The organism is Mesotoga sp. Brook.08.YT.4.2.5.2., assembly GCF_003351125.1.
Lineage (GTDB): Bacteria > Thermotogota > Thermotogae > Petrotogales > Kosmotogaceae > Mesotoga.
On the sequence record NZ_JPGZ01000009.1, the window covers coordinates 173,014 to 230,684 of the forward strand.

The window sequence follows — 57,671 nt, forward strand, 5'->3', positions numbered from 1 at the left end:
TCTATGAAAACGGTAATATGATTCACGCGCTACGTTTCTATTGAGGTGATTTGATGGGGATTTTCTCGAAGATATTCGACAAAAACAAAATGCTTCTCAAGAAGTATTCAAAAACAGTTGAAAAGATAAATGAATTAGAGCGAGAGGTCAGTAAGTACGATCGACTAGATTTCGTGAAGAAAACTGAGGAATTCAAAGCCAGGATTGACGAGGGCCAGTCGCTTGAGTCTGTTCTGCCGGAGGCCTTTGCGCTGGCAAGAGAAGCTGCCAAGAGGACAGTGAAGATGAGACCCTTTGACGTGCAGCTTATGGGTGCTCTTTCTCTAAACGAAGGCAAGATCGCAGAAATGAAAACCGGTGAAGGAAAAACTCTTGTGGCAACGATGCCCCTGTATCTAAATGCTCTGTCAGGTAAGGGTTGTCATCTCGCAACTGTGAACGATTACCTTGCAAAAAGGGATGCGGGATGGATGGGGCCGGTTTATGAGTATCTTGGGTTGCAAGCTGGGTTCATCCAAGCAGCAATGGAGCCTATGGAGAGAAAAAAAGCCTATGATTGCGATATAACTTATGGAACTGCAAATGAGTTTGGTTTTGACTACTTGAGAGACAATCTTGTCTACTCTCTCGAGAACAAAGTTCAGAGAGGCCACAACTACGTGATTGTAGATGAGGCCGATTCAATCCTCATAGATGAGGCGAGAACGCCACTGATCATCTCTGGTCCCGCTCAGGACTCGTCAAGTCTGTATAGACAGTTCGCCTTCTTTGCAAAGCGATTTCAGGCCGAAAAAGATTTTGTTGTCGATGAAAAGGACAGAACGGTGACCCTTACAGATGAAGGAATAGAAAAGGCTGAGAAGCTTCTTCAGATAGAAAATCTTTACGACCCCAGTAATTATGACTACATCTTCCATCTTTTGAATGCATTGAAGGCTATGATTTTCTACAGACGAGAAGTTGATTATCTTGTTACTAATGAAGGTGAAGTTGTCATTGTTGACGAGTTCACCGGCAGGTTGCTCCCTGGAAGAAGGTACTCTGAGGGTCTTCATCAGGCCATAGAAGCCAAAGAAAACGTGCAGATAAGACAGGAATCAGTCACTTTCGCAACTATTACCTTTCAGAATTACTTCAAGCTCTATGAAAAGGTATCGGGAATGACCGGTACGGCCGCGACTGAAGAATCCGAGTTCATTTCTATGTATAATACTCCGGTCGCCGTTATTCCGACGAACAAGAGAGTAATTAGGCTGGATAAAGAAGATGCAATCTATAAGACAAGGGAGGAGAAAAACGAAGCGATCACTGCTGAGATCGCTCAACGATATGAGAAGGGACAGCCAGTGCTCGTTGGTACTACTTCAATAGAAAAGAGTGAGCTCCTGAGCAAAATGCTGCAGAAAAAGGGGGTTCCTCATGAAGTCTTAAATGCAAAATACCATGAGAGAGAAGCAGAAATCGTGGCTAATGCAGGTGAGCGAAAAACCGTTACTATAGCCACTAATATGGCCGGGAGAGGAACTGACATAAAACTTGGTGATGGGGTTGTGGAACTTGGAGGACTGTACGTTCTTGGAACGGAGCGGCACGAGAGCAGAAGAATTGACAATCAGCTAGTTGGCAGATCAGGTAGACAGGGCGACCCAGGAGAGTCAAGATTCTTCCTCTCTACTGAAGATGATCTTCTTCGACTGTTCGGTGGCGAACGAATGCAATCGATTATGAATACCCTCAAGATCGAAAAAGGTCAACCAATAGAGCATTCGCTTCTAAGCAGGATTATTTCGTCTGCTCAAAAAAAGATTGAGGGAATGCATTTCGAGATTAGGAGACGCCTTTACGAGCTCGATTCGGTTATTGATCAGCAGAGGAGCGCCATATATGCTCACCGCAACTGGGTATTGAAGGGCGAAGAGATCGATTCGAATGTCTTTGAGATTATTGAAGATGTAGTTGATAGAAGACTGTCGGGACTTGCGCAGCTTCCTTCTTTTGAAGATATTAAAGTCTCCTTCAGTTTCCTGCCTGCAGGGGACATTGAGCGGCTCAAGGACATTAAGAACGTCGAGGAGCTTAGAAACGTAACCTTGTCGCTTCTGCAGAAGATTTATGCCGAAAAGAAGGCTTCATTTGGAGATGAGTTCCCTCAGGTGATGAAGTACATTATGCTAAGGATGATCGATGAGAGATGGAGAAGACACCTAGAATCTATTGAGCACCTCAAAGACTCGGTGGGTTTAAGAGCTTACGGTCAGAAAGATCCTGTGATAGAATTCAAGAAAGAGTCTTTCATTCTTTTTCAGCAGTTGACCGATTCTCTTTATGATGACATTGCCAGTGCCATAGTCAGAATAGTTAGAGTCGATAGTGATAAGGCCAAGCAAAACGCCGACAAGGAATTCAGAAGTCTTCAAGCTATGCACTCGGATTTCAGTGGAGTCGGAGGAGAAAAAAAGGCAGACACTGGCGGCAAGAAGAAGGGCACAAAAAGGTTCAAGGTGAAACGTTAGTCCGGAGGTGTAACTTGATTAGCTATGAAACAAACTTGAGAATTCAAGAGCTGAGGGAGAAATTCGATTCAATAAGAGAGACTCTTGATCTCGAGAAGATAGATGAGAAACTGAAGGATATCGAAAAAAGGATGAGTGATCCCTCAATATGGAACGACCAAAGAGAGGCTTCCAAGCTGGGAATAGATGCGCAGTCGCTCCGCGGAATCCTTGCTCTTCTAAGGGATGTGGAAGAGGAGTTTGAAAGCATTGACATTGCTGTTGAGCTATCGGGAGAAGACGAAAGCTTCGTCAAGAACGTTGAAGAGCTTGTAAGATCGGCGGAAAAGAAGGTCAGGGAGTTTGAGCTAACGATCCTCCTGAGCGGAAAGTACGATAATAACAACTGTTTTATGTCAATTCACCCAGGTGCCGGAGGAACCGAGTCCCAGGACTGGGCGTCAATGCTAATGAGGATGTACATGAGATGGGCCGAAGGAAATGGATACAGAATAACTATAGTCGATGAATTGCCTGGAGATGAGGCAGGAATCAAGAGTGTAACCCTGAATTTGGCTGGTCCACATGCCTATGGAAAGCTGAAGTTTGAGGCGGGTGTCCACAGGCTAGTAAGAATTTCTCCATTTGATGCAAATCACAGAAGACACACTTCTTTTGCTTCTGTTAGTGTCTTTCCCGAGATGGATGAAGTACCTGAAATCGAGATAAAACCTGAAGACCTCAAGGTCGATACATACAGATCCGGCGGTGCCGGTGGGCAGCATGTGAACAAAACAGACTCTGCCGTTAGAATTACTCATCTTCCAACAGGAATAGTTGTTGCATGTCAGACGGAAAGGTCTCAGCACCAAAACAAGGCAAATGCAATGAAGATGCTCTACGCAAAGCTATTTGAAATCGAGATAGAGAAAAAGCGTAACGAGAAACTCAAGCTAATGGGTGATCAAAAAGATATTTCGTGGGGAAATCAGATAAGATCATACGTATTCCAGCCTTACACAATGGTTAAAGACCACAGAACAGATGCGGAGACTGGCGACATTCAATCTGTAATGAATGGAGAGATAGACGAATTCATTGAGAAGGAACTGCTTTTCTTCTCATCAATAGAAAAATCTCTCGAATGAATATCGCTATGAGTTTGACTTTGGCTATAGAAAAATGTTATTATTCTTCCGAGCGGAGTGAATTCAGTGTCCAGGCAATATGATGAACACCACAGGAGCGTTATGGTTCACGAAGCGCTCCATTATTTGCTTGGTGGACGTATTGAGGGTACCTATCTTGATTGTACCGCTGGAGAGGGTGGTCACATAAAGGCAATACTGAAGGCCACCAACGGTCAGGCAAGAGTCATTGGACTGGATGTAGACCGTGAGGTTCTGGATTTAGCGGAGCAGAATCTCGAAGAATACCGGGGCAAGTTCAGACTATTTAATTCTTCTTACGTTGATTTCGAAACAGTATTAAGGCAGGCAGGCGTTGAAAGGGTAGACGGAGTTTTGTTGGATGTTGGCACTTCCACTTTTCAGCTGAAGGCTAAAGGAAGAGGGTTTTCGTACGAACTGGACGAACCGCTCGATATGCGTATGGATCTCTCAAATAAGATTACAGCAGCAGATGTTGTGAACAGCTACAGCGAAAGTGAACTGTCGAGGATCATCTTTGAGTATGGTGACGAGAAGAGATTTGCCAGAAGAATAGCGAAATGCATAGTTAACAGAAGACCTTTATCTACTACCAGAGAGTTGCACGATGCAGTGAAAGCAGCAATGCCACCGGCCGAAAGGTACAAGAGGAAAAGACATTTCGCAACAAAGACGTTTCAAGCGATAAGAATTGTAGTTAACAAGGAATTAGAGAACATCGAAGGTGTCCTGAGAAGCATTCCCGGTTTTCTTAAGCAAGGCGGTAGGATCGTTTTTATTTCATTTCATTCTTTGGAAGACGGCATAGCAAAAAGGGTATTCAGGGAGAAATCGGACTCAGAGTTGAAGATCCTTACGAAGAAACCCATACAGCCGTCACAAGAAGAAGTAGAACTCAATCTAAGAGCAAGAAGTGCAAGGTTGAGGGCAGCGGAGCGGATTTGAAGGGAGGAACATCTCGTGCAAGCCATAACAGCGAAGCGGAAATCGCTGGCGCGTGAGGGCGGCGAAGCCTTAACGAACAGTGAAGTATGGGGTTTATTTGGTTTTCTGCAAGTTCTTGTGATTTTTCTTTCACTGGCAGTTTCAATTGCTCTCCCGTTCTATTTTGGCAATGAAGTTGATAAAATTACAGAGGTGGCGACGAATAGAGAGCAGAGCATCACAGTCATGAAGTCTCGACTAGGAGATGTCTCTAGGGAAATTTCATATTTACAGACGGTTGTTGGGGTGAGAGCAGAAAAGTAGAACTTTGTCGAGGTGGATCTTAAATCAAGAGACTGGCTAGCAGAGTTACACTGTTGTATGTTCTTCTTATACTTTGTGTAGGAGTCTTCGCGGTAAGAGCGGGATATATCTCCCTGTTTACTGACCCGGATTTGCCGGTGATGCTCGGAGTAAACAAGATTCCTGCTCTGAGAGGCTCTATCTACGATTCAAGAGGCAGACTTCTAGCTAGTGATTCACTGATCTATGAAGCATGGCTTGATCTTGGGTATCTACGACTTGCGACTTCGTCCGATCAAGTGGATCGTGTTCTCAAGAATGTTGAGCTTTCTTTCGGCATTTCTTATGAGAAGCTTCAGGAAAATCTTCAGAGCACAAAGAGTTTTCTCCTTCTTGGCACTGCGCCGACTAACGATGAGATGCAACGAAGAATTACACCGATAACAAGACGGTATATCTCCCTGGAAATGCAGAGGGAGAGATTGAGTTTTGGAGAATATGGTTTAGATAGGATAATCGGTAAGCTTGACAAGGGCGGGGTTCCGCTTAATGGTATAGAGCTAAGCTACAACGAGCATCTTTCAGGCAAAGAGGACGGTTTGATAAGAAGGACGCTCACAAGTGCCTGGAGAGAAGAACCAACAAATGGCGATGACATATATCTCTCGATTGACATAGACATTCAGAAGATGGTATACGAAGAACTAATGACAACCGTCGAGAAGAACATGGCAGACGGTGGAGTTGCGCTCCTCATAGAGAGCAAGACGGGAAAGATACTGGCGTATGCAGGTGCTTACGACTGGGACGTTGGATTGATGGGAATCTTTGAACCAGGTTCAACAATAAAACCGTTGATCTACTCATTGGCGTTGCAAAGCGGATCTATTACAGAAACCATGACTTTTCAATGCACTGGAAGGATCCAGCCTGTTCCTGGACTCGACATAGTTATCAGAGATGTAGAGGGCGAACGACACGGTGTTCAGACTTTCAGGGAGGCAATCATCAATTCATGCAACGTTGCTGCAGTTCAGGTGGGCGGGAAGATACTTAATACTCTTGGTAAGGAGGAAATGTACAATCAGTTAAGAAATATTGGGTTTGGTAGGCTCTCAGGAGTAGATCTTCCTGGCGAGACTCCCGGAATTCTACCCAGGGCAAAGGATTGGTCTTTGATTTCTCCCTACCAGTTCCCAATAGGTCAGGGTCTCGGGGTTAACATATTCCAGATGGTAAAAGCTCTCAATGTCTTTCCTTCAGGGGGGCAATTCATTACTCCAACGTTTGTCAGAGCCATAAGGAGCGGTGAGGGGCTGACAAACATTCCTAAGAAAGTTGATGGGACTCTGTTTTCCCCAGAACTAGTTTCAACCATGCTTCCAATACTTGAGAGCGTAGTGATCGAGGGAACCGGCACAATGGCCAGAGTTGATGGAATCAGAATAGCCGGGAAGACCGGAACTGCTCAAAAGGCTGGACCGGGAGGGTATAACGAAGAGACTTATTATTCACTTTTCTACGGTTTCTTTCCTGTTGAAAATCCGACATACACTTTATATATAATGATAGATACACCGAAGGCAGGCGCTTACTACGGAGGATTCGTAGCGGCTCCGATGTTTGCGTCAATTGTGAGAAATCTATACGGGATAGGTGTTGAAAAAGAGATCTACGAAGGTGTTTACAGCTGGAAGATGCCCGATCTAGGAGGATACTCACTACTAGATGTAAGAGAAATTGCGGAGATCTATGGGGTCGACAAGATAGTAATTCACGGCTCGGGTTGTGTCATAAGCCAGTATCCGGAGATAGGCCAGCCTGTTGAAGATAGATTTGAAGTGTGGTTAGGAGCATTAAGCTATGATATACGAGATAACGGGGGACAGTGAGGTTCTGAAAGACTTCTTCATTCGAGAGAGAGCAACGGGTTTTTTCCACATAAGCGAAGATATGCCTGACAAGAGCGTAAAGTTCAGGACGGCTATTTCGACCGTGGGGATGTTCGGACCGAAACCTGTGAAGCTCTCCAAATTTGATCTTTGGAAGAAAGAGGAGAGGAAGGCCGTTGAGGCGTTGATTTTTTCCTTAGGTGAGGAGATCGATGTTTTCATCGAGGGACGTTTGAACATAGATGTTGAGTCAGAAAAGCACATCTTCGTTCTTCCTAAGCCGTGGGAAGACGACAAGTGGCAGTTGCACACAATGAAAATTGCCAAACTTATCGGGAAAACGATCTCTAGGGCTGCTGCTGAGGTCATTTTAAGCAGAGTGGGAAAGAAAGAATTCAGAATCCTCCGTGAACTTGAAAAATTATCCGTACTCTCTCCCGAAATAGATGAGAAAACTGTTGAGAAGTTTATCGATTTCGATATCGCTACAGAGGTTGAATTCCTTGCGGTTTGCTTCTTGAGTAATGATGAGAGTTTTCTTAGCTTCGCCAAGGAATCATCGGTTCCATTTACTTACTTCTCCTCGGTACTGGCTAAGCTTGCTATTGATTTGGGTACGATACTGGAGAAGAGAAAAGGACGAACAGGAGTGACTTGGACGGAGATAAAAGATATCTCTAGTTCGACCGGTATAGCTAGTGCAAGAGTTGCAAAACTTCTGGGGTACAGTTTTTCAAACATGAGAGAGAAGAGAGTAAATCTCAGTCTTTTGCATTCCAGGTTGTTTCTGAAGAATCTAATCGTCTTTCTTCAAGAGCTCGATGAATCAATAAAGAATGGGCAATCAAATCAGCAACTTTCGTTTTTTCAGTTAGTCGGAGAATCTTCAAACTTGAAGTAACTCTTAGGTAACATTTTCTACCTGAAACATCCCGTTCAGCTAGCTTCAATTGACAGTACCACCAGCGCATTGTACAATTGCTTTCGGCAAAATGCTTATAAGGAGGCGAATCGCAACCAGATGCCCACTATAAATCAATTGATAAGACACGGAAGGAAACAGTTGAAGCAGAAGTCTGCTTCTCCGGCTCTTGAAAACAATCCTCAGAAGCGAGGAGTCTGTGTAAGGGTCTCTACAATGACACCTAAGAAGCCGAACTCAGCTCTGAGGAAAATCGCGAGAGTACGTCTCTCAAATGGGACAGAAGTAACGGCCTACATTCCTGGTGAAGGTCACAACCTGCAGGAGCATTCCGTAGTTCTTGTGAGAGGTGGAAGAGTGAAGGACCTTCCTGGCGTAAGATACAAGATAGTGAGAGGTACTTTAGACGCTGAAGGTGTAGCGAACAGGAAGCAGTCGAGAAGTCGATATGGCGCCAAGAGGCCGAAGAAATAAGGAGGCAGTTCTAGATGAGAAGACGTCAGTCTGAGAAGAGAGAAGTAGTACTTGATCCAATCTACAATGACGCAGTAGTAACAAGATTAATCAACAAGATAATGATTGATGGAAAGAAGAGCAAGGCAGAAGCAACGGTATATGGAGCACTCGAAGCTCTCTCTGAGAGAACTAAGCAGCCCCCGATGGAGGCATTTAAGAAAGCTCTTAACAACGTGAAGCCTCTTTTGGAAGTAAGGCCAAGAAGAGTTGGGGGGTCTACATATCAGATACCTTTCGAAGTTCCTGAAAGACGTGCAGTTGCGCTTGCGATAAGATGGATAGTAACATCCGCTAGGTCGAAGTCGGGCAAACCACTCAAAGAGAAGCTCGCTTTGGAACTTGTTGACGCATACAATGGACAGGGAAACGCAGTTAAGAAGAGAGAAGACGTGCACAGAATGGCGGAGGCTGGAAAGGCTTACGCTCATTTCAGATGGTAGAGGCAGTTCGGCAGGAGGAAGGATAGTGAAAGAGAGAGTCACGACCCTAGAAAAGACCCGAAACATAGGAATAATGGCTCATATAGACGCGGGTAAGACAACTACCACCGAGCGTATTCTCTTCTATACTGGAAAAAATTACAAGCTCGGTAGTGTTGACGAAGGTACCGCAACAATGGATTGGATGGACCAGGAGAAGGAAAGAGGCATCACTATCACTTCTGCAGCAACTACAGCATTTTGGAAGGATTATCGGATTAATATTATTGATACACCCGGGCACGTTGACTTTACGGTTGAGGTCGAAAGATCGTTGAGGGTTCTTGACGGCGCCGTTGCCGTGTTTGACGCTCAGGCTGGAGTAGAGCCGCAGTCCGAGACAGTTTGGAGACAGGCAGACAAATATCATGTCCCTAGAATTGCCTTCATGAACAAGATGGATAAAATCGGAGCTGATTTCAAGGCGGCAGTTGATTCCATGATTGCTAAATTGAAGGCCAACCCCGTGGCAATTCAGCTCCCAATTGGTTCTGAGGCAAACTTCGAAGGCGTTATTGACCTTGTCGAGATGAAAGCGTTTCGATGGACTAACCAAAACGGGACGGAATACGGAGTCTCCATGATACCTGAGAGTATGCTGAACGAGGTGGAAGAGGCTCGTGAAGATCTGGTTACTCACGTCGCTGAGTTTGATGAAGAACTCATGGAGTTATATATAGAGGGTAAGGATCTTCCGTCAGATAGAATGAAAGCGGCAATAAGGAAAGCTACTCTTGCGGGACTATTGACTCCGGTTCTCTGTGGATCTGCCTTTAAGAACAAGGGGATTCAGCTGCTGCTCGATGCTGTTGTCGATTACCTGCCATCGCCGAAGGATCTACCCCCCGTAATAGGAGAGTTAATTGACAGTGGAAATGAAATTGAGGTTCACCCGGACGAGAACGGACCCTTTGTTGCATTGGCTTTCAAGATAATGGTTGATCCATTTGTTGGAAAATTGACCTTTTTAAGGGTGTATTCAGGTTCTCTAGAGAAGGGATCATACGTAATTAACGCAAACAAGAACGTCAAGGAGAGGATTTCCAGACTACTATTTATGCATGCAGATAAGAGAGAAGAGGTTGACTATATACGTGCCGGGGATATAGTTGCAGTCGTTGGTTTAAAGAATACCATGACCGGAGAAACAGTGGGTCGTGCTGATGAAAAGATTATCTTGGAGAAGATCGAGTTTCCGGAACCTGTAATCTCGATTGCGATAGAACCACAGACTAAAGATGATGCTTCTAAGCTGAGTAAAGCGCTTTTTGCTCTCGTAGAGGAGGATCCTTCCCTTAGGAGTTATGTTGACACCGAGATGGGAGAGACGATCTTGTCGGGAATGGGGGAACTTCATCTTGAGGTAATTGTTGAGAGAATCAAGAGAGAGTTCAACGTTGGCCTAAGGGTTGGAAACCCACAGGTCGCTTATCGAGAGACAATAAGAGCGAAAGCCATTGGTGAAGCGAAGTATATAAGACAGACCGGTGGCAAGGGTCAGTACGGGCATGTGATCTTAAGTGTTGAGCCCATCACTGACAAGAATTCCAACTTCGTTTTTGAAGACAGTACGGTTGGCGGAACAATTCCGAGGGAGTTCATAAAGCCTGTTGAGCGTGGAGTCAGAGAAGCGATGGATTCGGGATTTCTTGCTGGTTACCCAATGGTCAACGTGAAAGTTTCTTTGCTGGACGGTTCTTACCATGAAGTGGATTCTTCGGAGATTGCTTTCAGTATTGCTGGATCGATGGCCTTCAAAGAAGCTGTACGCAAAGCGAGTCCTTCTTTGCTTGAACCGATAATGGCTGTAGAGATTAATACGCCTGAAGAATATATGGGAGACTTGATTGCTGATCTGAATTCCAGGCGAGCCAAGATTGAGGGTTTCGAGACCAGGGCTGGTCTCAAGATTATTAAGGCTCACGTTCCTCTTTCCGAGCTTTTCGGTTATGCGACAGTTTGCAGATCCCTCTCGCAGGGAAGAGCAATCCACATTATTCAGTTCTCCCACTATTCGGAAGTTCCAGTGAAAATTGCAGATAAGATTCTTGGAAGATAGAGATCCCAAATAAGTTTTTGGAGGAGGGAAACCATGGCTAAGGAAAAATTTGAACGTTCAAAACCACATCTTAACATCGGTACGATTGGACACATTGACCACGGTAAGACTACTCTTACTGCGGCAATTACAAAGAGTCTGGCATTCAAGGGTCTTGCTGACTTCTCCCCGTTTGACTCAATTGACAAGGCGCCGGAGGAAAAAGCAAGAGGAATCACAATCAACGTTGCTCATATCGAGTACCAGACTGACAAAAGGCATTACGCCCACATCGACTGTCCAGGTCACGCTGACTATATCAAGAACATGATCACCGGAGCCGCTCAGATGGACGGGGCTATTCTTGTTGTCGCTGCTACTGACGGTGTCATGCCTCAGACGAGGGAACACGTTCTCCTTGCGAGACAGGTCAACGTTCCCGCAATGGTGGTGTACATAAACAAGGTCGACGCAGTCGACGATGAAGAATTGGTCGAACTGGTTGAGGAAGAAGTAAGAGAGCTTCTTTCCTCCTATGAGTTCCCTGGTGACGAGCTTCCAGTTATCAAGGGCTCTGCGCTGAAGGCACTTGAAGCAGATAGTCCAAATGAATGGACAGAGAGCATATACGAGCTGATGAATGCCTGCGACGATTACTTCCCGGAGCCTGTCAGAGAAACTGACAAGCCATTCCTCATGCCAGTGGAGGATATCTTCACCATTACAGGAAGAGGAACGGTAGTTACTGGAAGAATCGAGCGCGGAGCTGTTCATGTCGGTGATGAAGTTGAGATAATTGGACTTTCCTATGAGACGAAGAAGACAGTATGTACCGGTGTGGAAATGTTCAGAAAACTCCTTGATGAGGGGCAGGCCGGCGACAATATCGGGGCACTTCTGAGAGGTGTGGCAAAGGAAGAAGTCAAGAGAGGGCAGGTACTTGCAAAACCAGGATCAATAACACCTCACAAGAAATTCACTGCAAACGTCTATGTTCTGAAGAAGGAAGAGGGAGGTCGCCATTCTCCGTTTACAAAGGGTTACAGGCCTCAGTTCTTCATTAAGACAGCAGACGTTACTGGAGAAATCGCGGATCTTCCCGAGGGTGTCGAAATGGTTATTCCTGGCGATAACGTTGAAATGACTATCCAGCTTATCTACCCCGTTGCGATTGAAAAGGGTTTGAGATTTGCAATCCGTGAGGGTGGCAGGACAGTTGGCGCCGGAGTCGTCAGCTCAATAATTGAGTGATTAACGGTCTTTCCAGGAGAAGGGGGAGTAATCTCCCTTCCCTGTTAACAGAAGGAGGGAACATTTAGGCATGGCCAAGCAAAAAATCAGGATTCGCTTGAAGGCTTACGATCATAAACTGCTTGACTTGTCGGCCAAGAAAATTGTCGAAGCTGTAAAGCTCACCAATGCTAAGGTATCGGGTCCGGTGCCATTGCCAACGGAGAGGACGCTCTACACTGTTCTAACTTCGCCACACAAGTTCAAGGATGCAAGAGAGCAGTTTGAGAAGCTAGTTCATAAGAGGTTGATTGAGATCCTAGATCCTACACCAAAGACGATAGATTCTCTTATGAAAGTCGACCTCCCCGCGGGTGTAGACGTGGAGATTAAACTGTAAAGAGACTTCGGAGGTGTGATAGATGAAAGGTATATTGGGTAGAAAACTCGGTATGACAACTATATACAAAGATGGAAAAGCCTTCGGAGTTACCGTAGTGAAAGCCGGTCCATGTACAGTAGTACAGAAAAAGACGAGTGAAGGTGGCGAATACGACGCCGTTCAAGTTGGATTCGAAGAGCTTACACCGGAAAGAGCAAAGAAAATACTTACAAAGCCTCTGGTGAAAAAGTTTGAAGCAGCAAAGGTCAAACCACATAGAGTTCTCAAAGAGTTCAAGTTTGGTAACGTCAATGACTTCAATGTTGGTGATATCATAGAAGTCGGCGTCTTTTCTGAAGGCGAGAAGGTAGATGTGACTGGATTTTCGAAGGGGAGAGGTTTTTCCGGCGCGATGAAGAGATGGAACTTTAGAGGCGGAGAGGCTTCTCATGGTTCGAAATTCCACAGAGAGCTAGGTTCAGTAGGTAACCACACTGATCCGGCGAAGATCTGGAAGGGCAAGAAGATGCCCGGTCAGTACGGTAACGAAAAGAAGACAGTAAAGAATCTAACCGTAGTAAAAGTCGATGCAGAGAATGGACTCTTAGCCATTTATGGCGCAGTTCCAGGAGCGAGGGGCGGCCTCTTAATAATCAAGAGCGCAAACAGATAGCCCCGAAAATGTGTTGGAAGGAGGACGCAACAATGGCTCAAGCCGACGTTGTGAATATGGCCGGCCAGAAAGTTGGCACAGTAGAACTGAGTGAAAGCGTTTTTAACGTTGAACCTAACAAGGATCTGATGTACAGATACGTTAATATGCAGCTTTCAGGCAGACGTGCCGGACTGGCTTCGGCGAAGACAAGATCAGAGGTTAGGGGCGGGGGAAGAAAACCCTGGGCCCAGAAACACACAGGAAGAGCCAGAGTCGGTTCAACCAGAAGTCCACTCTGGAGGCACGGTGGAGTGATTCATGGACCGAAGCCAAAAGACTGGTCGTTCAATATGACCAAGAAAATGAAGAAGGTTGCGCTACGATCAGTTCTAAGTATCAGACTCAATGAAGGCAATTTAATTGTGTTGGATGATCTCAAATTCGACAAACCAAAGACGAAGCAGCTCAGGGAGGTCTTGAGTAACCTTGGACTCGATAAGTCGCAGAAGACGCTCTTCGTTCTGCCGTGGCAGAAGGATGAGTATCAGAACGTTAGACTCTCCGGGAAAAACATCTATGGCGTGAAGGTAATAATCGCAGACAATCCCGGAAATACAGCCGTCACCAGTAAGGCGAATATCGACGGGCTTAACGTCTACGACATAGTAAATCATGAAAAGCTTGTGATCACTACTGATCTTGTTCGTAAGATCGAGGAGGTGCTCGGGTAATGACTGAAAAGAAGTATTACGGAGACGTTCTCCTCAGACCGTTGATCACTGAAAAGACAGTTGCTTCTGGTGAATTGAACAAGTACATTTTTGAGGTTCATAGAGATGCCAATAAGCAGACAGTCAAAGACGCCGTTGAGAAGCTTTTCAATGTGAAGGTTAAACAGGTAAATATCATGAACATGAAGGGAAAACCAAAGAAGCGCGGTGTCTTTGTTGGCAAGTCGAGGTCCTGGAAGAAAGCAATCGTTACGCTTGTGACTGGATACAGGATTAAAGAACTCGAAGGCCAACACTAAGGTGAGGTGAGATGATATGGCATTGAGAAAGTTTAATCCCGTCACCAAAAGCAGACGGTTTATGCTTCTTCCAGACTTCAAGGAAGTTACAAAGACTGAACCGGAAAAGTCTCTTCTGGAGCCAATCAACAAGAACGCGGGTAGAAACCATCATGGAAGGATAACTGTTAGACATCAGGGTGGCGGAACCAAAAAGCGTTACAGGGTTATCGATTTCAAGAGAGACAAGATAGGTATTCCTGCGAAAGTCGTATCGATAGAGTATGACCCGAACAGAACGGCGAGGATTGCTCTTCTCCAATACATCGACGGTGAGAAGAGATACATGCTGGCTCCGAAGGGTTTGAAGGTCGGAGATGGTATTCAGAACGGCGACCAGGCTGAAATTTCAGTTGGAAATTCAATGCCACTGGAGCGAATACCGGTCGGCACGATCGTGCATAACGTTGAGTTTATACCAGGCAAGGGCGGCCAGATTGCGAGAGCTGCGGGTACCTACGCACAGCTAATGGCAAAAGAGGGAAGATACGCTCTTCTTAGGATGCCGTCTGGTGAGTTGAGAAGAGTAGTTGTGAAATGCATGGCAACTATCGGCATGGTCGGAAATGAAGAACACTCGAATGAGGTCCATGGAAAAGCAGGTAGAAAGAGATGGCTTGGAGTTAGACCGTCGGTCAGAGGCATGACGATGAACCCGGTCGATCACCCGATGGGTGGAGGAGAAGGGCGTTCTAAGGGACACCTTCCTCAGAGCCCCTGGGGCCAGCCGGCCAGAGGTTACAAGACAAGGAAGAACAAGAAGCCTTCAGATAACCTCATAGTGAAGCGCAGGAACCAGAATTGATCAGGGGGTGTAGTTGAAGATGTCGAGATCTAAGAAGAAAGGCCCATACGTACACCCGAGTCTCTTGAAAAAGATTAGAGAGCTGAATGAAAAGGGAGAAAAGAAACCCATAAAGACTTGGAGCAGGGCGTCCATGATTCTTCCTGAAATGATCGGACACACAATAGCTGTCTACAACGGGATGAAGCATATACCTGTTTACATTTCAGAGAATATGATTGGTCACAGACTGGGTGAGTTCTCTCCCACCAGGAGGTTCGGTGGGCATGCCGATAAGAAAAGCAAGAAGGGTGAAGTAAGATGAGGGAGGGTGCTGAGATGGCGCAGGCTACGCAGAGAGATAAGCGTTCTGTTTTCCATAGGAAGCGCAAAGAAGAAGCAGCAGCAACTCCTGTCACTCAGGCAAAGGCAGTTGCGAAGTTTGTCAGAATCTCCCCTAGAAAGGCGAGATCAGTTGTCAACGCAATAAGAAATAAGGAAGTGGGCGAGGCTTTTCAGATTCTAGAGTTCTCACCAAAAAAGGCCTCCCGTTTGGTTTACAAAGTTCTGCGCTCTGCAGTAGCAAATGCAGAGAACAATTTTGGACTGAATATCGATAGTCTCTATGTTGAAAAAGCTGTAGTTGATGACGGTCCGAGAATGAAGCGATTGTGGCCGCGAGGTAGAGGAAGAGCAGATATTCAGCAGAAAAGATTTAGCCACATAACCGTTGTTGTAGCAAACCGCGAAGAAACTAGCAATCCTCAGGAGTGAGGTGACATAAGTGGGTCAGAAGGTACATCCTTATGGATTCAGGCTTGGTGTAAGTAAAGATTGGAAAGCCCGATGGATTAACGAGAGGAACTACAAAGAATATCTACTCGAAGATCTTAAGATAAGGGACTTTCTTAAGAAGAATTACATGGCTGCCGGAGTTTCCGACATTTACATCGAAAGGCCGGAGCCAGGTAAGGTGGTTATTACCATCAAGTGCGCCAGACCTGGTGTGATGATTGGAAAGAAAGGCAGTGAAGTGAAGCTGCTAAGGCAGCGGCTGGAGAAGCTTATAACCAGGCAGTTCCAGCTGAATATCGAAGAAGTGAAAACACCCGAGACCGATGCGATTCTTGTTGCTGAGGATATTGCGTCAAGAATTGAGAAGAGAGCTTCTTATAAGAGAGCCATGAAGAGAGCGATATTCACTGCAATGAGAAAGGGAGCTAAAGGTATCAAGATAATGGTTTCCGGAAGACTGAACGGAGCTGATATTGCCAGGACAGAGTGGTACCTGGAAGGAAGACTTCCTCTCCAGACCCTCAGAGCTGATCTGGACTACGGTTACACCACAGCCTTTACTAAGATGGGAATAATCGGAGTGAAGGTATGGATCTACAAAGGCGACGTACAGGTGTAATTGCAAGAGGGGAGGTAGTTCATAATGTTAATGCCCAAAAGGGTAAAATACAGGAAGCAACAAAGAGGTAAGATGAACGGCAAGGCAAAAGGCGGGACAATCGTTCACTTTGGTGAATGGGGAATAAAGGCTCTCGAACCACACTGGATAACTGCTCAGCAGATCGAGTCCTGCCGAATTGCGATTACGAGAACACTTAAGAGGAATGGTAATCTCTGGATTCGAATCTTCCCTGACAAACCTATTACATCAAAAGGTATTGGCGTGAGAATGGGGAAGGGAAAGGGAGATGTCGAAGGCTGGGTAGCTGTCGTGAAGCCCGGGAAGATCATGTTCGAAATAGGAGGAGTGCCTGACCAGCTTGCGAAAGAGGCTCTCGAAAAAGCTGCTTCTAAGTTACCTATCAGAACAAAGATAGTACCGAGGTATCAGATAGGAGGTGAGCTCTGATGAAAGCAGTCGAACTTCAAAAGTTCACCGATGAAGAACTCACTCAGATGCTCGAAGATTCAAAAAGAAAGCTGATGGACCTCAGGTTCCAGCTGGAAATGAACAGGTTGAAGAACCATTCCCAGATAACTGTAGTAAAGCGCGACATAGCCAGGATAAAGACTATCCTTCGCGGTCGTGAGCTGGGGATAAGGAGGTAGTCCGCCATGCCAAGAAAGACACTAGTAGGAACGGTAGTAAGTGACAAGATGGATAAAACGATTGTAGTAAGTGTAACAAGAACGCATATACATCCCTTCTATGGGAAGACGATGAAAACTACTAAGAAGTATCACGCAGATGATCCCAATGGTCTTGCTGGAATGGGAGACACAGTAGAGATCGAGGAATGCAGACCGTTGAGCAAGATGAAGAAATTCAGACTTGTCAAGGTTTTGAAGAAGGATATTTATACAGGAGAAATTTCTGAGACTCCCGAGGCCGTTGAAGGCTCCGGAGGTGACCAGAAATGATCCAGTCTGAATCTTACCTGAAGGTCGCCGACAATTCCGGTGCGAGAATGATTAAGGTCATTCAGGTTACCGGTGGTTACAGAAAGAGATCGGGAACCATTGGTGACATAGTAGTTGCTGCAGTGAGGGATGTGGCGCCGAACACAGATTTCAAGAAGGGCGATATAGTGAGGGCCGTTCTTGTTAGAACGGCGAAGGAGATTCGCAGACCAGACGGTACCTACATTCGCTTCGATGACAATGCTGCGGTGATTATTGACAAGCAGAACCAGCCCAGAGGAACACGCGTCTTTGGACCTGTTGCTAGAGAAATAAGGGATAAGGGATTCTCCAAGATAGCTTCTCTAGCCCAGGAAGTCTGGTGAGGAGTGACGCAAATGAGTAGAGTGAAGAGAGAAGACATTGTAATGGTGATATCTGGTAAAGACAGGGGCAAGAAGGGCAAAGTTCTTAAGACAATTCCCTCGGAGAAGAAGATAATAGTTGAGGGTGTCAACTTCACGAAAAAGCATCAGAGACCAACCAATCAATACCGTGAAGGTGGAATAATTGAAAGGGAATCTCCAATATATGTTTCGAAAGTGATGGTTGTCTGCCCCAACTGTAATAAGCCTACGAGAGTTGCGCACAAAATCCTTGAGAATGGCGAAAAGGTTAGAGCCTGCAAGAAGTGCGGCGAGATAATCGATAAGGTCTAATGGGGAGGAATTGTTGATGGCATACGAATACGTCCCTTTGAAAGATAGATTTGAAAATGAAGTAGTCCCTACCATGACTAAGGAATTTGGTTATAAGAACAGGCTGGAAGTGCCAAGAGTCTCCAAAATAGTAGTAAACATGGGTATTGGAGAGGGATCTAGAAATGCGGATCTTCTCGATCTCCATGGTAAGGAATTGATGACGATAGCGGGACAGAAGCCAGTGGTGACGAAAGCCAAGAAGAGTATAGCCAACTTTAAACTTCGTGATGGAATGCCGGTGGGATTGAAGGTTACCCTCAGAGGTCCAAGGATGTACAACTTCCTTTACAAGCTGATAAATATTGTTCTTCCGAAGCTGAGGGACTTCAGAGGCGTTGATCCGGACTCGTTTGACGGCAGAGGCAATTATGCAATGGGACTTCCCGAACAGCTAGTCTTTCCCGAAATTGTGCCTGATCAGATAAAACGAGTTCAGGGAATGGACATAATAGTTGTTACCACGGCCAAGACTGACGAGGAGGCCAGAAGGTTGCTTGCTCTTCTAGGACTTCCTTTCAAGAGAGTCATGGTCTAAGGAGGTAGGTGCATGGCGAAGAAATCATTAATCGAAAAGTGGAAACGAGAACCCAAGTTCAAAGTAAGGAAATATAACAGATGCAATCTTTGTGGCAGACCTAGAGCAGTGTATAGAGAGTTCGGTCTTTGCAGAGTGTGCTTTAGACAGCTGGCTTCCGAGGGAAAACTCCCCGGTGTGAAGAAAGCAAGCTGGTGAGGAGGGAAATGTAATGTGGAGTGATCCCATAGCCGACATGCTCACTAGAATAAGAAATGCCAACGCTGCCTTCAAGGAGAGCGTGGATATACCGGCTTCAAATCTGAAGAAGAAGTTGCTTGATATTCTGAAGGCGGAAGGCTATATAGACGATTATAAATACATAGAGGATGGCAAACAGGGTGTCTTGAAAGTCTTCTTGAAGTACAAGGGAGACAGAAGGCACAAGATCAACGTCATCTCTGGAATCGTGAGAATTTCCAAACCTGGCAGAAGGATGTACGTGAACAAGGACAAACTTCCGAAGGTAAAGTCAGGTATGGGAATAGCAATTATAAGTACTTCCAGCGGAGTGATGACAGACAAGCAGGCCCGTTCGCAAGGCGTCGGCGGCGAAGTCATCTGCTACGTATGGTAGGGAGGGAATTCTGATGTCTAGACTACTTAAACATTCCATAAAAATCCCTGCTGGTGTATCATACAAAATCGAAGGAAACTTGATCACTGTGAAGGGACCGAAAGGCGAGCTGAAACAGGAACTCCTTCCTCTTGTGAAGATCGAAGCCGACGAAAAAGAGCTCTGGGTGAAGTCAAATGAGGATGTTGTGATAAGAAAGAGCGATTACAAGAGATTGGCCAAGTATGCCGGGACCTTTTGGTCGCTAATAAACAACATGGTTGTGGGTGTTACACAAGGGTTTGTTAAGGAACTCGAAATCGTTGGAGTAGGTTACAGAGCTCAGCTTCAAGGAAAGAAGCTTGTAATGAATCTCGGTTACGCTCATCCGGTTGAGGTCGATCCTCCTGCTGGAATAGAGTTTGAAGTGCCAGCGCCGCAGGCTATAGTTGTCAAAGGAATTGACAAGTACTTAGTTGGCCAGGTTGCTGCGAACATCAAGCGATGGAGAATACCGATCGTTTATTCCGGAAAGGGAATACGTTACAAGGGAGAAGCAATCAGAACTAAAGTCGGTAAGAAGGTCTAATCAAGGAGGCGGCTGGAGTGTTCAAACATAAAGATAAAAAGGAACAAAGGCGAAAGAGACATCTTCGCGTCAGGTCTGCAGTTTCCGGAACATCGGAAAGACCGAGACTAGCAGTCTTCAGAAGCGAGAAGCACATATATGCTCAACTAATAGACGATTCTAAGGGAGTAACCCTTGTTGCGGCCTCGACGGTAGACAAGGAAATTAGAGGTTCTGTTGAGAAGTCATGGAATGTCGATGCTGCGAAAAAGGTTGGGGAGCTCCTCGCAAAGAAGGCGAAAGACAAGGGAATCACCAGCGTGGTCTTCGACCGTGGAGGATTCAAGTTCCATGGAAGAGTCAAGTCACTTGCCGAGGGCGCTCGAGCAGGTGGACTACAGTTCTGAGGAGGTGAAGAAGATGGCTGAAGAGATGAAGAATGATCGCAATTCGAAATCTTCACGCGATGGAAGAAGAAGCCCCAGAGCTTCCAGAAACGCCCCTGTGGAAAAGCAGGTTGAAGACAACGAATTTGAAGAAAGAATCATTGAAATACGTAGAGTGACGAAGGTGGTGGCCGGCGGCAAGAACTTGTCTTTTAGAGTTGTTGCAGTTGTGGGCAATCGAGATGGAAAGGTCGGTCTTGGAATTGGTAGTGCCAGGGAGGTCCCCACTGCAATCAGGAAGGCAGTGCTAGAAGCTAAGAAGAATGTTACTGAAGTTGCGGTAAGAAACGAAACCGTACCACATGAGACAATTGGAAGACAGGATTCTGCAAAGATAATGCTTAAGCCTGCCGGTCCAGGAACGGGAATTATTGCTAACTCGCCTGTTAGGGCGGTCGTTGAGCTGGCAGGGGTCAAGAATATCCTAACGAAGTCCCTTGGATCATCGAACACGCTCAATATGGCTAGAGCTGCTCTGAATGGTTTGGTTAGCCTAAGATCTCCCCAGGATTTTGCAAAGCTAAGGGACGTACCTCTGAAGGCGGTTTTCCACGGAGTCAACGAGGAGGAAGGTCAGTAATGGCAAAGAGTTTGAGAATTCGATTAATAAAGAGTCCGATTGGTTATAACAGAAGACAGCTGAAGACGGTTAAGGCACTTGGTCTTGGAAAGCTGGACAGTGAAGTGGTTCAGCCTGATTCTCCGCAGATTAGAGGCATGGTGAATGCAGTGCGACATCTTCTTGCTGTTGAAGAACTTGATGACTGAAGGGGGTAGGAAGATGGCTTTTAAAGTTGAGGATCTAAGTCCGACGCCCGGTTCGAGAACAAGAGAGAAAAGAATAGGACGCGGTACCGGTTCGGGAATGGGAAAGACCGCCACCAGAGGCCACAAAGGCCAGGGAAGAGCGACAGGCAAGGTGGCTGCACGCTTCGAGGGCGGACAGACACCCCTATTCAGAAGAACACCAAAAAAAGGGTTCAAAAACCGAGGTTCTATAGCGTATGCAACTGTAAATATCTCGACTCTCGAAGAGAGATTTGAAAGTGGTAGCGAGATTTCGCCCGAGATACTCGTCAAGAACAAGATACTGAAAGATCTCAAAGACGGAGTGAAAATATTGGCGAGAGGTGAATTGACTAAGTCTTTCGTCGTCAAGGCAAATGCATTTAGCGCTACTGCCAAGGAGAAGATTGAAGCTGCTGGTGGAAAGGCAGAGGTGATCTGACAATGTGGAATGCCCTGAAGAACGCGTTCAAGATTCCTGAGCTCAGAGACAGAATCCTCTTCACATTCCTTGCACTGGCTGTCTTCAGACTAGGGGTTTATATACCAATCCCCGGTATTAATATCCAGGCCTGGTCAACTTACTTTGGGGCTCTATCTGAAGGCGGGGCCGGAGGATTCATAGGCTTCTTTGATGTTTTCACAGGTGGGGCAGTCGAGCAGTTTTCAATATTTCTGATGAGTGTTACTCCATACATAAACGCGCAGATTATGCTTCAACTTCTCACTGCTGTGGTTCCGAGTCTGAAGGAAATGCTCAAGGAAGGTGAAGAGGGAAAGAAGAAATACGCTCGCTACACGAGGATGTTGACGGTCGGACTTGCGAGTCTTCAAGGATTCCTTATATCATTTGGCCTCTCTTCTAACACTGCAATAATGGCAATTCCTAATAGAATTCTGTTTGTTCTTCTGTCCACCTCCACTCTTATAGGTGGTACAATGTTCCTTTTGTGGCTCGGTGAGAGAATTACCGAGAAGGGAATCGGGAACGGAATATCGGTTCTTATCTTCGGAGGAATAGTTGCCAGATACCCTGCTTCTATAATGCAGGTAGTAGTCGCGTTGTCGCCAGTTCAGTGGGCGATTTTACTAGCGATAGCTGTCTTCACAGTTGTTGCCATTATTTACGTACAGATGGGGGAGAGAAGGATTGAAGTGCAGTATGCCAGAAGAGTTACGGGCAGAAGGGTCTATGGGGGAGTTTCTACCCACATTCCCATTAAGGTTAATCAAGGTGGAGTCATTCCGATAATATTCAGTTCTGCAATAATGATGCTACCTCAGTTTATTGCTACTGCCTTTCCTGAGGGAAGTGGCGGTAGGAATGTAATTCAGTCACTTTTTGCCCAGACTTCTCCCGTATACATTCTCCTGTATGGTGGAATGGTTTTCTTCTTCACGTTCTTCTATAGCTCTTTGGTTTTCGATGTGAGGGAGGTTTCGGATAATATACGTAACTACGGAGGATACATCCCAGGAATCAGGCCCGGATTTTCTACTCAACAATACATTCAGAGAGTTCTGAACAGAGTTGTCTTCATGGGAGCCGTCTTTTTGGTTGTAATTGCGTTGCTTCCGTTAGTTATAGGCGGGATTTTCAGCATTGGCGGCCTCGCTATTGGAGGAACTTCAATGCTGATTGCTGTGGGTGTTGCGATTGATATCCTTCAGCAGATGGAAACGCATCTCATGGTCAGACACTATGAGGGATTTGTAAAGAAAGGCAAGTTGCGAGGAAGGAGATAAGTATGAATGTGATTCTCATGGGTCCTCCTGGCGCAGGAAAGGGGACGCAGGCAAAGAGATTAGCCCAGAAATTCGATATTCCGCACATATCCACTGGCGATATGTTGAGGGAAGCCGTGGCTGCTGGCACTGACCTCGGACTTAAGGTCAAAGAGATAATGGACAGAGGGCTTCTCGTCCCCGATAACCTGATGATCGACCTGGTTAGGGAGAGGTTGTCAAGAGAGGACGCAAAGTACGGATTCATACTTGATGGCTTTCCAAGAACTGTCGAACAGGCAATAGCTCTTGACGAAATGCTTATGTTGCTCGAGAAGAAGATCGATGTTTCACTCCTAGTAAATGCGACTGAAGAGGAAGTTGTGAACCGGATTTCAAGCAGGAGAGTTTGTTCCGAATGTGGTAAGGTTTACAATCTCCTGACGCTGAAGCCAAGAAATGAAGGTCGATGTGACATTGACGGCAGTAAGCTGGTTCAGCGTGATGACGACAAACCTGAAACTGTGCGGGCAAGGTATAGAGTTTATTTGGAAAAGACTGAGCCTGTTGTCAACTACTATTCAGAAGAAAAGGGAAACCTAATAGAGGTTGATGGTTCAGGAGAAATCAATAGTGTCACAGCCCAAATCGTTGATCATCTGGAGAAGGCAAAACATGGTTAGGTTGAAATCTCCAGAAGAAATATGTAAAATCGAATTTGCTGCGAAGATCGTTGCGGAGGTGTTGGCAGTCGTAGAAGCTTACGCAGTTGAAGGAGCTTCTGCGAACGATATGGAAAGAGCAGCTGAAGATGTGATCAATAGAAGAGGTGGCATCCCCGCATTCAAGGGCTATAATGGATACCCTTATACTCTCTGTGTATCAGTGAATGAAGAAGTTATTCACGGGTTTCCCTTGAAAGCGAAAGTCTTCTCTGAGGGCGATATCGTCTCTGTCGATTGTGGAGTAGTCAAAGATGGCTTCATCGGAGACGCCGCAAGGTCTTTTGTTGTAGGAAGTTATTTATGCGAGAAAGACAGGTTACTCATGGAGCGGACGGAAGAGGCGCTCTGCAAGGGTATTGAAGTGGCCGTTGCCGGCAATAGGCTCGGTGACATAGGCTTCGCTGTTCAGAGCTGCGTGGAAAGCGCAGGTTTTTCTGTGATAAGAGACTATGTAGGCCACGGAGTGGGCGTAAGTCTTCATGAGGATCCTCAGGTGCCCAATTATGGAAGACAGGGAAGCGGAATGCTATTGAGAACAGGTATGACCCTTGCGATCGAACCCATGGTTGCGAGCGGACACTACAGTTTAGAGACCCTGGAAGACGGATGGACCGTAGTTACTGAGGACAGGTCGCGTGCAGCTCATTTTGAGCATGACATAGCGATTATGGAAGACGGTCCAAAAATCCTTTCCAGACTGTGAGGAGGATCACTGGTGTCGGACAAGAGCGATATTATAAAGATGGATGGAATAGTTGTGGAATCGATGCCCAACGCGACCTTCAAGGTCGAACTGGAAAACGGCCACTCTGTTCTTGCTCACATCTCTGGGAAAATGCGCAAGAACTTCATCAGGTTGATCCCCGGCGATAAGGTCGTAGTAGAGGTTTCAATATATGACCTGACCAAAGGAAGAATTGTTTATCGAAAAAGGATAGACAAAGGAGGAGAAACGAATTGAAAGTCCGCGCTTCGGTAAAGAAGAGATGTGAACACTGCAAGGTTATTAGACGTAATGGAAGAATAAGAGTTGTATGCGAGAAAAATCCAAAGCACAACCAGCGTCAGGGTTGAGGAGGGATATAGATGGCACGTATCCTTGGTGTTGAGCTTCCGAATAATAAGAAGACGTTCGTTGCCCTGACCTATATCTACGGTATAGGGTACACAAGAGCAAACGAGATTCTTACTGGAACTGAGATCAACGGTGACAAAAGAGCAAAGGACCTGACAGACGAGGAAGTAAGTAGAATTGCGAAATTCATCAACGAGCACTACAAAGTTGAGGGTGAGCTAAGGACCGAAGTTGACAGGTCAATCAAGCGACTAATCGAGATTGGAAGTTATAGAGGTTACAGGCACAGAAACGGACTTCCTGTTCGCGGTCAAAAGACACATTCCAACGGAAGAACAAGGAAGGGTTCTAGAGCCAGTAAGATTCGGAAGAAGAGCTAAGACGGGAGGTAAAAGCGAATGGCAAAGAGACCAGCAGCCAAGAAGAGAAAAAAGCTAACTACTGATAGAGGGGTAATACATATAAAGTCCTCTTTCAACAACACAATAATCACCCTGACGGATCCCGAGGGTAATACCCTTATGTGGACTTCAGGCGGAACTGCCGGATACTCCGGTTCGAAAAAATCCACACCATATGCTGCCCAACTTGGCGCAGACAGGATAGCCAAAGAAGCTATTAAGTTGGGAATCACAAGAGTAGGAATAGAAGTTAAAGGCCCAGGTTCGGGACGAGAAGCTGCAATCAGAACTATTCAAGCGGCAGGTCTCACTGTTGAGACGCTTAAGGATATCACGCCACTGCCTCATAACGGTTGCAGGCCAAGAAGAAGAAGAAGAGTCTGATTTAGGAGGGAGTTGAATGGCCAGATATACAGGACCAGTGTGTAAGCTTTGTCGTCGCGAAGGGTTCAAGCTTTATCTAAAAGGTGAAAGGTGTTTTTCACCAAGATGTGCTCAAGTCAAGAGACCTGTAGCACCTGGACAGCACGGAGCCTCGACAAGAAAGCTTACTCAATACGGAATGCAATTAAGATCGAAACAGGTAGTCAAGAGGATTTATGGAGTCCTTGAGAGACAGTTCAGAAGATATTTCGAAGCGGCTTTGAGAAAGAGTGAAGAGACAGGAAGCGCTCTGGTTAAGATCCTTGAATCAAGACTAGATAACATGGTCTTCAGGATGGGATTTGCATCCAGCAGGAGACAGGCAAGACAGCTGGTTAACCATGGACATGTCCTAGTCAATGGTAGAAGGGTCAATAAACCCTCCTTTAACCTTAGAGTCGGTGATATCGTGGAGATCAGAGAGAAGAGCAGAGCGGTCGTACCGATCAAAGAAGCGGTAGAAGCATCGAAAGAAAGAACAGCCTATCCGTGGGTTGAGGTAGATTACGAGACATTCAGAGGGACCTACCTGAGATACCCTGTAACCGAAGAAGTAGAGATTCCAGTTGATCTGCAGTCGATTATCGAGCTCTACTCCAAGTAAATCCGATTCTTACCTTCTTGGAAGGAGGTGTGTGCCCGAATTCTGGGCGAAATAATGTTGACATCAATAATGCCCAAGAACTTGCGAATTGAAGAAGAACGAGAGGATCAGAACAGCTATTTCACAAGGTTCATCCTTTCTCCAATGGAAAGAGGATACGCCACTACTATTGGGAACTCGCTAAGGAGGGTTCTACTCTCATCGATACCTAGTATGGCGATCACAAAGCTTAAAATACCTGGGAAGTATCACGAATACGATGTTATCGACGGAGTTAAAGAGGACATCCTTGAAATCATCCTCAATTTCAAGAAAGTCCAGCTGAAACCTGCTCTAGAGTTCTCTGACGCAGTAAAACTAACTCTTGAAAAGGTAGGACCTGGGGTTATCACTGCAGGGGATATAAAGACTCCCACCGGTGTTGAAGTGGTAAACCCATCGCAATATGTGGCTACTCTCAACACGGATTCGGTTGTCTATATTGAGCTTTTCGCAGAGATAGGAAGAGGATTTGTCCCTGTTTCAGAGATGGAGATCGAGCACGACGTAGAAATGATATACATTGATGGAATCTTTAGTCCGGTATTGAAAGTCAACTTCCAGACAGAGAACGTTCGTGTAGGAAAGAGGACCGACTATGATAAACTCGTTCTCGACGTCTGGACGAAGAAATCGATAACTCCTTCTGATGCTTTGATGAGAGCAACTGATATCCTTATAAGGCATTTTGAGGTTGTTTCAAGCGGGCTTGGTCAACCGACCCAAGGACTAACCGGATCAACCATCGAGCCAGAGGAAGAAGAGACAATCACCGAAGAGAGTGAGATGAGTTCAGAAGTTTCTCAGGCGGATGAACAAGACTCAAACTCCGTCGCTGCGAAGAAGGTCGAAGAACTTGATCTTTCAGTGAGATCTCTTAACTGCCTTAAACGAGATAAGATAAACAGAATTGGCGATCTTCTTGACAAGAGTGAGGCCGATCTTCTGAAGATCAGAAATTTCGGTGAGAAGTCAATGCTTGAAGTCGTTAAGAAACTGAGAGAAAAGTTCAACATCGTGCTCAAGAAAGAATGATTGTGAGGAGGCCTATAAGAGATGCGTCATAGAGTTAGTGGAAGCAAACTGAATATGCCCCATAGCCAGAGAGTTGCTCTGATGCGAAACCTGGCTAGGGAGCTGTTTGAACACGGGACAATAGTAACGACGGTAACTAGGGCTAAAGAGGTAAGGCCGTTCGTAGAAAGCATAATTACAAAAGCAAAGAAGGCTACAATACTGTCGGCGGAAATCGCCGCTAAGGATTCCGAGAGTAGCGAATCGCAGGAGCTCAAGTCTAGAAATCTTGCTTTGCGCCGCGAAATCAACAGAAATTTCAATGACAGGAAGCTAGTTAAGAAGATATGTGATGAGATAGCTGTCAAGTATCTCGAAAGGAACGGCGGATACACAAGGATTGTGAAACTGGGTATGCGAAGAGGAGACGCTAGTGAGATGGCCGTCCTCCAACTCATTGACAACGAAGAAAGACAGGAAAAGAAGCCCGAGAAGAAGACTGAAAAGAAACAGGACAAAAAATGATGGCTACCGAAAGGTAGCCATTCTTCGGAGGTACGAAAGTGAAGATATTCCTTGATACAGCTAACATTGACGAGATTCGAGAGGGTATGAAGCTTGGACTGGTTGATGGAGTCACGACTAATCCAACGCTTGTCTCCAGAGAAAGCGTGAAGTTCGAACAACGTGTTGTGGAAATCTGCGAAACCGTTAGGGGTCCTGTGTCAGCCGAGGTTACGGCAACGGATTTTGAGAATATGGTATCACAAGCGCGAGAGTTGGCTTCTCTTAGCGAGTATGTTGTTGTTAAAATCCCAATGACAAAAGACGGGATGCGAGCAGTGAAAACCCTTAGTGGTGAAGGGATTAGGACAAATGTAACGCTTATATTCAATTCGCTTCAGGCTACTCTAGCTGCGAAGGCAGGTGCTACATACGTAAGCCCATTTGTTGGAAGGCTGGACGATATTGCTAGTAAAGGGATGGGAATAGTTGAGGAGATCGTTGACATTTTTGCGAACTATGGCTATTGTACTGAGATCATCGTTGCAAGCGTGAGGCATCCTATGCATGTACTAGAGGCCGCTTTGATGGGTGCGGATATTGTGACAATACCCTTTGATGTGCTTCTCAGACTATTCAATCATCCGCTTACAGATATTGGGATAGAGAGGTTCACCGAAGACTGGAAGCGCTATGAGAAACAACAAGGTCAATAAGCTTTGAATTTTGCTTCGTAAGTGGTATATTATTCCTGAAAGAATTGGTACCTCGCCGGAGACAGGTCTCCTATGCTTTCTTACAAGTACGATTAGCTTCATAATCTTATCAATTTCAAGAACACGGAAGGAGGGTAGGTACATTCTTCCAGTGGTTGATAGAATGTACCGTCAAATTTGAGCCCAAGAAAAAAGAAAACAGAAGAAACACCTGGTGAACTTGAGGAAAAAGTGGTTGCTGAAAAAAAGGCAACAAGAAAGAGAACGATTAGAAAGAAGACTGAATCGAAAAAAACCGAAGAGAGTCATGAGCCCGTGAAGACCGCTTCTAGAAAGATTGCTGAGGAAAAAGATGGAGTTGAAATTCTACGTAAAGAAGACCCCAATGACTCAAAAGCAGAGAATTCAGTGACCAAGGAGACTGGAAAGGAAAGCATCCCGAGCGATGTCAAAGAGATCCCAAGGAAGGAAAGAGAAAAGGACAAAGATAAAGACAAAGACAAGGATAACATCAGGGAAGTAGAAATCGATATTTCCCAGCTTCAGGCTATGCCTATCAGGGAGGTATATAAACTTGCCAGAAAGTATGACGTACAAGGCTATACGCAGATGGCAAAGAAGGATTTGATCTTCGCTGTTCTAAAGGCTCAAACCGAATCCTACGGCTACTTCTTTGATCAAGGAGTTCTGGAGATAACTGATGGAGGATATGGCTTCTTAAGAACTCTGGACAATAATCTCCTGCCGAGTTCCAACGATATTTACGTTAGTCAGTCACAGATAAGGAGATTCAACCTTACCAGCGGGGATACAGTTGCAGGTCAGGTCAGGCCGCCAAAGGAGGGGGAGAAGTACTTCGCTCTTCTGAGGATTGAAGCCATTAACCACAAAGCAATCAACTTCGCTGCTGAACGAATAACCTTTCAGAATCTTACTCCTATCCATCCCGAAGACATGCTTATTACGGAAACAGATCCCCATATAATGAGTACAAGAATGGTTGACCTTTTCTCACCAATAGGAAAAGGACAGAGAGGGCTAATTGTCTCGCCTCCTAAGGCGGGTAAGACGATACTTCTGAAGGAACTGGCGAATGGCATTGCTGAAAATCATCCCGATACGGTTAGGATTATCTTACTTATTGATGAGAGACCTGAAGAAGTCACCGATCTCAGAAGAAGCACAAATGCACACGTGATTGCGGCTCCGTTTGACATGCATCCAGAGAAGCAGATACGAGTCGCTGAGATGACAATCGAGATGGCCAAGAGATTAGTGGAATTCAATTACGATGTTGTTATCCTCCTTGACAGTATAACCAGGCTTGCAAGGGCTTACAATTTGTATGTTCCGCCTAGCGGAAAACTACTTTCCGGTGGCGTGGATCCTTCTGCCTTGTACAAACCCAAGTACTTCTTCGGAGCAGCCCGTAACATTGAAGAGGGTGGAAGCCTTACGATAATCGCTACTGCTCTTGTCGAAACCGGGAGCAAGATGGATGAGGTCATATTTGAGGAATTCAAAGGTACTGGAAACATGGAATTGATCCTGTCGAGGCAGCTTGCCAATAAGAGAATGTTTCCTTCGATCAACCTAACCCTCTCAGGAACAAGGAGAGAAGAGCTTCTTCTTCCTTCCGATATTCTTAGGAAGGTTTGGGTTCTTAGGAGAATGCTTTCATCAATGTCAGAGGAAGAGGGCCTGAGACTAATCATGGAAAAACTACGTGGAACCGCCACAAATGAGGAGTTCTTGGACTTGATAGAGATGGAGAAAAAGTCGTATTAGACTGGAGATGCAAATGGCTAAGTACGTTATAGGTATTGATCTTGGCGGTACCGAAACAAAGATTGCAATAGTTGAAGAAGACGGCCGGATTATTGAGAAAAAGATGATTCCCACTAGAGTCTTCGATGGTAGGATCACCGTTGTTACAAGAATTGGGGAAGCGATAAAGGAGCTTCTTCTCGAATCAACTGTTAGTTCCTCCGAAATACTTGGTATTGGGGTCGGTTCGCCCGGCTCGATAGATCATGACACAGGTACCGTGCTATTCTCGCCGAATCTCCCCGATTGGTCAGGATTCGGACTTGCATCGATGCTGGAAAAGATAACCGGAGTCCAGACGTTCGTGGAGAATGATGCAAACTCATTTATTCTTGGAGAATGGGCCTTTGGGGAGTTCAAAGGAAGCCAGCACATGATAGGACTTACCCTTGGCACGGGGGTTGGAGGAGGCGTGATTACCCATGGAATACTGATGACGGGTAGCAGCGGTTATGGTGGAGAGCTCGGACATACAATTGTGGAACCCGAGGGTCCTCTATGTGGATGTGGTTCTCATGGATGTTTGGAGTCTCTTGCATCTGCCACCGCCATTGTCAAAATGGCCAGAGAGTATTCAAAGCGGTTTCCCAAATCCTCAATGTTTTCCGCACCGGAAATAACTGCCAAGGTCGTTTTCGATTCAGCGCGAGGGGGAGACCTAGCAGCCACAATGATAGTGGAGAGAGTGACAAAGGCTATGGCAATCGCAATTGGCAATTTCATCCATGTCTTCAATCCTGAGCATATCGTTATCGGGGGCGGGATAAGTAAAGCGGGAGATCTGCTTATTGACGGTATTCTGAGAAAGATGCCTGCTTTTGTCATGCCTTCATTCATTGGAACTTATAGTATTACACTCAGCAGGCTGGTAGAAAACGCGGGTATAACCGGCGCGGCATCGATAGTTTTCTACAGGCTAAGTTGATCCTTAAGCTTCTGCGTCATTATGTGAGCCTGTCTGGTTGGTTCGGGAATTCTGTACTTGTCGGTAGTCTTCAAAACCATTTCAACAGAGAGTTCCGGAGTTATCCGATTGCCTGGAGAGACATATACCGGTTTCACTCCTTGTCTAGTACATAACGCGTACCCTAGCAGCCTACCATCCGGGGCGGTTATTGGGCTTTTCTTTCCCTTGTCCACAGGGGTGCTATGTAGCCGCCCGAAAAGAAGTCTCTTGGCTACTCCTATGGTTGGTGTTTCTAGGAAGAGACCAATATGGGAGGCTATACCAATCCCCCTTGGGTGGGCGATTCCATGGCCGTCGAAGAAAAGCAAATCGACTTCAGAAGATTTTGATAGAGCGTTGAGAATTGTGGGGCCTTCTCTGAAGGAAAGAAGTCCGGGAATGTAAGGTGTATCAACCTTTCCGATTGCATGGAAGCAATCGACAACTTGTAAAGTGCTGAATTCCATTACTACTACAACTGCTAGGGCAGTAGCTCTTGATGGAAAAGAGACATCTACTCCGGCTATCAGGCGTGGTTTCGCGATCCGAGTGTGCAAGACGAGCTGATTGGCGAGCTTGTTTTGCAAAGCTATCGCTTGATTTGGTTCCATGCTCCACGAATGAATATGTCTTATGTTCAACGCTCTCGCTCTCCAGTGGATAACAATCTGCCATTGCTGCTTATCATAATGATTATGCCACATAGATGTTATAATCTATGAAAAGCTCATCAAGTGTGGAGGTGTATGATGAAATTCGTCGTAGCTCGTTCCGAAATCCTCACTAGATTGGAGTCGGTTTCCGGTGCAGTAGCGTCAAAGAGCGTAAAACCGATTCTTTCAGGCATATATTTCTCGATGAAGGATGAGTCAACCATCAAGCTTGTGGCAACTGATCTCGAAACAGCTATTACCACCGAGCTGAAGCCCAAGTACATTGATGGAAGTTGTGATTTCGTTATCGATGCCCGTCTGGTTCTAGAGATAGTAAGGAATCTCCCGGAAGGAGAAGTAATATTTGAGACCGAAGAGACTAATGTGGTTATTCGTTTGGGAAGTGCCCGATTCACTCTTCCTACTATGGATCCAGGGGATTTTCCTGATATAGAGGCTGCAGCGGGGGGGCTTGACTTCACTGTATCGGTCTCATCGGTTGAGTTGATGATAGACAGGGTGATATTTTGCGCTGCCAGAGATGAGTTCATGAGAAATCTGAACAGTGTATACTGGGAATTCGACGATGGTTATGTTCGCCTAGTTGCCGCAGATGGGTTCAGGATGGCCCTCTCTGAAGAGAGGATAGACCTCAGTATCGAAGATCATTTTTTGCTGACGTTGAAGAGCATGAGAGATCTTCAGAATAGTCTGAAGGCTGCGATGTCCGACGTCATGAGAGTAGTTTACGACGGTTCTCGTGTCCAGTTTTTCTTTGACGGTACCGAAATAGTTACCAAAGTCGTCGATGCGGAGTTTCCAGACTACAAGAAAGTTCTCCCAAAGTCATTTAAAGCTAGGGTTGTTCTTCCCGCAGTTACTTTTTCCGATGCGGTTAGAAGAGCTTCAATCGCTGCAAGACTGGGATCTGATTCCGTTAAGTTTGAGATAAACGATGAGGAGTTCAAGATAATTGCTCGTAGTCCAGATCACGGAGAATCGATCGAGGTTATTAAGACGAGCAAAGAGGGTGACAACATAATTATCGCTTTCAACCCTAGATTTCTGTCAGAGGCAGTGAAGAAGGTTGATTCCGAAATGGTAGAACTGAATTTCGTAGATTCGAATAGTCCCCTTCAGATGAATCCTGTGGATATTCAGGGGTATACCTATATTATTATGCCTATTAGGCTGATATGAACACAAGGGTTGGAATAGGTCATGACGTTCATCCTATTGTCGCCGGAAGCAAAGGTTTGTTTCTGGGTGGCTTGAAAGTATCTGATTCACTGTACCTTTCCGGTCACTCAGATGGTGACGTTTTGAGTCATGCGATAGTAGATGCGATTCTTGGGGCTTGCTCTCTTGGAAACATCGGCCTCAGGTATCCGGAAAACAGCTCTAACAAAGATCGCAGGAGTATTGAGTTTCTCAAGGAAACGGCAGACTTGATCAAAGGCAGCTGGGAAGTGACCAACGTTGATTCTGTGGTCGTTATCGAAGAAATAAGGCTGGCCGGTTTTGTCCAGTCAATGATAGACAATGTTGCCAGTGCTCTTGGGATAGAGAGCGAGCTAGTGAACATCAAACCGAAATCGGGGAACGGCAGCAGTCCCGGTTTTGCTAAGGCCTACGCAGTCTGTCTCTTAAGGAGGGTGGAGTGAAAGATGCCCGATTTCCGCTATGAAGTCATCAACACCAAGGGAAAATCAGAAAAAGGCAAGCTTGCTGCGAACTCCAAACTAGAGGCGCTTCAGATCCTTTCAAGCAGAGGGTATATCGTAAGTTCAATCAAGCAGTCCGCTTCACATGCTTCCACAAGAGCTTCAATGTTCCCTGCCTCGCAAAAGGAAGTCAGCATCTTCTCAAGGCAATTGGCAACCATGGTTTCCTCAGGTGTGAGAATAAGAGACGCTCTTCAGGTTCTTTCAACTCAGGTTTTCTTTTCAAGAAGATTCAGAAAGATTGTGACTCGGGTGGTCCTGGATATAGAAGGTGGAATGAGCTTCAGCGAGTCTCTCGAAAAGACGGGTGTATTCGAGCCCCTCTTCACCAATCTGGTTAAGGCCGGAGAAGCGGGTGGAGTGCTAGACGAGTCACTAGAACGGGTTGCCGACTTCTACGAAGGGATGGTCGAGCTGCAGAATCAAGTGAAGTCAGCTATGTCATACCCTCTCTTCATGATGGTCTTTGCAGTTGGAATAGTTGGGATGATCTCGTTCTTCATTTTGCCGAACCTGATCGGCGCTTTTGGTGGAAACTTTCAGCCAGAAGGAGCGATGGCAATTCTCCTGAGTATGAACAGCATTCTTGAGAATCACTGGCCTCTGTTGCTTGTCATGCTTGTCGGATTGTTGATCGGAGGCTACTTTTTCTTCAAGAGCAGATATGGAAACGTTGTCAAGGAAAACATTGGTAAGTTGATCCCTCCGATTAGGAATTTGAGAAACATGACGGCAATGGAGAGGTTCACTCGGACGACTGCTGTCCTAGTTGCCAGTGGAGTCGATCTGCCAACCGTTTTGGAACTGGCCGGAGAAGTCTCTCAGAGTCCAAGAGTTGTGAAAGCAGTGGGCAATGCAATAATAGGAATAAAGGGTGGGGAAAGCATCAATGCTGCTTTGGAGCGCCAGAAGGTCTTTCCGCCCATTGTCGTTAGTATGGTTGCTGTTGGTGAAGAGACCGGCAAGCTTGATGAAGTGATGTTAAAAGTTGCGGATTTCTATCATATGCAAGTTCAGAACGCACTCAAGAAACTTGTTTCGCTTGTGGAACCAATAATGATATTATTTATTGGTGGGTTCATTGGTTTCCTGGCAATAACGATATACGGTGCAGTCTTTGCTATGGAGCAAAGTATTGGATGAGTTTGACCGAGTTGTTGTGCTGTCTGGTCCTGGTCTCTCTGTGTATCAGCGGCGTCGTACTGGTTTCGTCTGAAATCATAGTTAAGCTAAAGATTGGCCTCAGCAAAACAGCTTTCGATTCTTTCATTGAAAGCCAACGACTTGAGGCAATTGTTCGTTCAAGACCAGTCGAGCTCTTCTATGATTTCAGAACTAGAAGGTTGTCTTCGACAACGGGTGATATTTTTGAGGATTGCTTGTGGGAGAATCCCGAAGGTTTCAGAATAAGATTCAACGGTGATGGGTCTATAGTAATTCTTAACGGTTCGACAACGCTGAATTTTGCTGATGGCAGTGTATTGACTATCCAGCCGGTTACGGGGAAGGTCACTTATTGAGACTTGGGGGTAAATATGTTTCAAAGTATGATTACTGCCGTTAATTCCGATGAGGGTTACACTGAGATCGTAAGAGCAGTGGTCGAGGGTAGGAGCTTAATACCGGTCTTTTCTGTCCTTAGGATCGGTGAGAACTCGCTTGCCGAAGCGGCCAGGGTGTTTGGCGAGAATAATACTCTTCCCGTGGATGAAATATTTGTGACGGCCTTCCACCCAAAGGATGTTGTGTTTCAGCATCTAGAGGTTCCGAGGGTCAAGTCGATGAAGAACCTGCTTAGCGTTGCCAGTTTCAAGGCCGCCTCTCAGTTTTCTTTGCCGCCAGACGAAGTAAACGTTGCCTGTCTCAACTCAATTGCTTCCCTGAAGACGGGGTTGGTTCCTGCCTTTATTATCACCAAGAGGAAGGCTGTTTTTGAATTCGTTGGAAGACTCACGGGCGAGAACTTCCCCGAGCCGAATATAGTAGATGTTAAGCCTTTCTCCATCTTCAAGACCGCTCATACCAGTGTCTTCGAGGGAAACAACATCGTCTTTGTGGTGGATAAGAATTATTCGATTCTCCTTACACTGAGAGGAGAAGAGATTGTTGGGCTGAACTACATAAGCGATGGTTTTGACGAGGTGGCAAGTGGTTTCAGTGAGGACAACTCTCTTTCTCCTAAAACAGATATCCAGAGAGAGTTCCTTGTCGGCTCCAAGGCATATTACGATTCATTGATAGAAGAGGCTTCCGAGAGACTTGAAGGGCTAATCTCCTATCAGCTTAGGATGTATCTTACGAACACTCTGTCGAACTCTCCGAATACTTCTGCGGCCGACGAGTCTCTCTTCACAAGGTTCTTTGTAGTGGGGCCCTCGAGTCTTTCTACAGCCGTTTACTCAAGGGCATTTCAGAGAATTCTTGGAGACGAGACAGAGGTGGTCAGCATGCCTCTTAGGATTAAGGAAACGACTGGGATAACATATACTTCGGTGGGACTACTCATGAGAGGTGGTGAGATACTTGGTCGACGTAAACTTACATTCAAGGAAGAAACGGGTATCAAGGCTTAAGTATTCTCTAATAGTCCTGCTGATAATTGTCGTTCTGATTATGGGGTCTCGTTTTTTTGTGACCCAAGCCTTTGATATAAGATTTAGACAGGTTTCTAGAATGAAAGGCTATCTGTTTGATAATACTGGAACATACCTTACAGGGAATCTGATTGCAGACATTGACATGATGTTCGACAAGAAGCAGGAGTACATTGCAATCCGTAATAGACTTAGTAGACAGGTTAGCGATCTTCGCGCTCATGTAAGCTCGAAGTCGCTAGAGATGGATGTCTTCAGAACAATGGAAGCTTATCTCGAAGACGAGAACGCTCTGAAGACGATTGCTTCGAGAATTTCGTTTGAAAATGGTGTTGGTAACTCCTTCTACTATCTAATATTTGAAGGTGATAATACCTATTTCCCGTCACCGCTTACTACACCAACCCTTCTTGCCAGGCCAAGCGTGAGGGGTAATTTGGACTTCGCAGAGCTTTACTCTCTTCAACTTGTCGACCTTAAGGTGGGTGACTTCGATGAATGAGAGAGACGAGTTTAACATCGAAGAAATTAATGCCTTTGTCGACTCGGGATCTTTTGAGAGCAACGATGGCTTTTTCATTCACAGAGACTATGCAAATAAGCTGAAGAGAAGACTTGGTATTCTTGACAGAAAGGGAATAAACTCGAAGATTGCCTTCTGGTCGTTGATCGCTTTGACAATCGTAGGTTTTTTGTTCCTGGTGGTACTTTACTCCTACAACACTTTCGAGAATACATCTCTGCTGGTCGAAGAGGTGAACGGTCTTGAAAGTGCATACCTTGAGGTTCAGTTGCTCTCAAGAGTCCGAAACGAAGCGATAGGCGCAATGAGTACAAGAAGTTATCTTAAGGAGATAGAGGAGAGGATTCCGATAAGGTCTTCTCAAGGAGAGTACAAAGGAATCATTGTCTCAGGTAGTTCGAGAGATATTCTTGATCTTGTTGAGATGATTGTCAGTGAACCGAGAATTCTTGTTAGAAAGCTTGATCTGAGATCAAACCTTGGATTTCCGATTCTGCCGGAGTCTAATATTCCGTCCAATCTTTTGCTTGAGTTGAGGATGGACATTGCTGTAACAGGGACCTTCTAGACGGAGCTGATTTTATGGAGAAGATCGTTTTGATAATAGTGGTCTCAATTACTCTGTTAGTAACGGGTGGTGTACTCTTGGTATTGCTCTTCGAACCGGTAGAGATTGCTGATGTTGCGGCAAGCAGAATAAGAATTGATCCCGTTGATACTTCTAGGGTGGTGAGCGTCTTCAGTATGGAGAATCATTTCCTCCCACTCTATGCGAGTCCTTCGGAGGTCATAAGTTCAATGCTAGAAGTCGGCGAAGAGGCAGAGAATGTCAGGTATGTTGCCTATTACAGGTTGAACAAGGTTGATTACGCAGTTCTACAGACGGGTGAGACGGAGATAACAGTAAGAGTGGGCGAGCAAGTTGCACCCTCCTATATAGTATATGGAATTACGGAATTTGCTGTTCTGCTAAATGATACTAGTACGAACAGCTTCTTTGTTGTGAAGTATTTCAGGTCATAAACTCGAGGGTAAATATGGGGTGATTCGTGTGAGAAGAATAGCGGTCTTATTTCTAGTTCTGGGCATCTTCTGTATTGGTTTCTCTAATCAGCTGAATTCAGTCATTCCCACTATGGATGCAGAATCGGTAACAGTGACTCTGATCTTTAAGGACAAAGTCACAGATTACAATATACAATCGAATCCTTCAAGGACCATATATTCTCTGGCAATGAACGGTGTAAGCGGCAGAGATATGAATTTGCCGCTTCGAATGGGTCCGGTTGAAGGTTTGTGGACCAGGCAAGATCCCAAGAGACTGTCGGTGAACGTCGCTTTGTTGATTCCAGCAATCGATGATCCGGAAGTTACGATTATGGAGAATGTTGTCACACTTAGATTCTTTAGATCGAATATTAATGTGAATATCGAGAAATTTACTACATATGGTATGACGGTATCTACTGCGATGACATATCTTTTTTCTGAAGAAATGCTAGATCTGTCGTATATCATCTCTCCAAGTGTTAGAAATGAGCAGGTTGTGGTTGGTTTCTCACTGGCCATGCCCGAAGATATTCTAAGAAATATCCTTACGTCTCTTGGAGATAGGGTCGCTTATTCCTATTTGACTGATGGAACCTTCTATCTGGGTTCGCCTGAAGAAGTTCAAGATCTTGTTAATGCCTTCTGGAAGACGTATATCGGTGTTGATTTCAATATTGAGGGGGAGACCGTTTCAGAACAGATTGAAAGGCTGAGAAAGACTCTTCCAGTAAATAGCTACATAGAGTATCTACCGAACGAGGCTTCTTTGATGGTGTTTGGCGATCTCCAGACCCACATGAGTCTTTCTGCAGCTCTTACGAAAAACACGGTCACCAAAGAATACTCTGTCCCGTGGGAGATAACTAACGTCGATGTTGAACCGCTTACAGCATACTACGAATTGGCAAGGAGTCTTAATTCGCTGCTCTTCTCAGAAAGCCTTACCATAGTAAGTATTCCTGAGTTCAACAAGCTGATATTCTCTGGAAACGATTCTCAAGTTACGGCCCTTTATGAGTATCTCGATCTCTACAGGTTGTATTTGACCTCAGAAGATCTTGATTCGAGCAGGACAAGGGTGACATTGACTCTCCCCGACAATTTCTTCTTGATTGAGGACGTTCTAAAACTTGCCAGGGCTTCAGGGTCGGGGCTTCCTGATGACGGGACCCTCGTGGGAGCGATCTTCGGGATTCTTCAAAGCTATGCAGTTTATGAGGAGCTTTCCGTTGACAGAACCTTTGAGCCTATCGGAAAAGTCACATTCGAGTTGCCAAATTATCTAGTTCCTGTTCTGGAGAGAATCGCAGACTCTTTCTCCGCAATTTCTGAAGACGTTTCATACCTCATGGTGAACTATCACCATACAATAGAAGAGTCGATAGTAGCTCAGGTCGAACGAATTACAGGTTCAATAATCGAGCCCTTAGGCGAGAGAAAGGGTTACATCGTGAAGGGTGCTAAGAGCTCTATAGAGACTGCCGAATACCTGCTGTCGTTATTTACCGGGATTACATTTGATGACTATGATAGCACTTACCTGGAACTGAAGACCAACGATTCATATGAAGAAGTATCCAGTTTTCTTGGTACGTTCTTTGCTGCCCAAGGTCTCGTTGAGAGTGAGTACACAATTCAGCAGATTGCGGACAGACTGGTCTTCATGTATGGTCCTTCAGGAATCATGGGGAGGGCCATCAACGAACTTGAACAACATGAAAGACAGATATACAGGGTGACAAGGGAATCGATTCTCGAGATCTCTCCCGAAATCTACTCTTCCGGTCTGGGGGATCTGCTCGAAACGATTCTCGTAGAAAATGAGACGGCTGATTTCATCGCTTCTGCGGGCCTTCTGGTAATCAGAGCGTATCCGGAAAGGCTTTCTGAGATAGAAGGGATCATTGAAGAGAGAATTCCCAGAATCACTGAGATGGTTGAAAGCAAGATGGCAAGTCAGGAGACTCGCCTCTCCCTCCAGATAAGGGCTATTCCCGGCTGGGATATCGAGAAGTTCAGAGCCTACCTCAGAGACTTTCTTGGACTTAGACTCTTCTCTGATATCACTCTCACAACTTCAGGGAATGGATACATAGTTATTGCAACAGAATCTGTTCTTGAAGCGGTTTCCGCTGAAGCGGAAAAACTGAGAGAATTTGAGAACCCATCGTACAGACTGGAGACATCTATCCCCTCTCTTTCCCAGTTTGAAGTCCTATTGCAAAGACTGGGTATTGCTGCGACCATAGTTCCAGTCGAGAACCAGTTCATGATTATTGGCTCCAGGGAGAACGTTGAGGAAGCATCAAGGCTTGTAAGACAGCTGAGTAGCGGGCTTCCTGTACAGGGGGACGTTTCTGAGGCTAAATTAGAATACAAGTATGAATTCATAAATCTGCCCTATTCCGAGATTCAAGGGATCAGCGAGCTTCTGAATAAACTCAGTTTGTCAGTAGAGTTTGTAAACACACCAACCGGCGTGGCTGTTGTGGCAACTGAGGACCGCCTTGAAGATGCAATGGCAGTTATTAGTTCGATTTTGTCGAGAATTGAGACGATTGAGACCGGTCCAAAAAGCTATAGCTTAATAGATGTTGAGTTGTCCTTGGTCGGTAGCCTGGAAGAGATTCTAACCCTTCTTGGTTACGAAATTGATCTTGTGGAAACACCAGTTGGGATAATCGGAATCGGTGTTGAAACACAACTAGCTAAAGCGAAGAAGATTGTCGATGAGATTCTAAAGAAAGAACCAACTTCACTTCTTCAAGAAGTAGATGCCGATAGTTCGTACCTGATAATCTCTTCTAAACCTGAGATTGCAATAGAATCTCTAAACTCAGTGATAAATGTCTTCGGTTTCGATCTCGTTATCACAGAGATCTACGACAAGATCGTTGTTGTTGGAAACAGCTTCGACCTTCAGTTTTTCAGAGGGTTGTACGGAGAGATTCTCACCTCAGAGAGTGCGGAGGGGGCTTTTGCAAGCAAAGAGATTTTTGGGGTGCCCGGTTGGGACTCTGAACGACTATTGTCGTATCTGGGAGTAGTCCTGGGAGTTGACAAGACTGCCAGCATTTCTCTCGTTCAGACCGCCAAGGGATACATCATCAACTGTCCCGAGTCAATCTTGGAAAGTGTTGAAAGGGAACTCGATAGGCTCAGGAAAATAGAAAGCCCCTTCTATTCTATAGAGCGAAGGATGCCCTCATTAAACGAACTGAATTCTCTTCTAGTGAGACTCGGAGTAATAGTCGATATTCTGAAGGTTGATGATTACTTCGTTATCATCGGTACTGAACCCAATGTTAAACAAACTATAGAGATAGTTGCCAAGCTTCTGGAGATAATCGGTGACGAGCCCGAAGTCGGTGAAACGGTATTTGAACTCTCTCAAATATCGGGCGAGGATTCTGCAGCATTTAGAGGAATATTCTCGAGCATCGGTATAGAAGTGGAGCTTCTCGACTCCCCGTCTGGTGTCTTGATTATCGGTGAACGCAAAGAAGTCGCAAAAGCAATGGAGACTTCAGAATCAATCCTTGAGAAGCGGCCGTCGACTATTGTGACGGAATCGGTGTTCGAGTTTGTTTCCGTTTCTTCTGACGAGATTGGCGATTACTCTTTGGTTTTGGAGAAAATGGGAATCAACGCTGAACTATTATCTTCCCCCTCAGGGGCCCTCTTGATTGGTTCGTCGGAAGAGGTTTCAAGGGCCAAAACTGTAGTGCAAACGATTGTTGATCAGAAGAAGGAGATAGGTCCCTCTGAAGATAGAAGGAACGTATCGACCTTCGTTAAGAAGGTGGCTGGTTGGAGCAACGAAATGCTTTCCAGCTACTTAAGAGACTATCTAGGCGAAGACCTCTATTCTCGAGTCTCGATTGCTCCTTCGGTGAGTGGATACATAATCGTTGGCCCGGCTGAACTTCTAAAGACGATAGAGGAAGAGATCGCCAGACTTGAAGAGATTCAGGACCCGCACTTCATGGTACAGCGAGCTTTACCTCCTCTTGACCAGCTGGAGCTTTTAATAGATGCTCTCGGAATAAAGGTCGGAATCATTCCTGTTGAAGACAAGTACTTAATAGTTGGAAACCGTGACAGTGTTGACAGAACCGGAAAGCTCATCGATCAGCTTATAGATGCGATCTATCCGGAAGGTGAACCCGAGGAGCAGGCGCTAGAGTCAAAAACGTTCATTTTCTTGCCTGTAAGACCTGAAGATATTGCTCCTCTGGAGATAGTAATGGAAAAGCTTGGGGTCGTATCGGAGTTCATCCAGATCTCTACAGGAGTAGTTGCTGTGGGTTCTGGGGAAGAGCTTCTAAAGGCACTTGACATAGTTGAGTCGGTAATGGCTCACTCCGAAAGTGTTTCAGCAGAGCTCAGTTTGAGATTCAGATTTGTAGATGTTAGATCGGATTCGATAGCACAACTTCTCCCAATCATCGAACGGCTGAGTATTGATGTCGAACTGCTCAACACCCCTACAGGTGTTGTCGCCATTGGAGCAGAGTCTGAGCTTGAACGTGCGGAGGAGTTGATCGAGGCGATCAACTCAAGAGAATCGCAAGATGTTCCACTTCAGGATAAGTATGAGAGTTTCCTTCTTCTTCCGTTATCGTCGGGAATTACCGTTCAGTCACTAGAACCTGCCCTTGAACTTCTTAACTACAGAGTATTTGCAGTCGCGGTGGCTGACAAGATTGTCGCGATAGGTGAAGAAGAGGATCTCTTAAAGTTCAGATCTCTATATAAACAGCTTCAGGCTCAGGAAATTGAAAGGGAAGAAAGAGTGTCTCTTGACATCAAGGCCATACCGGGTTGGGATCTTGCGAGGGTAAGCGAATACCTTAGACTATTCCTTGGAGTCGACGACTTTGAGAGAATCTCAATTGTGACATCCTCCAGCGGGTTTGTTGCCCTAACTCCAAGTGTCCTGGCAGAAGTAGTCAAGGCAGAGATCTCGAGACTCAGAGAATTTGAGAATCCAACTTTCGCAGTGTTTGACAGGATACCTCCCGTCGACAATCTTGAAGGGCTTCTGGCTAGATTGGGGGTTATGGTTGATCTCGCAAAAATGGGTAGTTCCACCATTGTAATCGGTTCAGGTGAAGATGTACGACGCACAAGCCAGATAATGGAGCAGCTCTTGAAATCAGTCTCACAAGATGTGACTGTGCCTGAAGCTGTAGAATACAGAGTCGTTGATATTTCCGTGGAAGACATCGGCAGCTTCAATGCGATTCTTGAGAGACTTGCAATTGAAGTATCCTTAATCACATCCCCATCCGGAGTTATCGTAATCGGTTCTCAAGAGGCAGTTGAGAGAACGATCTTGGTAGTAGATGACATACTTAGTAGAAGAACTACAGCGCAGGTTTATGAACCCACGTACGCCTTCACAGGTATACAAAGCAGAGAGATAGATAGTTATCAGGCAATTCTTGATAAGCTTGGCGCTGAAGTAGAGCTTCTTCCTTCTGCCACCGGGGTTTTAATGATCGGTGACAGAGAAAAGGTCGAGACAGCAATCAAGACCGTCAACGCTATTCTCGAAAGAGAAGCCCTAGTTGCTGAAACTGAAGGAGAGAAGGGGCGAGTTTCAAACGTAGCTGCAGTTGTGCCGGGCTGGAACGATGCAAAATATGCCAGCTACTTCATGGACTTCCTTGGCGAGGACGATTTCTCTAGGATCTCAATCACTCCTTCGTCCAGTGGCTATATCGTTGTAGGTCCGCAAGAAGTTATCTCGAGATTGGTTTCAGAAGCCGATCGTCTGGCAGGGATCGAAGATCCGTTCTTTGTTATAGAAACCTCACTTCCTGCAATCGACCAGCTGGACACTCTTCTTGAACGGCTGGGACTTAAGGTGACGATACTACCGGTCGGAGACAAACACCTTGTCGTTGGCATGAAAGAAAGTGTTGAGAGGACAGTCGAATTGATCAAGATGCTGAGAAACGGTCTTGAGGCTCCACTGACCTCGAGAAAATACGACTACATAATAATGCCTGCAAGCGAAGGCACATTCGAGACGATCAGACAAGTACTTTCGGAACTGAAGATAGACGCTACTGCTTTGAGCTTTGGAAGCAACGTGATAATTGTCGGATACGGTGAAGACCTTGAAAATGCAGCGAGCGTCGTGAAATCGATAAATGAACGAACCGTCATACTTGAGACCGACAAGGAACTCAAGTACGCTTTCACTGATATTCCAAACGACAGGATCGGCGAGTTCACTGCCATACTTGGGAGTCTCGGACTAGATGTTGAGCTTCTCTCATCTCCTTCCGGCGTTATTCTGGTTGGAACCGAAGAGGAGTCGACAAAGGCGATAGAAGTTATCCATTCGGTGCTTTCAAGGGCGGAAGAAGATGAGGCGGTCGAATCTAGATTCTTCAACAACCCTGCCGGCTGGGAAGATGGCAAGCTAGTTTCATACTTGAGGGGTTATTTGGGAGAAAAGGAGTGGGCAAAGGTAAGCGTAACACCGGTCCAGTCAGGTTATCTCATTGTGGGCCCCACGGCAATTCTTGACCGAATAAACACCGAAACAACCAGGCTTTCAGGTCTTGAGAGACCTCACTACGAGATAGTTGAGTCCGTTCCTTCAATTCAGAATCTGCAGAGTATGCTGGAGAAGATGGGACTTGCAGTTACAGTTGTTACCGTTGATGGAAGGTCGATGGTGATAGGTCCGGAAAGCGATGTTCGTTCTACCGTAAGAGTCTTCGGCGAACTTGCTGAAGGCATAGTGCTTCCCAAGGGCGATGAACCTGACATCTTTGCGTTTGTGGAAATCCCAACTGAGGAGACCGACAGTTTCAGAGCGATCTTCTCTAGGCTGGGTATTCGTATTGATCTTCTGAATACGCCAACCGGAGTAATAGCGGTCGGCCAAAAGGAAAATGTCAAGAAGGCCGAAGAGACTATTAGCTCGATACTCTCGCGAAGAGAGGTTCAGGTTGTTGACGGCGAACAGAGTTATCTGGTTGTCGAGGTTCGTGACGGATTTGATCTTGCGGCCGCCCAATCAGTCAAATCGGCGTTCAACATAAACGTCTATCCTCTTTCTGTAGCCGGGAGACTTGTAGTGATCGGGGCAGAGAAGGAGATTGAAAGATTCGTACAGATAAGGAACGATATTATCAGCGAACACAAAGTCACAGTTATAGTTCCTCGTGAAGTTACCATCGAAGAACTCGATGGGATAATTAACACACTTGGCCTGGAAATCTCCGTTCTCGAGATTCGGGGCAGCTTCGTCGTTTATGGAAAGGAAGGAGAGATTGAACAGGTAAGGGACATTCTTAACCGCCTAACTTCCGATAAACCGTCCGAGAAGTCTCAAGAAATGCGCATCTTCAATGGGATAGGCCATAGTACTGATTTCCTGAATCAGCTTCTGTCAAGTATGAACTCCTCTCTAATCGTTTTCGGAGAGGGAGACAGAATAGTGGTCGTTGGAAACGAAGAGGATATTGTTGTCTTTGAGAGTCTTCTCAAGGAGATGGGGTCGGCGCCGACGGCGGAGAGCCTTACGGCACAGTTCTTCCCGAAACTCGAAGGCTGGAGTGGCGAGACTCTCTCTGATTTCTTCATGGCGATGAGCTTTGCCGTGAAGGTATTCCACGAGAGTAGTCAAGGCTACCTTCTAATAGGTCCCGAAGATCAGCTTGCGGAAATACCGGCTTTGATGGACGGTCTCGAGTTGAAGACGAAGAAGCTGACCACCCTGTACACTATTCCATCCGGGATGACGTTTGAGGAGTTACGGGAGATACTAGTTTCCGCCGGTTTCAACCTCTCCTATACAAAGCTGGGGCAAAGCATGTCCGTATCGGGTCTCGAAGAGGATGTTAATATGGCTGTTGCTCTACTTGATGAAGTTATTCGAAGCGGGCTAGGAAAAGGAGTCTCTTATAGACTTGCGAAACTTCCTGCCGAACTGACTCTCGAAAAGTTTGAGAGGATTCTGAGCGACATGGCCCTCAGTATTTCAGCTGTTCAAGTTGACGGGGAAGTGATGTTAATTGGCCCTGATAGTGACTTAAGAACGGCCAAAGAGATAGTTGAATACCTAACTCCAGAGGATCCTGCGGTCGATGAGAAGAGAGTGTACTCAATAGTCCCGTTGGGTGATGGGCTTTCGCTAGCCGAAATGGCGGCCCTTGTTGAGAGTCTATCGCTCAATGTCCAGATTCTTCCAGTCGGTAGAGACGTGGTTTCGATTGGTACCCAGAGTAATGTTGACCGCTTCAGAGAATTGGTGAGTTCGGTCTCTGCAACATTGGGAATAGGGAAATTTGAGAGCCCCGAATACGAAATCGTTGAGCTAGTAGAAGAGATTTCTTTGGGGCAGTTCAGAGAGCTTCTTTCCTCTCTCAATATACCTGTAAAGATCGTAGAAGTAGCGGATTACATTGTGTTCATTGGTTCAGGAGAAAACAACGCAAGAGCAGTTGAGCTCTTCTCAAAGTTTGAAAAAGAGGATCAAGAACCCGAAACTGACGAGATCGAATTCGCTACGATCTCATTGCCGGAGGGTTTCGATCTCAGTTCACTGGAGGCTGTGTTAGATAAGCTAAGGTTCAGTGTGGATCTGGATTCAGTAGGCAACGTTCTGCTTCTTATCGGAACCAGAGAATCGATAGAGAACGCTCTGGCACTTGTGGAAAGGCTCGTTCAGGTGTCTACCGGCGATTCGGGAGAGAAGAGTGAATTTGAAATTCTTGATCTTGAAGACGAAGTCTCATCGAACTTGCTTAATCAGCTCTTCAGGTTGATCGGCGTCAAAGTGGAGATTCTCGAAAGCGATACTGCGCTTGTGTTTGTCGGAACTAGAACGGATCTGGAGATGGCCGTCGATGTCTACAACTCACTTGGAAAAACTGTCGAGGCAGACGAAGGTCCGCTGTCTTACACAATTACTATCCTTCCAAGGAATCTGACGCCCGGGCAGCTTGAGATTGCCTTCGAGTCGATTCAGATACCGGTTGGTATTATTGAAGCAGGTGATTATGCGATAATCGTCGGAACCAAGCCCTCCCTTGCGAGAGCTCAAGAGTTGATTTCCTCTCTACGGATAGGGATAGATTCGAGCGGAACTTCTGCCGATGGATCTATCTCTTATAAGACTTTTGTACAGCCGGATGGAACTCAAATCGACCAATTTGAGACGATTGCGGGATTGATGGAACTGAAGCTCAAATTTGAATCGGTCGGAGACAGGGTCTTCATGATAGGTACTGGTGAGGATATTGCTGAATTTGAGGAGATTCTAGGCGGTCTTACAAGCGAGAAAGCAGGGATTGTAAATGAATCAAGGTTCGCAAAGAGACTCTCCGGAATCGATGCAGAAACTCTTAATGCGTATCTTGAGGCAAAAGCGATTTCTCTTTCTGGAGTCTTCGATGTGAGCGGTGGTTATTTGCTAATTGGAACCCGCGAATCAGTCGACGAAGCACAGGCCGTGATAGACTACCTGGTTAACAACCAGCAGGTCCACTTCGCTTATATTGATTTACCTGCCAGTATGACTCCTGAGATTCTTCAAGCTATGGTTAGCGATCTTCTTCTGGAGGTATCCGTAGTTCAAATCACACCATCTAGGTACATGATAGTCGGTAACTTTGATGATGTAACAGCACTGAAAGAGGTACTTATCGAAGCAGTAACGATAGAGGCTAAATTCCTGTCCTATTCCCTTATCACAGTGGGGCAGGCCTTCTTAGAGGATTTAGCGAGCGTCTATTCCGCTCAGGGGAGCCAAAGATCAGGAATGGATAGCCTTGAGGAGGCTCTTGAGAACATTGGTGTATCTGTCTTCATCGGTAGGTTCGATACTCGCCTCCTCTTGGTAGGAGAGAGTGACCACGTTGACTTCGCGAGAGAGCTTATTTCAGAGCTGAATCAGAATGCGGGCAGCGAGGAAGCATCAGAGCAAATTAACATCGAAGACCTTCCTCCTGTTAGCGGCTGGAGCACAGAACAAGTCAGACAGTTTCTGGAAGCCGCGGAAATTCAGCTGAAATCAATCATTGAATACTCAGGAAGACTCATTGGAATTGGGACTCAGGTCGGGCTTGAGAACGCTAGGGCAGCACTGAACATACTCGCTGTTGATTCTAAAAGAGAGTCGGTGAGGATCGAGAAGAACCTCGTCACACAGGCCCAGTTAGCGGAACTGATCTTCAAACTGGGTCTCGAAATCGAATTTGTCGACCTAGATCGGCAGTGGTTGCTTATAGGTGATCCTGAGTCTCTAATGGTAATTACCAGGACAGTCGAGGAGGCAGCTGCCGATAGGGAGATTTCGAGATACATAACCGATCTCACGGTGAATCCTGAGGAACTGGCCTCTCTCTTAAGAGAATCGATCGAGGGTATCACGGTTCAGACATTCACCGAACTTCAGATGCTGCTGATAAAATCGAAGAGTTCAGCTCTCCTTGATATGGCCGAAAGGATGATCAAAGAGGTCCAGGAGTCGAGAAAGGCAGTAGATCCGCTGGAAAGGGGAGTAGTGGTTGAGGGAAAGCTTGTCCAGATAAATGTCGCCAATCAGGATCTGGAAGAGTTGTTGAGACTAGTGGCCGGCAAGCTTCAAATCTCGCTCCTTTTCATTGACGACATAAATGAGAGGATCACCATGTCTGTCAAGGATCTCACATGGGAAGCTCTTACCAAAGTAATAAATGCCACGAAGCCGGTTGAGATAAGCAGAATCGATGATATCTATGCGGTGACAAAGAAGGAACAGAAGGCCGGTGAAGAACCGACCGATGTTGAACTAGTCTATCGTGTTTACCACAATGTTGAAGAAGTAACAAGGCTTATCGAGTTCTATGGAGGTGAAGTTCTCTCAGATCCGGTGAACGGATATATAGTAGTCAGAGGCCTGGCCAAATCAAGAGTTGATAATATCTTTGACGAAATTGGATCCGATCTCTCGCGTCCTAAAAAGCAGGTACGAATCGAAACAAGGCTCGTGGATAAATCGCTTGTTGATGATATTCAGAGGGAGTTCAAGACGGCAATAGGGATTAACACTCCTGAGATTCTCATTGAAAGCGGTTCGATAGATCTCGACTTCAAAATCATCGACTATCTTGATTTTACGAAACTGATTGATGATATCGTAAATACGGCAGTCGTGAAGATCGGGGCAGACCTGAGCAATAGGGACACTGATTCCGACCTTATCTCCAGTCCTTCGATAGTCTCAATGAGTGGTCAGGAAGCGAAGATTCATATCGGGGACACCATTCCCTACCTGGTTCGAACAATCGAGTACGTAGATGGTAATCCCGTAGAAATCGAGACTATCGAGTATCTGAACACAGGAGTCGAATTAAGAATTACTCCAACTGTCAATGATGACGGCAAGATACTTCTCGATCTCTTTATAAAAGTCAGCGAGCCCGAGAAGTATCAGGACGGAACACGAACGCTATATGGTGAGAAGACGAGAGAAGCAAACAGCAGACTGATTATTTCGAACGGCAATACATTGACGATCGGTGGACTTGTTGCAAACAAGGATACTGTAACCGTTAATAAGATGCCTTTCTTGAGCGATTTGCCGTTTATCGGTAAGTTGTTTACTACCGAAAACAGAACGTCTGATAAGAGAGAACTGGTTATCTTTATCACAGCGGAGGTGGTAGAGCCGTGAAAAGGAGCCCCGTTGTCAGCGGCAAGTTCTACGCAGATGACGGTGAGGACCTCAAGAGCCAGATCAAGAATTGCTTCTTTCATCCGATAGGGCCAGGGAGTCTCCCTAAGAATCCTGGAAGATCTGAAAGCTCAGTTGGTTTGGTAGTGCCGCATGCGGGGTACATGGCAAGCGGTCCAGTTGCTGCCTGGAGCTATTGGAAGTCGTATTCTCTAATTACCCCTTCAACGGTGATAATTATCGGTCCCAATCATACCGGCCTTGGGACCAGACTATCTCTATGGAATGAAGATTCTTGGGGCACACCTCTGGGTGAAGTAGAGATAGATAAAGAGCTTGGGAAGTCAATTATGACTATGTCTAGCGGACTTGTGGTATCTGATACGGCCGCCCACCTGTACGAACACTCTATAGAAGTCCAGCTACCGTTCCTGCAGTTTATATACAGTGACTTCAAAATCGTGCCGATAATTATGAGTGATCAAAGACTGGAAGTGGCATTAATGGTTTCCGGGCTGCTAAGGAAGATCCTGAGTGAGAAGAGTAACCTACTGATAATCGCTTCCTCGGATCTGAATCACTACGAGTCTCACGAAACAACTATCGAGAAAGACAGGAGACTAGTGAATCTTGTCAAGGAGAGGAAGTACGCAGAGGCATACGATATATCCAGAAGCGAGCGAATCACTGCCTGTGGTCTAGGACCTATGGTGGCTGTTAGAGAAACCTTTGAATCGATGGATATACTATGCAACACGACGAGCGGCGAAGTCATCGGAGACAGGTACAGAACTGTCGGTTATCTTGCTGCCTTGCTTAAGTGAGTTCCAAAATCAAAGAGCTCCATATTTGTTTGGCCTTCGGTACGTCATAAAAACACATGCTATAATCTCGATAAACTGGAGGTGTCGTGTGAAAGCGATAGTTGTGTTCCTGATGGTAATCGTATTGGGTTCCTTGGGTTTTTCTTCGTTGATTATAGATGGTATTCACTACTCTGGTATAGAGTCGGAAAGTGATATGCTGATCTATGACGGAATAAACGCAGCATATGTCATTAGCCGAATAGGGAAGAACTCATTTGAAATTGGAGGAAACTTCTCCTTCATTTCTCCCTCTTCCTCGGAGCTATTCTATAAGAGCGGCCATTTTAACTCGATCCTAAAAGCCTTTGCTGGCCATGCATACGATCTTACAGAGGAATCGGCCGCCGGGCTAAGAGTTGTCTCTCGGGTTGGCCTTATGACTGCAAACTTTGAAAAATTCGGAATCTTCTTCTCGATTACTCCCGTCGTTTACGTTAGAGTTGGCTTTCTTTCCTTCGGAGTTTTGGCGGGCCTTGAGTTAGAGCAGTTCTTCGGAATGAAAACACTTCCAGTTGTTCATGCAGGCGGTGAGATTACTTACCGTTTCTAGCGGAGGTTGTCGATATGAGAGAGTTGGCCGTTGTTAAGGAGCTGGAAGGAGATACGGTGCTCCTGGAAAAGGCGCGAACCGAAGCCTGTTCTACGTGCGGTTCTAAGAATAACTGCGTTGTTTCTTTGGGCGATAAGAAAGTTACCTTAAAGGCCTTAAGGAATGGTGTAGAAGTCGATCCAGGGGATACTGTGGAAATAGAGACAGGGAAGCTAAACGCAACTAGGGTCTCGATGATTGTTTATGGAATACCCTTAGCCGTTTTCCTGGTTACTTTGATTGTGACGAACATCATTCTCAATTCTGAAGGATTGGCCCTAGGGGCAGCTTTTGCTTCAATTGTGGTTGTGTACGCGCTGATTGCAGTTTACGACAGAAGAAACAGGGAGAAGCTTATGCCAAAGATAATTAGAAGGGTGGAGTTACCGGATGGATTCCTTGTTCGATGAAGATGCGCTGCGACTTCTGGAGTTTGATTGCGTTCTGGAAGATATTTCTAAGAAGGCGATATCAAGGTACGGTAGAGAGAGAATCAAATCTCTAAGGCCATTGGTAGATGACACAGACTTACTCTACAGAAGAGCGAGCGAGTTCAGTATTATTCTTCAAAATGAGGGGGAGCCACCTTTTTCAGTCTTTCACGATCTAAGTGATTATATCAACAGGGTGAAACGAGGTTTCAGCCTTGGCTGTGAAGAGCTTTACAGAAGTGCCGTTACCATGGAGAACATCTGTCGGCTCAAGGAATTCTTTGAACGAGTCTCTTCGGAGTTTACTGCTGTGGGCGAAGTTGTTGCTCTTCTTGGATGTGAACGTGGGTTTATAAACGAAGTCAAGAAGAAGATCTCGGAAGAAGGGCAGATAAAGGACAGTGCCTCTCCAGCCTTGAAGGAAATCAGAAACGAACTCAAGTCACTTACCAGAAACCTGAGAGGAAAGCTTGATTCTATAATGAACAGGTATAAAGACGGGCTCACAGACAGTCTAGTGCTGAGTAGAGAGGGTCGTTATGTCTTGCCGTTGTCTGCGAGCAAGAAGAATGAGTATCAGGGAGTGATTCATGGCTCTTCTGGAAGTGGGGCGACCGTCTATTTCGAGCCACAAGAGCTGATTGCTCTTAATGATTCGATGAGGATTCTGCAATCGAGAGAAGAAGAGGAGATAAGAAGGATACTTAGAGAACTGACGACTTACTTCTTCAATACCTTTGAAAGGCTTGAACCTTCACTGGAAGCGCTTGGAATCCTTGATGCTCTTTTCGCAACGTGCAGATATGCCAAGAAGAGGAATGGAGTTTTCATTGGGCCTTCGTCATCGGGTCGCTTCTTCCTGAAGGACGTCAGACATCCTATGATCGATGACGAGAAGGTAGTTCCAATAACATTTACGATGGAAGAGGGAATCAATGGAGTCTTCATTACCGGACCCAACACCGGCGGGAAAACAGTAGCGATGAAGACAATAGGTCTCTCTGTAATACTTATGCTCTGTGGTCTTCCCGTTCTTGCTGATCAGACATCAGAGATCCCGCTTTTCAAGAAGCTTTTTGCAGACATTGGAGATGAGCAATCGATAGAGCAGAGTCTAAGCACGTTCTCATCTCATGTATCCAGGATAATCCGAATTATTGAGAATGCCGACGGTGACTCTTTAGTTTTGCTTGATGAATTGGGGGCGGGAACTGATCCGGTAGAGGGATCGGCACTTTCGATTGCGATAGTTGAGAAACTTTTGGAAAAGTCGAAATTGATCCTCACAACACATCTGACACCAATTAAGCTCTTTGCTATGGAGCGTTCCGACATTCTTAATGCGAGCGTAGAATTTGATGTTGCCAGCCTTAGACCAACGTATAGGCTCTTGATGGGAATTCCCGGTTCCTCAAATGCGATAGAGGTTTCAAAGAGACTTGGACTCGCACCGGATATTATCGAAAGAGCTCGATCATATATTGATAGTGATGCAAGAAATCTCGAGGCAGTAATAGGGAAGCTTCATATAGAGAGGTCGACTCTAGAAGAGGAACGAAGAGAACTTCAGAGGACGAAAAAGAATCTTGAATCCAAGAGCAGCGAATTTGAAGACAAGCTTTCAATGATTAAGGAAAAGCGGTATGGAGAGATCAGCAGAGAGATCGCCGATCTTGAGGAAAGACTAGGATCTGTAATAAAGGAAATTGAACGGGCTATTAGCATGTCAAGATCTTCAAATGAAAGAGACAAGGTTACCGCGGTCAAGAGACTTAATGAGCTTAGAAGTGAATTAAAGCGTTTCGGAAGTTCTTCATGTGATGACGGCGATTTTGAGATACCCGAAATCGGCGATACCGTTACGCTTATAGATAGTGGAGCAGAAGGAATCGTCAGTGCAGTCGATGGAGATAGAGTTGTAATTGACTCAGGTAAGATTACGCTGAAGGTCCCGTTTTCAAAAGTGAAAATCATCGGAAGATTGAAGTCGGAATCAGATGCCTCTTCTCTCGAGTATGTCAGTGAGAGTATGACTCAGGAGATCGATATAAGGGGAAGTGTTACTGAAGACGTTCCTATTATCATTGACAATTTTCTCCAGACTCTCAAGATAAGTGGAACAAAGCAGGGTTGCATAATTCATGGAAAAGGCACTGGAAAACTGGCCGAAGGAGTATGGAGTTACTTGAGACGCTCAAAGAAAGTTAAGAGCTTCAGGATTGGTGCGCCTTCAGAAGGCGGTAGCGGAGTCACGGTTGTGGAGGTATAAGCAAGAATGAAAGCTGGAATCGACATAGTCAAGATCTCGCGAATGTCTGAAGCCGTGGCAAACAGGGTACTCGGAAGGCAAGAGAAAGATGTCTTTGATTCTCTTGGAAATGAACGGAGAAAGATGGAGTTTGCAGCTGGGCGTTTCGCCGCAAAGGAGGCCTTCGTCAAGGCATCCGGGCGTAGAGACCTTGAGTTCTCGAAAATCCAGTTTCTCGTTGATGAAAAGGGATGCCCGATTCCATCTGAGGAACTGAAGAAGCTGCTGGGTGGCGAAGATCTGACGGTAAGCATTTCTCATGAGCGGGAGTATGCGGTGGCAGTTGTAATACTCTTTGGGAGGGGCTAACGTGATTCCATTCGATGAGGCTAAGAAGAGAGTCGACGAACTGAGAAAAGAGATCGATTATCATGCTCACAGGTACTACGTTATGGATGATCCAGAGATTTCTGACTCTGAATACGACAGGCTGATTGATGAGTTAACCGAACTTGAAGAACGTTATCCAGAACTGAAGACACCTGATTCACCAACTGTTCGTGTTGGCCTGAAACCGATCAACTCCTTCAAGGAAGTGATTCATGAGCACAGGTTGTTTTCCCTGGACAATACTTACTCAGAGGCCGAGGTATTGCAGTTCGATAAGAGGGTGAGAGAATCACTTGGCATTGAAAGAGTTCAATACATGTGTGAGCTAAAGATCGATGGCCTGTCAATATCGCTTAAGTATCAAGACGGATTGCTTGTGAGAGGAGCAACAAGGGGGGATGGTTTTGTCGGCGAGGACGTCACCGAAAACATAAAGGCGATCAAATCAATACCTCTCAGACTCAGGAAGAGTCTTTCGATTGAACTGAGAGGAGAAGTATATCTCCCGAAAGACGTCTTCAATGACCTTAACAGAGCCCGAATAGAAGACGGTCTTCAGCCCTTTGCAAATCCTCGCAATGCGGCAGCTGGAACTCTCAGACAACTTGATCCCAGAGAAGTGTCAGGGAGGAGACTAAGTGCCTTCTTCTACCAGGTAGTGGAGCCAGAAAGGTTTCGGCTTGAAAAGCAGAGCCAGCAGCTGGAGCTGTTGAAGACTATTGGAATGAAAATTGAGCCGAATTTCAAGACTGTAGACGGCACGGAAGGCGTAATCGAATTCTGGAAGACGTGGTCTGGGCTGAAATCTACACTGAACTATGCTGTTGACGGGGTAGTTGTCAAGGTGGACGATCTACATTATCAGGAGGAACTGGGATACACTACGAAAGCGCCCAGGTGGGCCATAGCCTTCAAATTTCCGGCGGAACAAGCAACGACAAGACTTATAAGTCTTAACCTCAGTGTCGGTCGGCTAGGCACTATAACGCCTGTTGCTGAACTCGAACCCGTTCAACTGGCCGGAACAACCGTTAGACGGGCAAGCATGCACAATTTTGACTTTGTCAGGGAGAGGGACATCAGAATCTTTGATACAGTTGTTGTAGAGAAGGCTGGGGAGATTATTCCACAGATCGTTAAGAGTATTCCTGATAAGAGATCAGGTGTAGAGAAGCCAATAGAACCTCCTTCCGAGTGCCCAATTTGCAAAGGACCGGTAGGCAAAGAGAGAGAAGAGGACGTTGCTTTGAAGTGCCTTAATCCCTCTTGCCCTGCTAAGGTGGGTAGGAGAATACAGTTCTTCTGTTCCAGAGAGGCCATGGACATCGAAGGCTTTGGTGAAAAGCTAGTCGAGCGTATTGTTGAATCGGGCCTTGTGAAGAGCCCGTCCGATCTCTACAAACTTACAAAAGAAGATCTTTTGGCTCTTGGAGAAAGGATAGGGGAGAAGATGGCGGACAATCTCATCAAGGCAATTAATAAGAGCACGAATAACCCGCTATTCAAGGTTATAACTGGGCTTGGTATTCCAGGAGTAGGATCCAAACTTGCGAAGGATCTTGCAAACAGCTTCGGAAGTTTAAGAGCCCTCATGTCTGCAAGTGAAAAGGATCTGAAAGCAGTTTCGGGAATAGGCGATCAGTTGGCCTCAGACATAAGAAAGCATCTATCTGATCAATCCGTGAGAGAAGAGATCGAGGAATTGATGAGATTCGTCAATACACAAGATGAAAGTCGTGATGGTCCAAAGCCGCTGAAGGGTATGAAATTCGTGGTAACGGGAACTCTTCCCGGCTATTCTAGAAAGGAAATTCAGGAGAGGATTGTTGAACTGGGAGGAGAGGTTATGTCTTCGGTTTCGAAGAATACCGATTACGTTCTTGTCGGGAATAACCCGGGGTCGAAAGCGGAGAAGGCTCGTTCTCTCGGAACGCAGATAATCGATGAGAAGGAATTTGAGGAGATGGTAAGATCTTGATTCGTTACTTTGACAACAATGCTACTACTCAAATGGAGTCTGATCTTGCCGAACTGATGGCAAGTCTTTGTATTGAAGAGTACGCTAATCCGAATTCTATGCATACATTTGGTGTAAAGCAGTCAAGAATGCTGGAGGAGGCGCGTGCAAGGGTGGCCTCATGTCTCTCTTGCAATTCCAGCGAAATCTTCTTTACTTCTTGTGCGACCGAGACGATAAACTGGATCTTAAGGTCCACGGTCTTCTTCAGGGGGAAGAAGAAGAAGATAGTGACGACTTCAATCGAGCATAAGGCCGTTCTCAATACACTCAAAGATCTTAAGGCAATTCTCGATATCGACTATGTCGAAATTCCGCCCGAAAGCAACGGAATAGTTGAGGCCGAGAAGCTCCTGAGAGAAGTAGATGACGAGACCTTTCTCGTTTCTGTAATGGCTGTGAATAACGTTACAGGAGCGATCCAGCCTTTCGAGGAGATAGGCAGAGAGTTAGTTGGTCTAGATCTTCTCTATCATGTCGATGCTGTACAGACAATCGGGAAGATTCCCTTCACTCCGGAATCCTCGTTTTGCGATTACGCTTCGTTCTCTTCTCACAAATTTCACGGACCGAAAGGCGTTGGAATCGCCTTCGTCAAACGGGGATCTCCAATCAAACCTATGCTCACAGGAGGAAATCAGGAAAGAGGTTTGCGCTCCGGTACACAAAACGTGCCCGGTGTCTTAGTGACTTCGATAGCGATGCAAAGAGCTATAGATTGTATGGAGAAAGCATCCGGAATAACGAAAGACTTTCAGAATAGAATATCTAGAGCTGCTGTTGAGCTAGGAGGATATATCAATACTCCTGAGTGCTCCATCTGCAACACAGTAAATGCATCTTTCGGCGGAATAAGATCAGAAGTTTTGGTTAATGCTTTATCAGAAGAAGGCGTCTTTGTTGGTACCTCTTCGGCTTGTTCTTCAAGAAATGATGGAGGTCAGTATGTACTAGATGCGATGGGAATAAGTCCATCGATTGCCTCGGGATCAATAAGAATAAGTATGTCAAGATTCACAACAGAGGAAGATGTGGAGGTTTTGATAGAAAAACTGAAGAAAACGATTCCTCTTTTGAAATTCTAGCCACAAACGGTTATAATTGACTGTAGTTAGATTTAATTGCCTTTGAGGTGATATAGTTGCTCAGGAGCATGACCGGATATGCGAGGGTCGAAAAGGCTCTTCGCGGCGTAAACGCATTCGTGGAACTGAAAACAGTCAATTCGAAGTATTTGAATGTCGATATAAACATAGGAGATGCTTTCTCTGAGCTAGAAATGAGAGCAAGTAGGTTTATAAAGGAAAACCTCAAAAGAGGGACGGTTAGAGCAAAGATCGACATATCTCTTGAGGACAGCGATGATCTTCTCCAGCCTGACTATGGTATAGCCTCCTCGATTTTCAACTCTCTGAAAACGATTAAGGACCGTTTTGAACTAGCCGGTGAGGTTTCTGTCGATTCGATGGCCAGGTTCAAGGAGATTTTCAGGAGCAGACCTTCTGAAGACCTCGCAGACAAAATTTGGAGTGTTATTGAAGAACTGCTTATTGAAGCTTTGGATCAGCTCAACGCAGACAGAGAAAGGGAGGGGCAGAACCTTGCTCTAGCGATGAGCGAGTATCTTAATAGACTTGAAGCTATTGCTAATGAGCTTCTTACTAGTTCTGAGGACATGGTTCTGTACTATCGCGACTTCCTGAAGAAGAGAATCGAGACGATTTTTGAAGGTCAGTTTGACGAGAACAGATTGGAGCAGGAGGTAGCGCTTCTAGCTGAAAGGGCCGATATATCGGAGGAAATCGTAAGGTTGCACTCTCATCTGAAGTCGTTCAGGGGAGTTATGCGAACTGACAAAGAGAGTGGAGTGCAGATGGACTTCATTTGCCAGGAGATGCATCGAGAGCTTTCAACCATTGCATCGAAATCGAAGAAGCTTGCGATAACAAATCTTTCCATCGAAGGTAGAACACTGGTCAATAAGCTTAGAGAACAAGTTCAGA

The 57,671-nt window shown here is 45.7% G+C and carries 63 protein-coding genes (2 of these 63 only partly in view); 62 read left to right on the forward strand and 1 reads right to left on the reverse strand.

Features of this window, described 5'->3' with window-relative positions; translation table 11 throughout:
* The 45 genes from Q502_RS03025 to Q502_RS03245 all read left to right on the forward strand — a co-directional run.
* Positions 1-44, forward strand: partial view of a hypothetical protein gene (locus tag Q502_RS03025; RefSeq protein ID WP_099828898.1) — the 3' portion only. Its footprint begins 1,408 nt before the window's first position; the window shows 44 of its 1,452 coding nt (coding positions 1,409-1,452); its start codon lies beyond the left edge, outside the window; its stop codon occupies positions 42-44.
* A gap of 9 nt (positions 45-53) precedes the next feature.
* Positions 54-2,513, forward strand: coding sequence for a preprotein translocase subunit SecA (gene secA / locus Q502_RS03030; protein WP_099828899.1), 2,460 nt, complete (start codon positions 54-56; stop codon positions 2,511-2,513).
* A 14-nt stretch (positions 2,514-2,527) separates the two neighbouring features.
* The gene (prfB, locus tag Q502_RS03035; protein ID WP_099828900.1) at positions 2,528-3,640 is read left to right on the forward strand and encodes a peptide chain release factor 2; all 1,113 of its coding nucleotides are present in this window, start codon (positions 2,528-2,530) and stop codon (positions 3,638-3,640) included.
* Positions 3,641-3,706: 66 nt separating this feature from the next.
* The gene (gene rsmH / locus Q502_RS03040; protein ID WP_099828901.1) at positions 3,707-4,606 is read left to right on the forward strand and encodes a 16S rRNA (cytosine(1402)-N(4))-methyltransferase RsmH; all 900 of its coding nucleotides are present in this window, start codon (positions 3,707-3,709) and stop codon (positions 4,604-4,606) included.
* A gap of 15 nt (positions 4,607-4,621) precedes the next feature.
* Positions 4,622-4,909, forward strand: coding sequence for a hypothetical protein (locus tag Q502_RS03045; protein WP_099828902.1), 288 nt, complete (start codon positions 4,622-4,624; stop codon positions 4,907-4,909).
* Between the two features lie 53 nt (positions 4,910-4,962).
* Positions 4,963-6,780, forward strand: a complete 1,818-nt coding sequence (locus Q502_RS03050; RefSeq protein WP_243392221.1) for a penicillin-binding transpeptidase domain-containing protein — start codon at positions 4,963-4,965, stop codon at positions 6,778-6,780.
* Entirely contained in the window at positions 6,752-7,681 is a 930-nt protein-coding gene (locus tag Q502_RS03055; protein WP_099828904.1) for a DNA polymerase III subunit delta, read from the forward strand. The genes Q502_RS03050 and Q502_RS03055 overlap by 29 nt, the downstream gene beginning before the upstream one ends.
* 120 nt (positions 7,682-7,801) lie before the next feature.
* Positions 7,802-8,176, forward strand: coding sequence for a 30S ribosomal protein S12 (gene rpsL, locus Q502_RS03060; protein WP_006492338.1), 375 nt, complete (start codon positions 7,802-7,804; stop codon positions 8,174-8,176).
* A 14-nt stretch (positions 8,177-8,190) separates the two neighbouring features.
* Positions 8,191-8,658, forward strand: coding sequence for a 30S ribosomal protein S7 (rpsG, locus tag Q502_RS03065; RefSeq protein ID WP_099828905.1), 468 nt, complete (start codon positions 8,191-8,193; stop codon positions 8,656-8,658).
* 73 nt (positions 8,659-8,731) lie between these two features.
* The gene (gene fusA, locus Q502_RS03070) at positions 8,732-10,756 is read left to right on the forward strand and encodes an elongation factor G (RefSeq protein ID WP_243392227.1); all 2,025 of its coding nucleotides are present in this window, start codon (positions 8,732-8,734) and stop codon (positions 10,754-10,756) included.
* Between the two features lie 33 nt (positions 10,757-10,789).
* Complete coding sequence (tuf, locus tag Q502_RS03075; protein ID WP_099828907.1) at positions 10,790-11,986, forward strand: elongation factor Tu; 1,197 nt, start codon at positions 10,790-10,792, stop codon at positions 11,984-11,986.
* A 70-nt stretch (positions 11,987-12,056) separates the two neighbouring features.
* A complete protein-coding gene (rpsJ, locus tag Q502_RS03080) occupies positions 12,057-12,365 on the forward strand; it encodes a 30S ribosomal protein S10 (RefSeq protein ID WP_006492343.1) in 309 nt (102 codons plus the stop codon).
* Positions 12,366-12,387: 22 nt separating this feature from the next.
* Positions 12,388-13,020, forward strand: a complete 633-nt coding sequence (rplC, locus tag Q502_RS03085; RefSeq protein ID WP_099828908.1) for a 50S ribosomal protein L3 — start codon at positions 12,388-12,390, stop codon at positions 13,018-13,020.
* Between the two features lie 32 nt (positions 13,021-13,052).
* On the forward strand, positions 13,053-13,733 hold the full coding sequence (rplD, locus tag Q502_RS03090; protein ID WP_099828909.1) for a 50S ribosomal protein L4: 681 nt from the start codon (positions 13,053-13,055) through the stop codon (positions 13,731-13,733).
* Positions 13,733-14,032 carry a 50S ribosomal protein L23 gene (gene rplW / locus Q502_RS03095; protein WP_099828910.1) on the forward strand — a complete coding sequence of 100 codons (300 nt, stop codon included), beginning with the start codon at positions 13,733-13,735 and terminating at the stop codon, positions 14,030-14,032. The genes rplD and rplW overlap by 1 nt, the downstream gene beginning before the upstream one ends.
* Positions 14,033-14,048: 16 nt before the next feature.
* Positions 14,049-14,876, forward strand: a complete 828-nt coding sequence (rplB, locus tag Q502_RS03100) for a 50S ribosomal protein L2 (protein WP_099828911.1) — start codon at positions 14,049-14,051, stop codon at positions 14,874-14,876.
* A gap of 19 nt (positions 14,877-14,895) precedes the next feature.
* Positions 14,896-15,180, forward strand: a complete 285-nt coding sequence (rpsS, locus tag Q502_RS03105; protein ID WP_039882973.1) for a 30S ribosomal protein S19 — start codon at positions 14,896-14,898, stop codon at positions 15,178-15,180.
* Positions 15,181-15,194: 14 nt separating this feature from the next.
* Positions 15,195-15,629 carry a 50S ribosomal protein L22 gene (rplV, locus tag Q502_RS03110; RefSeq protein WP_099829017.1) on the forward strand — a complete coding sequence of 145 codons (435 nt, stop codon included), beginning with the start codon at positions 15,195-15,197 and terminating at the stop codon, positions 15,627-15,629.
* Between the two features lie 10 nt (positions 15,630-15,639).
* Positions 15,640-16,269, forward strand: coding sequence for a 30S ribosomal protein S3 (gene rpsC, locus Q502_RS03115; protein WP_099828912.1), 630 nt, complete (start codon positions 15,640-15,642; stop codon positions 16,267-16,269).
* 24 nt (positions 16,270-16,293) lie between these two features.
* Entirely contained in the window at positions 16,294-16,719 is a 426-nt protein-coding gene (gene rplP / locus Q502_RS03120) for a 50S ribosomal protein L16 (RefSeq protein ID WP_006492352.1), read from the forward strand.
* On the forward strand, positions 16,719-16,919 hold the full coding sequence (gene rpmC, locus Q502_RS03125) for a 50S ribosomal protein L29 (protein WP_099772028.1): 201 nt from the start codon (positions 16,719-16,721) through the stop codon (positions 16,917-16,919). The genes rplP and rpmC overlap by 1 nt, the downstream gene beginning before the upstream one ends.
* A gap of 6 nt (positions 16,920-16,925) precedes the next feature.
* Complete coding sequence (gene rpsQ / locus Q502_RS03130; RefSeq protein ID WP_099828913.1) at positions 16,926-17,231, forward strand: 30S ribosomal protein S17; 306 nt, start codon at positions 16,926-16,928, stop codon at positions 17,229-17,231.
* On the forward strand, positions 17,228-17,596 hold the full coding sequence (gene rplN / locus Q502_RS03135; protein WP_099828914.1) for a 50S ribosomal protein L14: 369 nt from the start codon (positions 17,228-17,230) through the stop codon (positions 17,594-17,596). The genes rpsQ and rplN overlap by 4 nt, the downstream gene beginning before the upstream one ends.
* A 12-nt stretch (positions 17,597-17,608) precedes the next feature.
* On the forward strand, positions 17,609-17,929 hold the full coding sequence (rplX, locus tag Q502_RS03140; RefSeq protein ID WP_099828915.1) for a 50S ribosomal protein L24: 321 nt from the start codon (positions 17,609-17,611) through the stop codon (positions 17,927-17,929).
* A gap of 16 nt (positions 17,930-17,945) precedes the next feature.
* Positions 17,946-18,506: a 50S ribosomal protein L5 gene (gene rplE / locus Q502_RS03145; RefSeq protein WP_099828916.1), complete on the forward strand. Its 561-nt coding sequence runs from the start codon at positions 17,946-17,948 to the stop codon at positions 18,504-18,506.
* Between the two features lie 12 nt (positions 18,507-18,518).
* A complete protein-coding gene (locus Q502_RS03150; RefSeq protein ID WP_099772033.1) occupies positions 18,519-18,704 on the forward strand; it encodes a type Z 30S ribosomal protein S14 in 186 nt (61 codons plus the stop codon).
* A 13-nt stretch (positions 18,705-18,717) separates the two neighbouring features.
* Positions 18,718-19,122 (forward strand): 30S ribosomal protein S8, encoded by a 405-nt coding sequence (gene rpsH, locus Q502_RS03155; RefSeq protein WP_099828917.1) that lies wholly within the window; start codon positions 18,718-18,720, stop codon positions 19,120-19,122.
* Between the two features lie 13 nt (positions 19,123-19,135).
* Positions 19,136-19,690, forward strand: coding sequence for a 50S ribosomal protein L6 (rplF, locus tag Q502_RS03160; RefSeq protein ID WP_099828918.1), 555 nt, complete (start codon positions 19,136-19,138; stop codon positions 19,688-19,690).
* 17 nt (positions 19,691-19,707) lie between these two features.
* The gene (gene rplR, locus Q502_RS03165; RefSeq protein ID WP_099828919.1) at positions 19,708-20,076 is read left to right on the forward strand and encodes a 50S ribosomal protein L18; all 369 of its coding nucleotides are present in this window, start codon (positions 19,708-19,710) and stop codon (positions 20,074-20,076) included.
* 13 nt (positions 20,077-20,089) lie between these two features.
* On the forward strand, positions 20,090-20,695 hold the full coding sequence (gene rpsE, locus Q502_RS03170) for a 30S ribosomal protein S5 (RefSeq protein ID WP_099828920.1): 606 nt from the start codon (positions 20,090-20,092) through the stop codon (positions 20,693-20,695).
* Complete coding sequence (gene rpmD, locus Q502_RS03175; protein ID WP_099828921.1) at positions 20,695-20,883, forward strand: 50S ribosomal protein L30; 189 nt, start codon at positions 20,695-20,697, stop codon at positions 20,881-20,883. The genes rpsE and rpmD overlap by 1 nt, the downstream gene beginning before the upstream one ends.
* Before the next feature lie 13 nt (positions 20,884-20,896).
* Positions 20,897-21,343 carry a 50S ribosomal protein L15 gene (rplO, locus tag Q502_RS03180; protein ID WP_099828922.1) on the forward strand — a complete coding sequence of 149 codons (447 nt, stop codon included), beginning with the start codon at positions 20,897-20,899 and terminating at the stop codon, positions 21,341-21,343.
* Between the two features lie 2 nt (positions 21,344-21,345).
* Positions 21,346-22,647 carry a preprotein translocase subunit SecY gene (gene secY, locus Q502_RS03185; RefSeq protein ID WP_099828923.1) on the forward strand — a complete coding sequence of 434 codons (1,302 nt, stop codon included), beginning with the start codon at positions 21,346-21,348 and terminating at the stop codon, positions 22,645-22,647.
* A gap of 2 nt (positions 22,648-22,649) precedes the next feature.
* Entirely contained in the window at positions 22,650-23,309 is a 660-nt protein-coding gene (locus tag Q502_RS03190) for an adenylate kinase (protein ID WP_099828924.1), read from the forward strand.
* Complete coding sequence (map, locus tag Q502_RS03195; RefSeq protein WP_099828925.1) at positions 23,302-24,054, forward strand: type I methionyl aminopeptidase; 753 nt, start codon at positions 23,302-23,304, stop codon at positions 24,052-24,054. Before Q502_RS03190 ends, map begins: the two co-directional genes overlap by 8 nt.
* 12 nt (positions 24,055-24,066) lie before the next feature.
* Positions 24,067-24,312: a translation initiation factor IF-1 gene (gene infA, locus Q502_RS03200; protein WP_099828926.1), complete on the forward strand. Its 246-nt coding sequence runs from the start codon at positions 24,067-24,069 to the stop codon at positions 24,310-24,312.
* The gene (rpmJ, locus tag Q502_RS03205; protein ID WP_099828927.1) at positions 24,309-24,425 is read left to right on the forward strand and encodes a 50S ribosomal protein L36; all 117 of its coding nucleotides are present in this window, start codon (positions 24,309-24,311) and stop codon (positions 24,423-24,425) included. Before infA ends, rpmJ begins: the two co-directional genes overlap by 4 nt.
* A 12-nt stretch (positions 24,426-24,437) precedes the next feature.
* Positions 24,438-24,806 carry a 30S ribosomal protein S13 gene (gene rpsM / locus Q502_RS03210; protein WP_099828928.1) on the forward strand — a complete coding sequence of 123 codons (369 nt, stop codon included), beginning with the start codon at positions 24,438-24,440 and terminating at the stop codon, positions 24,804-24,806.
* An 18-nt stretch (positions 24,807-24,824) separates the two neighbouring features.
* The gene (gene rpsK, locus Q502_RS03215; protein WP_099828929.1) at positions 24,825-25,211 is read left to right on the forward strand and encodes a 30S ribosomal protein S11; all 387 of its coding nucleotides are present in this window, start codon (positions 24,825-24,827) and stop codon (positions 25,209-25,211) included.
* Positions 25,212-25,227: 16 nt separating this feature from the next.
* Positions 25,228-25,854, forward strand: coding sequence for a 30S ribosomal protein S4 (gene rpsD / locus Q502_RS03220; RefSeq protein WP_099828930.1), 627 nt, complete (start codon positions 25,228-25,230; stop codon positions 25,852-25,854).
* Positions 25,855-25,908: 54 nt separating this feature from the next.
* Complete coding sequence (locus Q502_RS03225; RefSeq protein ID WP_180977908.1) at positions 25,909-26,928, forward strand: DNA-directed RNA polymerase subunit alpha; 1,020 nt, start codon at positions 25,909-25,911, stop codon at positions 26,926-26,928.
* Positions 26,929-26,949: 21 nt separating this feature from the next.
* Positions 26,950-27,432 (forward strand): 50S ribosomal protein L17, encoded by a 483-nt coding sequence (rplQ, locus tag Q502_RS03230; RefSeq protein ID WP_099828932.1) that lies wholly within the window; start codon positions 26,950-26,952, stop codon positions 27,430-27,432.
* A gap of 38 nt (positions 27,433-27,470) precedes the next feature.
* The gene (fsa, locus tag Q502_RS03235; protein WP_099828933.1) at positions 27,471-28,127 is read left to right on the forward strand and encodes a fructose-6-phosphate aldolase; all 657 of its coding nucleotides are present in this window, start codon (positions 27,471-27,473) and stop codon (positions 28,125-28,127) included.
* A gap of 231 nt (positions 28,128-28,358) precedes the next feature.
* On the forward strand, positions 28,359-29,915 hold the full coding sequence (gene rho, locus Q502_RS03240) for a transcription termination factor Rho (RefSeq protein WP_374704101.1): 1,557 nt from the start codon (positions 28,359-28,361) through the stop codon (positions 29,913-29,915).
* Positions 29,916-29,928: 13 nt separating this feature from the next.
* A complete protein-coding gene (locus Q502_RS03245; RefSeq protein ID WP_099828935.1) occupies positions 29,929-30,879 on the forward strand; it encodes an ROK family protein in 951 nt (316 codons plus the stop codon).
* Here the strand turns inward: Q502_RS03245 and Q502_RS03250 are convergent.
* Positions 30,864-31,541: an endonuclease V gene (locus Q502_RS03250; protein ID WP_099828936.1), complete on the reverse strand. Its 678-nt coding sequence runs from the start codon at positions 31,539-31,541 to the stop codon at positions 30,864-30,866. The two genes, Q502_RS03245 and Q502_RS03250, sit on opposite strands and share 16 nt — an antisense overlap.
* 108 nt (positions 31,542-31,649) lie before the next feature.
* Here Q502_RS03250 and dnaN point away from each other — a divergent pair, with 108 nt between their 5' ends.
* The 17 genes from dnaN to Q502_RS03335 form a co-directional block, all read left to right on the forward strand.
* Complete coding sequence (gene dnaN, locus Q502_RS03255; protein ID WP_099828937.1) at positions 31,650-32,753, forward strand: DNA polymerase III subunit beta; 1,104 nt, start codon at positions 31,650-31,652, stop codon at positions 32,751-32,753.
* Complete coding sequence (locus tag Q502_RS03260; protein ID WP_099828938.1) at positions 32,750-33,217, forward strand: 2-C-methyl-D-erythritol 2,4-cyclodiphosphate synthase; 468 nt, start codon at positions 32,750-32,752, stop codon at positions 33,215-33,217. Before dnaN ends, Q502_RS03260 begins: the two co-directional genes overlap by 4 nt.
* Before the next feature lie 3 nt (positions 33,218-33,220).
* Entirely contained in the window at positions 33,221-34,420 is a 1,200-nt protein-coding gene (locus Q502_RS03265) for a type II secretion system F family protein (protein WP_099828939.1), read from the forward strand.
* Entirely contained in the window at positions 34,417-34,797 is a 381-nt protein-coding gene (locus tag Q502_RS03270) for a hypothetical protein (protein ID WP_099828940.1), read from the forward strand. Before Q502_RS03265 ends, Q502_RS03270 begins: the two co-directional genes overlap by 4 nt.
* A gap of 15 nt (positions 34,798-34,812) precedes the next feature.
* Positions 34,813-35,850, forward strand: a complete 1,038-nt coding sequence (locus Q502_RS03275; protein ID WP_099828941.1) for a hypothetical protein — start codon at positions 34,813-34,815, stop codon at positions 35,848-35,850.
* Positions 35,851-35,950: 100 nt separating this feature from the next.
* A complete protein-coding gene (locus Q502_RS03280; protein WP_243392222.1) occupies positions 35,951-36,373 on the forward strand; it encodes a hypothetical protein in 423 nt (140 codons plus the stop codon).
* Positions 36,366-36,962 (forward strand): hypothetical protein, encoded by a 597-nt coding sequence (locus Q502_RS03285; RefSeq protein WP_099828943.1) that lies wholly within the window; start codon positions 36,366-36,368, stop codon positions 36,960-36,962. The genes Q502_RS03280 and Q502_RS03285 overlap by 8 nt, the downstream gene beginning before the upstream one ends.
* A gap of 14 nt (positions 36,963-36,976) precedes the next feature.
* On the forward strand, positions 36,977-37,417 hold the full coding sequence (locus Q502_RS03290; protein WP_099828944.1) for an alpha/beta hydrolase: 441 nt from the start codon (positions 36,977-36,979) through the stop codon (positions 37,415-37,417).
* Between the two features lie 28 nt (positions 37,418-37,445).
* Entirely contained in the window at positions 37,446-49,127 is an 11,682-nt protein-coding gene (locus Q502_RS03295) for a type II and III secretion system protein (RefSeq protein WP_243392223.1), read from the forward strand.
* Positions 49,124-49,951 carry an AmmeMemoRadiSam system protein B gene (amrB, locus tag Q502_RS03300; protein WP_099828946.1) on the forward strand — a complete coding sequence of 276 codons (828 nt, stop codon included), beginning with the start codon at positions 49,124-49,126 and terminating at the stop codon, positions 49,949-49,951. Before Q502_RS03295 ends, amrB begins: the two co-directional genes overlap by 4 nt.
* An 88-nt stretch (positions 49,952-50,039) precedes the next feature.
* The gene (locus tag Q502_RS03305; RefSeq protein ID WP_099828947.1) at positions 50,040-50,543 is read left to right on the forward strand and encodes a hypothetical protein; all 504 of its coding nucleotides are present in this window, start codon (positions 50,040-50,042) and stop codon (positions 50,541-50,543) included.
* 14 nt (positions 50,544-50,557) lie between these two features.
* A complete protein-coding gene (locus Q502_RS03310; RefSeq protein WP_099828948.1) occupies positions 50,558-50,992 on the forward strand; it encodes a SoxR reducing system RseC family protein in 435 nt (144 codons plus the stop codon).
* Positions 50,973-53,282: an endonuclease MutS2 gene (locus Q502_RS03315; protein ID WP_099828949.1), complete on the forward strand. Its 2,310-nt coding sequence runs from the start codon at positions 50,973-50,975 to the stop codon at positions 53,280-53,282. The genes Q502_RS03310 and Q502_RS03315 overlap by 20 nt, the downstream gene beginning before the upstream one ends.
* A 6-nt stretch (positions 53,283-53,288) precedes the next feature.
* Positions 53,289-53,630 carry a holo-ACP synthase gene (acpS, locus tag Q502_RS03320; protein ID WP_099828950.1) on the forward strand — a complete coding sequence of 114 codons (342 nt, stop codon included), beginning with the start codon at positions 53,289-53,291 and terminating at the stop codon, positions 53,628-53,630.
* A 1-nt stretch (position 53,631) separates the two neighbouring features.
* On the forward strand, positions 53,632-55,629 hold the full coding sequence (gene ligA, locus Q502_RS03325; protein ID WP_099828951.1) for an NAD-dependent DNA ligase LigA: 1,998 nt from the start codon (positions 53,632-53,634) through the stop codon (positions 55,627-55,629).
* Positions 55,626-56,753: a cysteine desulfurase family protein gene (locus tag Q502_RS03330; RefSeq protein ID WP_243392224.1), complete on the forward strand. Its 1,128-nt coding sequence runs from the start codon at positions 55,626-55,628 to the stop codon at positions 56,751-56,753. Before ligA ends, Q502_RS03330 begins: the two co-directional genes overlap by 4 nt.
* Positions 56,754-56,809: 56 nt before the next feature.
* Positions 56,810-57,671, forward strand: the 5' portion of a protein-coding gene (locus tag Q502_RS03335) for a YicC/YloC family endoribonuclease (protein WP_099828952.1). Its footprint extends 11 nt past the window's final position; the window shows 862 of its 873 coding nt (coding positions 1-862); its start codon is at positions 56,810-56,812; the stop codon falls past the right edge of the window.

Bases quoted from the DNA above. Each gene is read 5' to 3' on its own strand.
- secA (WP_099828899.1), top strand. From the start codon at position 54: ATGGGGATTTTCTCGAAGATATTCGACAAAAACAAAATGCTTCTCAAG.
- Q502_RS03055 (WP_099828904.1), top strand. From the start codon at position 6,752: ATGATATACGAGATAACGGGGGACAGTGAGGTTCTGAAAGACTTCTTC.
- rpsL (WP_006492338.1), top strand. From the start codon at position 7,802: ATGCCCACTATAAATCAATTGATAAGACACGGAAGGAAACAGTTGAAG.
- rpsG (WP_099828905.1), top strand. From the start codon at position 8,191: ATGAGAAGACGTCAGTCTGAGAAGAGAGAAGTAGTACTTGATCCAATC.
- fusA (WP_243392227.1), top strand. From the start codon at position 8,732: ATGGCTCATATAGACGCGGGTAAGACAACTACCACCGAGCGTATTCTC.
- tuf (WP_099828907.1), top strand. From the start codon at position 10,790: ATGGCTAAGGAAAAATTTGAACGTTCAAAACCACATCTTAACATCGGT.
- rpsJ (WP_006492343.1), top strand. From the start codon at position 12,057: ATGGCCAAGCAAAAAATCAGGATTCGCTTGAAGGCTTACGATCATAAA.
- rplC (WP_099828908.1), top strand. From the start codon at position 12,388: ATGAAAGGTATATTGGGTAGAAAACTCGGTATGACAACTATATACAAA.
- rplD (WP_099828909.1), top strand. From the start codon at position 13,053: ATGGCTCAAGCCGACGTTGTGAATATGGCCGGCCAGAAAGTTGGCACA.
- rplW (WP_099828910.1), top strand. From the start codon at position 13,733: ATGACTGAAAAGAAGTATTACGGAGACGTTCTCCTCAGACCGTTGATC.
- rplB (WP_099828911.1), top strand. From the start codon at position 14,049: ATGGCATTGAGAAAGTTTAATCCCGTCACCAAAAGCAGACGGTTTATG.
- rpsS (WP_039882973.1), top strand. From the start codon at position 14,896: ATGTCGAGATCTAAGAAGAAAGGCCCATACGTACACCCGAGTCTCTTG.
- rplV (WP_099829017.1), top strand. From the start codon at position 15,195: ATGGCGCAGGCTACGCAGAGAGATAAGCGTTCTGTTTTCCATAGGAAG.
- rplP (WP_006492352.1), top strand. From the start codon at position 16,294: ATGTTAATGCCCAAAAGGGTAAAATACAGGAAGCAACAAAGAGGTAAG.
- rpmC (WP_099772028.1), top strand. From the start codon at position 16,719: ATGAAAGCAGTCGAACTTCAAAAGTTCACCGATGAAGAACTCACTCAG.
- rpsQ (WP_099828913.1), top strand. From the start codon at position 16,926: ATGCCAAGAAAGACACTAGTAGGAACGGTAGTAAGTGACAAGATGGAT.
- rplN (WP_099828914.1), top strand. From the start codon at position 17,228: ATGATCCAGTCTGAATCTTACCTGAAGGTCGCCGACAATTCCGGTGCG.
- rplX (WP_099828915.1), top strand. From the start codon at position 17,609: ATGAGTAGAGTGAAGAGAGAAGACATTGTAATGGTGATATCTGGTAAA.
- rplE (WP_099828916.1), top strand. From the start codon at position 17,946: ATGGCATACGAATACGTCCCTTTGAAAGATAGATTTGAAAATGAAGTA.
- Q502_RS03150 (WP_099772033.1), top strand. From the start codon at position 18,519: ATGGCGAAGAAATCATTAATCGAAAAGTGGAAACGAGAACCCAAGTTC.
- rpsH (WP_099828917.1), top strand. From the start codon at position 18,718: ATGTGGAGTGATCCCATAGCCGACATGCTCACTAGAATAAGAAATGCC.
- rplF (WP_099828918.1), top strand. From the start codon at position 19,136: ATGTCTAGACTACTTAAACATTCCATAAAAATCCCTGCTGGTGTATCA.
- rpsE (WP_099828920.1), top strand. From the start codon at position 20,090: ATGGCTGAAGAGATGAAGAATGATCGCAATTCGAAATCTTCACGCGAT.
- rpmD (WP_099828921.1), top strand. From the start codon at position 20,695: ATGGCAAAGAGTTTGAGAATTCGATTAATAAAGAGTCCGATTGGTTAT.
- rplO (WP_099828922.1), top strand. From the start codon at position 20,897: ATGGCTTTTAAAGTTGAGGATCTAAGTCCGACGCCCGGTTCGAGAACA.
- secY (WP_099828923.1), top strand. From the start codon at position 21,346: ATGTGGAATGCCCTGAAGAACGCGTTCAAGATTCCTGAGCTCAGAGAC.
- Q502_RS03190 (WP_099828924.1), top strand. From the start codon at position 22,650: ATGAATGTGATTCTCATGGGTCCTCCTGGCGCAGGAAAGGGGACGCAG.
- map (WP_099828925.1), top strand. From the start codon at position 23,302: ATGGTTAGGTTGAAATCTCCAGAAGAAATATGTAAAATCGAATTTGCT.
- rpsM (WP_099828928.1), top strand. From the start codon at position 24,438: ATGGCACGTATCCTTGGTGTTGAGCTTCCGAATAATAAGAAGACGTTC.
- rpsK (WP_099828929.1), top strand. From the start codon at position 24,825: ATGGCAAAGAGACCAGCAGCCAAGAAGAGAAAAAAGCTAACTACTGAT.
- rpsD (WP_099828930.1), top strand. From the start codon at position 25,228: ATGGCCAGATATACAGGACCAGTGTGTAAGCTTTGTCGTCGCGAAGGG.
- Q502_RS03225 (WP_180977908.1), top strand. From the start codon at position 25,909: ATGTTGACATCAATAATGCCCAAGAACTTGCGAATTGAAGAAGAACGA.
- rplQ (WP_099828932.1), top strand. From the start codon at position 26,950: ATGCGTCATAGAGTTAGTGGAAGCAAACTGAATATGCCCCATAGCCAG.
- Q502_RS03245 (WP_099828935.1), top strand. From the start codon at position 29,929: ATGGCTAAGTACGTTATAGGTATTGATCTTGGCGGTACCGAAACAAAG.
- dnaN (WP_099828937.1), top strand. From the start codon at position 31,650: ATGAAATTCGTCGTAGCTCGTTCCGAAATCCTCACTAGATTGGAGTCG.
- Q502_RS03260 (WP_099828938.1), top strand. From the start codon at position 32,750: ATGAACACAAGGGTTGGAATAGGTCATGACGTTCATCCTATTGTCGCC.
- Q502_RS03265 (WP_099828939.1), top strand. From the start codon at position 33,221: ATGCCCGATTTCCGCTATGAAGTCATCAACACCAAGGGAAAATCAGAA.
- Q502_RS03270 (WP_099828940.1), top strand. From the start codon at position 34,417: ATGAGTTTGACCGAGTTGTTGTGCTGTCTGGTCCTGGTCTCTCTGTGT.
- Q502_RS03275 (WP_099828941.1), top strand. From the start codon at position 34,813: ATGTTTCAAAGTATGATTACTGCCGTTAATTCCGATGAGGGTTACACT.
- Q502_RS03280 (WP_243392222.1), top strand. From the start codon at position 35,951: ATGAAAGGCTATCTGTTTGATAATACTGGAACATACCTTACAGGGAAT.
- Q502_RS03285 (WP_099828943.1), top strand. From the start codon at position 36,366: ATGAATGAGAGAGACGAGTTTAACATCGAAGAAATTAATGCCTTTGTC.
- Q502_RS03290 (WP_099828944.1), top strand. From the start codon at position 36,977: ATGGAGAAGATCGTTTTGATAATAGTGGTCTCAATTACTCTGTTAGTA.
- Q502_RS03310 (WP_099828948.1), top strand. From the start codon at position 50,558: ATGAGAGAGTTGGCCGTTGTTAAGGAGCTGGAAGGAGATACGGTGCTC.
- Q502_RS03315 (WP_099828949.1), top strand. From the start codon at position 50,973: ATGGATTCCTTGTTCGATGAAGATGCGCTGCGACTTCTGGAGTTTGAT.
- acpS (WP_099828950.1), top strand. From the start codon at position 53,289: ATGAAAGCTGGAATCGACATAGTCAAGATCTCGCGAATGTCTGAAGCC.